Annotated in this window: 40 protein-coding genes; 12 read left to right on the forward strand and 28 right to left on the reverse strand. The window is 71.5% G+C overall.

What is annotated here, in order from left to right; all coding sequences use genetic code 11:
- Positions 1-126 precede the first annotated feature (126 nt).
- From ACWD38_RS22390 to ACWD38_RS22400, 3 genes are all read right to left on the reverse strand, one after another.
- Positions 127-618: a transcriptional regulator gene (locus tag ACWD38_RS22390; RefSeq protein WP_184478231.1), complete on the reverse strand. Its 492-nt coding sequence runs from the start codon at positions 616-618 to the stop codon at positions 127-129.
- A 99-nt stretch (positions 619-717) separates the two neighbouring features.
- A complete protein-coding gene (locus tag ACWD38_RS22395) occupies positions 718-1,551 on the reverse strand; it encodes an ATP-grasp domain-containing protein (RefSeq protein ID WP_246456718.1) in 834 nt (277 codons plus the stop codon).
- A 38-nt stretch (positions 1,552-1,589) separates the two neighbouring features.
- Positions 1,590-1,907, reverse strand: coding sequence for a hypothetical protein (locus tag ACWD38_RS22400; RefSeq protein ID WP_184478229.1), 318 nt, complete (start codon positions 1,905-1,907; stop codon positions 1,590-1,592).
- 145 nt (positions 1,908-2,052) lie between these two features.
- On the opposite strand from ACWD38_RS22400, the gene ACWD38_RS22405 reads away from it, so the two are divergent.
- Entirely contained in the window at positions 2,053-3,021 is a 969-nt protein-coding gene (locus ACWD38_RS22405; protein WP_184478228.1) for a quinone oxidoreductase family protein, read from the forward strand.
- Positions 3,022-3,381: 360 nt separating this feature from the next.
- Here ACWD38_RS22405 and ACWD38_RS22410 read toward each other — a convergent pair whose 3' ends face one another.
- Together ACWD38_RS22410 and ACWD38_RS22415 are read right to left on the reverse strand one after the other, a co-directional pair.
- Positions 3,382-4,374, reverse strand: a complete 993-nt coding sequence (locus ACWD38_RS22410) for a DUF2157 domain-containing protein (protein ID WP_184478227.1) — start codon at positions 4,372-4,374, stop codon at positions 3,382-3,384.
- A 96-nt stretch (positions 4,375-4,470) separates the two neighbouring features.
- The gene (locus ACWD38_RS22415; protein WP_221316305.1) at positions 4,471-5,355 is read right to left on the reverse strand and encodes a heme o synthase; all 885 of its coding nucleotides are present in this window, start codon (positions 5,353-5,355) and stop codon (positions 4,471-4,473) included.
- Between the two features lie 719 nt (positions 5,356-6,074).
- On the opposite strand from ACWD38_RS22415, the gene tkt reads away from it, so the two are divergent.
- The 7 genes from tkt (at position 6,075) to ACWD38_RS22450 (ending at position 15,165) form a co-directional block, all read left to right on the forward strand.
- Complete coding sequence (gene tkt, locus ACWD38_RS22420; RefSeq protein WP_343071302.1) at positions 6,075-8,174, forward strand: transketolase; 2,100 nt, start codon at positions 6,075-6,077, stop codon at positions 8,172-8,174.
- 14 nt (positions 8,175-8,188) lie between these two features.
- Positions 8,189-9,289, forward strand: a complete 1,101-nt coding sequence (gene tal / locus ACWD38_RS22425) for a transaldolase (protein ID WP_184478224.1) — start codon at positions 8,189-8,191, stop codon at positions 9,287-9,289.
- Positions 9,290-9,448: 159 nt separating this feature from the next.
- Complete coding sequence (locus ACWD38_RS22430; RefSeq protein WP_450124830.1) at positions 9,449-11,083, forward strand: glucose-6-phosphate isomerase; 1,635 nt, start codon at positions 9,449-9,451, stop codon at positions 11,081-11,083.
- Positions 11,080-12,615, forward strand: coding sequence for a glucose-6-phosphate dehydrogenase (zwf, locus tag ACWD38_RS22435; RefSeq protein WP_184478222.1), 1,536 nt, complete (start codon positions 11,080-11,082; stop codon positions 12,613-12,615). Before ACWD38_RS22430 ends, zwf begins: the two co-directional genes overlap by 4 nt.
- Positions 12,612-13,604, forward strand: coding sequence for a glucose-6-phosphate dehydrogenase assembly protein OpcA (opcA, locus tag ACWD38_RS22440; protein WP_184478221.1), 993 nt, complete (start codon positions 12,612-12,614; stop codon positions 13,602-13,604). The genes zwf and opcA overlap by 4 nt, the downstream gene beginning before the upstream one ends.
- Complete coding sequence (gene pgl / locus ACWD38_RS22445; protein ID WP_450124831.1) at positions 13,601-14,365, forward strand: 6-phosphogluconolactonase; 765 nt, start codon at positions 13,601-13,603, stop codon at positions 14,363-14,365. The genes opcA and pgl overlap by 4 nt, the downstream gene beginning before the upstream one ends.
- A gap of 125 nt (positions 14,366-14,490) precedes the next feature.
- A complete protein-coding gene (locus ACWD38_RS22450) occupies positions 14,491-15,165 on the forward strand; it encodes a pyridoxamine 5'-phosphate oxidase family protein (RefSeq protein WP_450124832.1) in 675 nt (224 codons plus the stop codon).
- Between the two features lie 7 nt (positions 15,166-15,172).
- Here the strand turns inward: ACWD38_RS22450 and ACWD38_RS22455 are convergent, their stop codons facing one another.
- The 9 genes from ACWD38_RS22455 to gap form a co-directional block, all read right to left on the reverse strand.
- Positions 15,173-16,117 carry a phosphotransferase family protein gene (locus tag ACWD38_RS22455; protein ID WP_184478218.1) on the reverse strand — a complete coding sequence of 315 codons (945 nt, stop codon included), beginning with the start codon at positions 16,115-16,117 and terminating at the stop codon, positions 15,173-15,175.
- 172 nt (positions 16,118-16,289) lie between these two features.
- Entirely contained in the window at positions 16,290-16,763 is a 474-nt protein-coding gene (gene rraA, locus ACWD38_RS22460) for a ribonuclease E activity regulator RraA (protein ID WP_184478217.1), read from the reverse strand.
- Between the two features lie 187 nt (positions 16,764-16,950).
- Positions 16,951-17,703, reverse strand: a complete 753-nt coding sequence (hypB, locus tag ACWD38_RS22465) for a hydrogenase nickel incorporation protein HypB (RefSeq protein WP_450124833.1) — start codon at positions 17,701-17,703, stop codon at positions 16,951-16,953.
- Between the two features lie 139 nt (positions 17,704-17,842).
- On the reverse strand, positions 17,843-18,184 hold the full coding sequence (locus ACWD38_RS22470) for a Rieske 2Fe-2S domain-containing protein (protein ID WP_184478215.1): 342 nt from the start codon (positions 18,182-18,184) through the stop codon (positions 17,843-17,845).
- Between the two features lie 158 nt (positions 18,185-18,342).
- Positions 18,343-18,684 (reverse strand): RNA polymerase-binding protein RbpA, encoded by a 342-nt coding sequence (locus ACWD38_RS22475; protein WP_184478214.1) that lies wholly within the window; start codon positions 18,682-18,684, stop codon positions 18,343-18,345.
- An 86-nt stretch (positions 18,685-18,770) separates the two neighbouring features.
- Positions 18,771-19,004, reverse strand: coding sequence for a preprotein translocase subunit SecG (gene secG / locus ACWD38_RS22480; protein WP_184478213.1), 234 nt, complete (start codon positions 19,002-19,004; stop codon positions 18,771-18,773).
- A gap of 305 nt (positions 19,005-19,309) precedes the next feature.
- Entirely contained in the window at positions 19,310-20,095 is a 786-nt protein-coding gene (gene tpiA / locus ACWD38_RS22485) for a triose-phosphate isomerase (protein WP_184478212.1), read from the reverse strand.
- Positions 20,095-21,297, reverse strand: coding sequence for a phosphoglycerate kinase (locus ACWD38_RS22490; protein WP_184478211.1), 1,203 nt, complete (start codon positions 21,295-21,297; stop codon positions 20,095-20,097). Before ACWD38_RS22490 ends, tpiA begins: the two co-directional genes overlap by 1 nt.
- A 303-nt stretch (positions 21,298-21,600) precedes the next feature.
- Entirely contained in the window at positions 21,601-22,611 is a 1,011-nt protein-coding gene (gap, locus tag ACWD38_RS22495; protein WP_184478210.1) for a type I glyceraldehyde-3-phosphate dehydrogenase, read from the reverse strand.
- 357 nt (positions 22,612-22,968) lie between these two features.
- Between gap and ACWD38_RS22500 the strand changes: the two genes are divergently transcribed.
- Positions 22,969-23,943 carry a glycoside hydrolase family 16 protein gene (locus tag ACWD38_RS22500; RefSeq protein WP_450124834.1) on the forward strand — a complete coding sequence of 325 codons (975 nt, stop codon included), beginning with the start codon at positions 22,969-22,971 and terminating at the stop codon, positions 23,941-23,943.
- A gap of 95 nt (positions 23,944-24,038) precedes the next feature.
- Here ACWD38_RS22500 and whiA read toward each other — a convergent pair whose 3' ends face one another.
- From whiA to uvrC, 4 genes are read right to left on the reverse strand one after another with little or no spacing between them, the layout of a single operon-like run.
- On the reverse strand, positions 24,039-25,025 hold the full coding sequence (whiA, locus tag ACWD38_RS22505) for a DNA-binding protein WhiA (RefSeq protein WP_184478208.1): 987 nt from the start codon (positions 25,023-25,025) through the stop codon (positions 24,039-24,041).
- Entirely contained in the window at positions 25,016-25,978 is a 963-nt protein-coding gene (locus ACWD38_RS22510) for a gluconeogenesis factor YvcK family protein (RefSeq protein ID WP_184485010.1), read from the reverse strand. Before ACWD38_RS22510 ends, whiA begins: the two co-directional genes overlap by 10 nt.
- A gap of 41 nt (positions 25,979-26,019) precedes the next feature.
- On the reverse strand, positions 26,020-26,898 hold the full coding sequence (gene rapZ, locus ACWD38_RS22515; protein ID WP_184478207.1) for an RNase adapter RapZ: 879 nt from the start codon (positions 26,896-26,898) through the stop codon (positions 26,020-26,022).
- Positions 26,895-28,937, reverse strand: a complete 2,043-nt coding sequence (gene uvrC, locus ACWD38_RS22520; protein ID WP_184478206.1) for an excinuclease ABC subunit UvrC — start codon at positions 28,935-28,937, stop codon at positions 26,895-26,897. Before uvrC ends, rapZ begins: the two co-directional genes overlap by 4 nt.
- Before the next feature lie 252 nt (positions 28,938-29,189).
- On the opposite strand from uvrC, the gene ACWD38_RS22525 reads away from it, so the two are divergent.
- On the forward strand, positions 29,190-29,600 hold the full coding sequence (locus ACWD38_RS22525; RefSeq protein WP_450124835.1) for a DUF7144 family membrane protein: 411 nt from the start codon (positions 29,190-29,192) through the stop codon (positions 29,598-29,600).
- A 193-nt stretch (positions 29,601-29,793) separates the two neighbouring features.
- On the opposite strand, the gene ACWD38_RS22530 is transcribed toward ACWD38_RS22525, so the two are convergent.
- The 3 genes from ACWD38_RS22530 to ACWD38_RS22540 form a co-directional block, all read right to left on the reverse strand.
- Positions 29,794-30,873 (reverse strand): glycoside hydrolase family 172 protein, encoded by a 1,080-nt coding sequence (locus tag ACWD38_RS22530; protein WP_184478204.1) that lies wholly within the window; start codon positions 30,871-30,873, stop codon positions 29,794-29,796.
- Positions 30,874-31,023: 150 nt separating this feature from the next.
- Positions 31,024-34,923 (reverse strand): AAA family ATPase, encoded by a 3,900-nt coding sequence (locus ACWD38_RS22535; RefSeq protein ID WP_450124836.1) that lies wholly within the window; start codon positions 34,921-34,923, stop codon positions 31,024-31,026.
- Between the two features lie 91 nt (positions 34,924-35,014).
- Complete coding sequence (locus ACWD38_RS22540; RefSeq protein WP_343071301.1) at positions 35,015-36,037, reverse strand: beta/alpha barrel domain-containing protein; 1,023 nt, start codon at positions 36,035-36,037, stop codon at positions 35,015-35,017.
- Between the two features lie 278 nt (positions 36,038-36,315).
- On the opposite strand from ACWD38_RS22540, the gene ACWD38_RS22545 reads away from it, so the two are divergent.
- Together ACWD38_RS22545 and ACWD38_RS22550 are read left to right on the forward strand one after the other, a co-directional pair.
- Positions 36,316-37,512 (forward strand): MFS transporter, encoded by a 1,197-nt coding sequence (locus ACWD38_RS22545; RefSeq protein WP_343071300.1) that lies wholly within the window; start codon positions 36,316-36,318, stop codon positions 37,510-37,512.
- A 156-nt stretch (positions 37,513-37,668) separates the two neighbouring features.
- The gene (locus ACWD38_RS22550; protein WP_184478201.1) at positions 37,669-37,929 is read left to right on the forward strand and encodes a GlsB/YeaQ/YmgE family stress response membrane protein; all 261 of its coding nucleotides are present in this window, start codon (positions 37,669-37,671) and stop codon (positions 37,927-37,929) included.
- A 311-nt stretch (positions 37,930-38,240) separates the two neighbouring features.
- Here ACWD38_RS22550 and ACWD38_RS22555 read toward each other — a convergent pair whose 3' ends face one another.
- The 7 genes from ACWD38_RS22555 to ACWD38_RS22585 all read right to left on the reverse strand — a co-directional run.
- Complete coding sequence (locus ACWD38_RS22555) at positions 38,241-38,786, reverse strand: PH domain-containing protein (RefSeq protein ID WP_450124837.1); 546 nt, start codon at positions 38,784-38,786, stop codon at positions 38,241-38,243.
- A gap of 89 nt (positions 38,787-38,875) precedes the next feature.
- Positions 38,876-39,352 (reverse strand): 6,7-dimethyl-8-ribityllumazine synthase, encoded by a 477-nt coding sequence (gene ribH / locus ACWD38_RS22560; RefSeq protein ID WP_450124838.1) that lies wholly within the window; start codon positions 39,350-39,352, stop codon positions 38,876-38,878.
- On the reverse strand, positions 39,349-40,638 hold the full coding sequence (locus ACWD38_RS22565; RefSeq protein WP_343071299.1) for a bifunctional 3,4-dihydroxy-2-butanone-4-phosphate synthase/GTP cyclohydrolase II: 1,290 nt from the start codon (positions 40,636-40,638) through the stop codon (positions 39,349-39,351). Before ACWD38_RS22565 ends, ribH begins: the two co-directional genes overlap by 4 nt.
- A gap of 143 nt (positions 40,639-40,781) precedes the next feature.
- A complete protein-coding gene (locus ACWD38_RS22570; RefSeq protein WP_184478197.1) occupies positions 40,782-41,393 on the reverse strand; it encodes a riboflavin synthase in 612 nt (203 codons plus the stop codon).
- Positions 41,394-41,404: 11 nt separating this feature from the next.
- Positions 41,405-42,394 (reverse strand): bifunctional diaminohydroxyphosphoribosylaminopyrimidine deaminase/5-amino-6-(5-phosphoribosylamino)uracil reductase RibD, encoded by a 990-nt coding sequence (gene ribD / locus ACWD38_RS22575; protein ID WP_450124840.1) that lies wholly within the window; start codon positions 42,392-42,394, stop codon positions 41,405-41,407.
- A gap of 38 nt (positions 42,395-42,432) precedes the next feature.
- Entirely contained in the window at positions 42,433-43,098 is a 666-nt protein-coding gene (rpe, locus tag ACWD38_RS22580) for a ribulose-phosphate 3-epimerase (protein WP_184485004.1), read from the reverse strand.
- Between the two features lie 123 nt (positions 43,099-43,221).
- The coding region (locus tag ACWD38_RS22585; protein ID WP_450124839.1) for a hypothetical protein at positions 43,222-43,443 on the reverse strand (222 nt) is incomplete at its 5' end.

The raw sequence follows: 43,443 nt of genomic DNA on the forward strand, positions 1-43,443 counted from the left end.
TCTCAGCGTTCTTCTCGCGAGGACAGCTTTTTCCCTCGTGGCGGAGCCACTTGGGAAAAAGATCCCGCAGCGAGAAGAACGCTGAGGTTCCGCTAAATGACCACCAAAGCAAAACGACCGCGCGGGTCAGAACCGATGACCACGTCGTTCGCGTTCCCAGCGCTGCCAGAGTTCGGGCATTTCGCCTGCGAGCCATTTGTAGAACTCGTGGACGGTGCGCAGCCTGCGGGCACGTTCGCCTTGCCCGCTGAACATGCGCAGACCTTCTTCGGTGAGCTGTTCGAGCCCGGTGACCTGCTGCATGCGGTGCCGCACCAGCTCCGGCCAGCGCTGCTCCTCGACGCGGTACAGCGCGGCTTCGCGGCCTTGCCGGGTCGTCTTGGAGATCACTCCGAGCCGCAGCAGCAGTCGGACGTTGGTGCTGATGGAGCCGCTGCTGGCGTTGAGCCCGTGCGAGAGCTCCGCGGCGGTGCGCTCCGGCGGGTCGCAGATCAGCAGGAACGCGAGGATCCGCCCGGCGATCAGCGGCATGCCTTCGGTGGCTTCGAAGTGCGCGGCCATCTGCTCGATCCACTCGGACATCGCCGGACGATCGGTGCGCTGCGCGTACTCGGTCACCTCAGTGCCTCCGACTGATCGACTTCAACCGTTGCTGAAAACATAAACGCCGGAGAAGCGGAAATCCACCCCGACACGCTCGCCGATCGGAGGTCGTGCTCAGCGCAGGGCGGCGCGCACGGCGGACGCGAAGCGCGCCTTGGCGCCGGGGTCGGCTTGCGCGAAACCGAGCGACGGCTCGGTGAGCTCCAGTTCGAGCAGCAGCGGTGCGCCGTCGTCGCCGCGCACGACGTCGACCCGCGCGTACAGCAGGTCCGCGCGGCGCAGGCCGTGCAACCCGGCGGCGGCGTCCATCGCGTCCTCCGCGGCGCGGCGCAGCGCCGGGTCCGGCCGCACGCCGAACCGCTCCCCCGGCGCCGTGTCCGGCACTGCCGAATCCGGGAGCATCGCGCCCTTCACGAACGCGTGCGAATAGGTCCCGCCGAAGAAGACCAGCGCCGTCTCCCCTTCCCGGTCGACGGCGCGCTGGTAGGGCTGCACGAGCACTCGCTGGTCGTTAGCGTGCAGCCCGGCGAGGTGCGCGACGGCCGAATCGAACTCGCCCGGCGCGAACCGCGCGGCGCCCCGCGAACTCGCCCCCACCGAGGGTTTGAGCACGAAGTCGACGTCCGGCCACGGCGACCGCAACGGCTCTCCGGGCCGGATCAGTTCGGTCGGCACCACCGGGACACCGCGCTCGGCCAGGTCCGCGAGGTAGGTCTTGTCGGTGTTCCAGCGCGCCACCCCGGCCGGGTTCGCCAGCGCGGGCACCGAGTCGCACCAGCCGAGGAACTCCTTGCGCCGCAGCGGGTAGTCCCAGGTGCTGCGCAGCACCACGAGGTCGGCTTCGCCGAACGCGGCGGCCGGGTCGTCCCAGGGAGCCCACTGCGCGGTCACGCCGATCCCGGCGAGCACGTCCGGCAGGTCGTCCTCGTCGGCGCCGGAGCGCGGCAACTCCGCGCAGCTCGCGAGCAGGACTCGGGCGCCGGGCCTCACCGGGCGCGCGGGCCGGCCATCTTGCGGCGGTGCGCCGGGCCGATCTGCAGCGCGGCGGTCGTCTCGCCGTCCCATTCGCTGGCGGTGAGCTGCTCGACGGCCTCGATGACGGCCTCACCGGCGGCGACGTCGGTGACGAGCACGTCGCCGAGCGCGCCGTCCTCGCCGATCAGCACGAGCCGAGCGCCCGCCTGACCGATGTTCTCCACGACGGCGAGGGCGGAGCCGCCGTGCGCCAGCGCGAACGCCTTCGCCGTGGCGACCGCCTTCGGCGAGGGGGCGGTGGTCTGCTCGGTCTCGTTGTCGGCTGCCATGCGGGTGATCCTAGACAACGACCCCGACGCTGGGGGCGGAACAGTTACCCAGGCCACCGCCGCGCGGGCGCGCTCCTGCGAGAGTGGGGGCCGGCCCGGTGGCGTTTCCGCCGCCGGTGCGAACGACGAACGCAGGGAGGCACGCATGCGCGCGATCCGGATACCGGCCCACGGCGGACCGGAAGTGCTGGAGTCCGCCGAGCTCGACCAGCCGGCTCCGCAATCCGGTGAGCTGCTGGTGGAGGTCGCCGCGGCCGGGGTGAACTTCATCGACACCTACCAGCGCAGCGGGCTGTATTCGGTGCCGTTGCCGTTCACCCCCGGCGTGGAGGGCGCGGGCACGGTTCGCGAGGTCGGCCCGGACGTCACCGGGTTCTCCCCCGGCGATCGGGTCGCGTGGGCGATGTCGCCCGGCGGATACGCGGAACGCGCCGCGGTGCCCGCGCGCAACGCGGTGCGCATCCCGGACGGCGTCGAGGAGCGGACCGCCGCCGCGGCGATGCTGCAGGGCATGACGGCGCACTTCCTGGTCTCGTCCACCCATCCCGTGCGCGCGGGCGAGACGGCGCTGGTGCACGCGGCGGCGGGCGGGGTCGGGCTGCTGCTGACCCAGCTGATCAAGGCCCGGGGCGGCAACGTGATCGGCACCGTGTCCACCGCGGAGAAGGAGCAGCTGGCCCGCGCCGCCGGTGCGGACGAGATCATCCGCTACACCGAGGCGGACGTGGCCGAGGAGGTCCGGGACCTCACCGATGGGCGCGGCGTGGACGTGGCCTACGACGGCGTCGGCAAGGACACCTTCGACGGCAGCCTCGCGGTCCTGCGCCCCCGCGGCACGCTCGCCCTCTTCGGCGCCTCCAGCGGCCCGGTCCCGCCGGTGGACCCGCAGCGCCTGAACTCGGCGGGCTCGGTCTTCCTCACCCGCCCGTCCCTCGCGCACCACATCCTGAGCAGGGAGGAGCTCGACTGGCGAGCAGGCGAGATCTTCGCCGCGATCAAGTCCTCCGACCTCGACGTCCGCATCGGCGGCACCTACCCCTTGAACCAGGCCCGCCAAGCCCACGAGGACCTGGAATCCCGCCGCAGCACCGGAAAACTCCTGCTCCTCCTCTGATCCCCTTCCAGAACGACCTGCATAGCGGCTCGGGTAGCGGAACCTCAGCGGCTCCCTCGCCACGGGATCGATTTCTCACGTACGCCACCGGCGAAGCGGGCCTGCTTCGCGGCCGAAGGCCGTGCTCTGCGGCGAAGCCGTGCAGCGGGCTGCGAAGCAAGCCCGCCTCGCGGCGTAGCCGTGCCTGTATGTGCGAAGCACATAGCCCACGTCACAAAGCCCTCACCGGCGGGTTCTCAGGTGTCTTCTCGCGAGGACGGCTTTTTCCCTAGTGGCGGAGCCACTCGGGAAAAAGATCCCGCAGCGAGAAGCCACCTGAGGTTCCGCTACCCAACCACCCAAGCAGAACGACCCCAGCAATCACCCCAAGCGATTCCGCAAGCGGAGGCCGAGGCCGCCGGTGGTCAGTAGTACTGCTCCTACGAGCAGCACGATGAGCGGGCCGCCCAGGGCTCCTCCGGTCCAGTCGTAGAGCGCTTCGGGGACGGCGACGGTCACGCCGAGCACGCCGAACACGAGCAGGACGGTGGAGCGCAGCCGCAGGAACGCGGCGAAGCACAGCACGGCGAGCACGAAGGTCGTGGCGTAGCTCCACGACTGGTGTCCGATGACGGTCCATTGCGCGCCGGAGAGCGCGGTGGCCGCGCCGATCCCGAAGCCCACTTCGCGCCGGATCCGCCCGGCGCGGTCTCGGGCGGGGCGTTCGAGGATGCCGCCCGCGCTCAGCGCCGCCCACGCCGCGCCGAGCGCGATGAGCAGCACCATTTCGGGGATCTGTTCGCCGCCGATCCAGTCGCCGGGCAGCGACAGCACGAATCCGTACGCGAAGCCGCCGGTGGCGAGCAGTCCGGGCACCGAGGGCAGCGCGGCGCAGGCGACGGCCGCCACCAGCAGTCCCGCGCCGGTGGCGACCATCGCCACGTTCAGCGAGTCGAGGTGGTCGAGCCCGGAGCCGACGGCCATGGCCGTCGTCCCGGATGCGAGCGCGAACAGCACGGCCACGATGCGGCTGCGCCGGGACGGCTCGGTCACCGCGAGCGCGCGCACGCCGCGCGGCGATCGGGCGATGAAGATCCCGGCCGCGACGAGCAGCGCGGTGGCCGCGGCCAGCATCCCCACCCGGGCCGTTCGGGAGAGGTCTTCCCACGACATGCCGAGCAGCAGGGACGCGCCGCCGAGCACCAGGGCTCCGCCCGCGTATCCGAGCACTTCCCAGAGTCCGCCGGGGCGCTGCGGTGCGGTGTCGGCCGACAGCTCCGCCGCCACCGCTTCGCTCTGCTCGGTGGTGAGCGTGCCGCGTTCCACGAGGCGTTCCAACGCCCGCCGCTGCCGCGGGGGCAGTTCCGCGCTCATCGTCCATCCCTCCGTCGGTGATCTTCACCCGACCGTCTCACAGGACGGTAGGGCGCACTCGCACTTCGGGGACGGCGCCGAGGCCGTGCCGGGTTGTCAGGACCAGGGCCAGCCCAGGATCGGCAGGCCGAGCGCGGAGTCCACCGCGAGCGCCACGCACACGATCATCAGGTACGTGTTGGACATGTGGAACAGCCGCATCGGCTTGGTGGGTTCGCCGCGCTTGGTCGCGGTGTGCAGCCGGTGCGCCAGCCACAGGAACCAGGCGCCGGAGGCCACGGCGAACGCCGTGTAGAGCCATCCCGTCGCCGGGGCCAGCAGCAGCGTCCACAGCACCATCAGCCAGCTGTAGGCGACGATCTGCCGGGACACGTAGGAGGGCTCGGCCACGACGGGCAGCATCGGCACGCCCGCGCGCTCGTAGTCGGCCTTGTACTTCACCGCCAGCGCCCACGTGTGCGGTGGCGTCCAGAAGAAGATGATCCCGAACATGACCAGCGCGGGCCAGTCCACCCGGCCGGTCACCCCGGCCCAGCCGATCACGACCGGCATGCAGCCCGCGGCACCGCCCCAGACGATGTTCTGCGCGGTGCGGCGCTTGAGGACCAGGGTGTAGATCAGGACGTAGAACAGGATCGTGGCGACGGCGAGCACCGCGGCCAGCAGGTTCGTGGTGGCCCAGAGGAAGCCGAACGATCCCAGGCCCAGCACGACGCCGAAGATCAGCGCGTGCCGGTTCGAGACGGTGTGGCGGACCAGCGGCCGGGCGCGGGTGCGCTGCATGACCTGGTCGATGTCGGCGTCGGCCACGCAGTTGAGCGCGTTGGCGCTGCCCGCGGCCATGGTGCCGCCGATCAGCGTGGACAGCACCAGCCACGGCGAGGGGATGCCGCGTTCGGCCAGCAGCATCGCCGGGATGGTGGTGACCAGCAGCAGTTCGATGACGCGCGGTTTCAGCAGCCCGAGGTAGGCCTTGAGCAGGTCGCCGGGGCGGGTCGCGTGCTGCCGGGGCTCGGCCGCGGTGGTGTCGGTGGTGGTCACGAGGCCGCTCCGCACGCCACCTCGAGCGCCGTGCCGCCGGGGAGCGCGGCCGGGGCCGCGCCGGGGTGTCCGCCCAAAGCGAAGCGCACCGAAGGCATGAGACTCCTAGTCAGCTCGGGTGACCGGCCGGAACGACGGCGGCCGACCGCCCTGAATAGTAGGCGCGCTACGCCCCGCGGCCCTCCGCAGGGTCCTGCCTCGCGCCCGCGCGCACGCCGACGCCCGGGCGCCGCGCCGCGCCGGTACCGTGGGGTGAGCCGTCGGACGCGCAGCGCGGTCGACGTCGGCCATCGGCGCCGCGTCGTCCCGGCCGGGGTTCGCCGCGCGCGGCGAGAACCGCAGCGCACGGCTCCGCTCCCGCGCAGCGCACGGGGCATCTGTCGGCGGGCTCGGGAACGAGCGCGGCACCGGCGGGTCGGCTGCGCGGAAGGCGTTCCGGCGAACGGCGAGGGGTCACCGCCCACGATGGTCGGCCGACCCGCGATCCTCTCACCCCGGTGGGGGACCGCATCAATTCAGGCGGGCCGCCGCGTGCCTACGGGGTCACGGCTAGGCTGCCCGCTGGACGAGGGATAACTGCGGTCCGAATCGGTCCGGGTCAGCGGGCGACGCGCCGGAGCCGCGAAGGACCGCTTCGATTGAAACTTGGAGCTGCGTCCGTGTCCGTCACCGACGATCTTGCCCGCTTGACCACCAAGCGACTGCCCGCAGACTGGACCGAGTTGGACCAGCGCGCCGTGGACACGGTCCGGGTGCTGGCCGCCGACGCGGTCGAGAAATGCGGCAGCGGGCACCCAGGCACCGCCATGAGCCTGGCCCCCGCCGCCTACGCGCTGTTCCAGCGCGTCATGCGGCACGACCCCACCGACGCCGACTGGATCGGCCGCGACCGCTTCGTGCTGTCCGCCGGCCACTCCAGCCTGACGCTGTACCTCCAGCTGTTCCTGTCCGGGTACGGGCTGGAACTGGACGACATCAAGGCGCTGCGCACCTGGGACTCCAAGACCCCCGGTCACCCGGAGTACTGGCACACGCCCGGCGTCGAGACCACCACCGGCCCGCTGGGCCAGGGGCTCGCCAACGGCGTCGGCATGGCCATCGCCGCCCGCCGCGAGCGCGGCCTGCTGGACCCGGAGTCGGCCCCGGGCGAGAGCCTGTTCGACCACCAGATCTACGTGATCGCCTCCGACGGTGACATCGAGGAGGGCGTGACCTCCGAGGCTTCTTCGCTGGCGGGCACCCAGCAGCTGGGCAACCTCACGGTGATCTACGACGCGAACGAGATCTCCATCGAGGACGACACCAGGATCGCGCTGTCCGAGGACACCGCGAAGCGCTACGAGGCCTACGGCTGGCACGTGGTGACCGTCGACGGCGGCGAGGACGTGGCCAGCATCCTGGACGCGCTGGACGCGGCCAAGGGCAAGCCGGACCAGCCGACGCTGATCGTGCTGCGCACCGTGATCGGTTTCCCGGCGCCGACGAAGATGAACACCGGCAAGGCGCACGGCGCCGCGCTGGGCGGCGACGAGATCACCGGCATCAAGAACGCGCTGGGCTTCGACCCGGACAAGACCTTCGAGGTCTCCGACGAGGTCCTCGCGCACGCCCGCAAGGTCGTCGACCGCGGCCAGGCCGCGCACGCCGAGTGGCAGCAGGGCTTCGACGCGTGGGCCGCGGCGAACCCGGAGCGCAAGGCGCTGCTGGACCGCATCCGCGTCCGCGAGCTGCCCGCCGGTTGGCACGAGAAGTTGCCGACGTGGGAGGCCGACGGCAAGGGCGTCGCCACCCGCAAGGCCTCCGGTGAGGTGCTGGCCGCGCTGGCCGACGTGCTGCCGGAGCTGTGGGGCGGTTCCGCCGACCTGGCGGAGAGCAACAACACCACGATGAAGGGCGTCGACTCGTTCGGCCCCGCGCACATCTCCACCAACTCGTGGAACGCCCAGCCGTACGGCCGCACGCTGCACTTCGGCGTCCGCGAGCACGCCATGGGCTCGATCCTCAACGGCATCGCGCTGCACGGCGGCACCCGTCCCTACGGCGGCACCTTCCTGATCTTCAGCGACTACATGCGTCCCGCGGTGCGGCTCGCGGCGCTGATGAAGGCGCCGACGATCTACGTGTGGACGCACGACTCGATCGGTCTGGGCGAGGACGGCCCGACGCACCAGCCGATCGAGCAGCTGTCCTCGCTGCGCGCCATCCCCGGCCTGTCCGTGGTGCGCCCGGCGGACGCGAACGAGACCTCGTTCGCGTGGAAGGCCGTGCTGGAGGACACCACCGCCCCCGCCGGGCTGGCGCTGACCCGCCAGGGCGTGCCGACGCTGGAGGGCACCGACGCCGAGGGCGTCGCCAAGGGCGGCTACGTGCTGACCGAGGCGTCCTCCGGCACCCCCGAGCTGGTGATCATCGCCACGGGTTCCGAGGTTCAGCTGGCCGTCGAGGCCAGGAAGATCCTGGAGGCCGACGGCGTTGCCACTCGTGTGGTGTCGATGCCGTGCGTCGAGTGGTTCGACCGGCAGGACAAGGCCTACCGCCAGCAGGTGCTGCCCCCGTCGGTGCGCGCCCGCGTGTCCGTCGAGGCCGGGATCGCCCAGTCCTGGCACCGGTTCACCGGTGACCTCGGCGAGAACGTCTCGATCGAGCACTTCGGCGCCTCGGCGGACTACAAGACCCTGTTCGAGAAGTTCGGCTTCACCACCGAGGCGGTCGTCGACGCCGCCCGGCGGAGCCTGGAGAACGCGCGCTCCCACGCGTGAGTGGAGGTATCCCAGTGACGAACAACCAGAACCTCACCGCGCTCAGCCAGGCGGGCGTGGCGATCTGGCTGGACGACCTGTCCCGCCAGCGGATCACGTCCGGCAACCTGACCGAGCTGATCAACGACTACGCGGTCGTGGGCGTCACCAGCAACCCCACGATCTTCGCGAAGGCGCTGTCGAACGCGGCCGACTACAACGACCAGGTGCGTGAGCTCGCCGCCCGCGGTGCCAGCGTGGACGACACCGTCCGCGAGCTGACCACCAAGGACGTGCGCGACGCCGCCGACGTCTTCCGCAACGTCTACGAGGCGGGCGACGACGGCCGGGTCTCGCTGGAGGTGGACCCGCGCCTGGCGCACGACACCGACCGCACGGTCGCCGAGGCGCTCGAGCTGTGGAAGGCCGTGGACCGGCCGAACCTGATGGTCAAGATCCCGGCGACGGTCGAGGGCCTGCCCGCGATCACCCGGGTGCTGGCCGAGGGCGTCAGCGTGAACGTGACGCTGATCTTCTCCGTGGACCGCTACCGGGACGTGATGGACGCGTACCTGGCCGGCCTGGAGCAGGCCAAGGCCAACGGCCACGAGCTGAGCACCATCGCCTCGGTCGCGTCGTTCTTCGTGTCCCGCGTGGACAGCGAGATCGACAAGCGGCTGGAGGGCATCGAGGGCGGCCAGGACCTGCAGGGCAAGGCGGCCATCGCCAACGCCCGGCTGGCCTACGCGGCCTACGAGGAGGTCTTCTCCTCCGACCGCTTCCAGGCGCTGGCCGCGTCCGGCGCGAAGCCGCAGCGCGCGCTGTGGGCCTCGACCGGCGTGAAGGACCCGTCGTACTCCGACACCCGCTACGTCGACCAGCTGGTGGCGCCGAACACGGTCAACACCATGCCGGAGGCGACGCTGTTCGCCACCGCCGACCACGCTCAGGTGGACGGTGACCAGGTCAGCGGCACCAAGGACGCCTCGCAGCAGGTGTTCGACGACCTGACCGCGGCGGGCATCGACCTCGACGACGTGTTCGCGGTGCTGGAGCGCGAGGGCGTCGAAAAGTTCGAGAAATCCTGGGAGGAGCTGCTCGACACTGTGCGCGAGCAGCTCGACCAGGCCAAGTAGTCGGCTGGTCCACCGCGGGTGTGCCCCGCGCCTGGCTCGGGGCACGCGTCGTTCTGCGGAACGCGCGTGCCCCGGGTGCTGTGGCCGGTCGGTGCACCCGCGGTGGTGGCCGGACCGCTCACCGCCAACGCCGCCCATCCCCTAGACACAAGGAAGCAGATGGCAACCGAAACTTCAGTCGAGATCGCAGACGAGGGGCTGGCAGGGGAGGCTCGTCCGCTGGCCGAGCGGCTGACCTCGGACAAGGCGGCGAGCGCCCTCGCGGCCGGTGACGCCACGCTGTGGGGTCCGGAGGCCGAGAGCGAAGCGTCGATCCGGCTTTCCTGGACCACGCTGCACGAGAGCTCCCGCCCGCTGCTCGCGGAGATCGACGCGCTGCGCGCGGAGCTGCACGCCGACGGCGTGGACCGGGTCGTGCTCGCGGGCATGGGCGGTTCGTCGCTGGCGCCCGAGGTGATCGCCGCGACCGCCGGTGTGCCGCTGACGGTGCTGGACACCACCGACCCGGGTCAGGTCGGTGACGCCCTGTCCGGCGACCTGGACCGCACCGTGCTGGTCGTGTCGTCGAAGTCGGGCAACACCGTCGAGACCGACAGCCACCGCCGCATCTTCGAGGCGGCTTTTTCCGCGAACGGAATCGATCCGGCTACCCGCATCGTGGTGGTGACCGACCCTGGGTCACCGATGGAGACGACCGCGCGGGAGGCCGGCTACCGCCGGGTGTTCACCGCCGACCCGAACGTGGGCGGCCGCTACTCCGCGCTGACCGCGTTCGGCCTGGTCCCTGCCGGGCTCGCCGGCGCGGACATCGCGGGCCTGCTCGACGAGGCCGCTGCCGCGTTCGACCTGGTCAGCGCTGACACCGAGACGAACCCGGCGATCGAGCTGGCCGCGGCGTGGGCCGCGGCGCACGAGCGCGGCGCCGAGAAGCTGGTGCTGGCCGACGGCGGCTCCGGCATCCCCGGCTTCGGCGACTGGGCCGAGCAGCTCATCGCCGAGTCCACCGGCAAGCAGGGCATCGGCCTGCTGCCCGTGGTCGTGGAGAACCCGCAGGCCCCCGGCTTCGCCGACGCGGGCCGCGACGCCACGACCATCGCCGTCGGCGGTGCCGTCGACGGCGCGCAGCTGGTGACCACCGGCCCGCTGGGGGCCCAGTTCCTGCTGTGGGAGTTCGCCACGGCGCTGGCCGGCAAGCTGCTCGGCATCAACCCGTTCGACCAGCCCGACGTGGAGGCCGCGAAGAAGGCCGCCCGCGCGCTGCTCGACGGCCCCGACGGCGGCCCGGTGGTGACCCCGGCGCTGGTGTCGGGCTCCATCGAGGTCTACGCCTCCGGCGACTGGTTCAGCGCGGGCGTGGGCACCGTGACCGAGGCGCTGCGCGCGTTCGTCAAGTCCGCGCCGAGCACCGGCTACCTCGCGGTGCAGGCCTACCTGGACCGCCTCGACGACGCCTCCGCCGCGCTGCTGCGCCCGGAGCTGGCGCGCCGCACCGGGCTGCAGACGACCTTCGGCTGGGGTCCGCGATTCCTGCACTCCACCGGCCAGTACCACAAGGGCGGCCACCAGAACGGCGCGTTCCTGCAGATCACCGGTGAACCCGAGGACGACCTGGACGTCCCGGAGCGGCCCTACGCCCTGGCCGGCCTGCAGCGGGCCCAGGCGCTGGGCGACGGGCAGGTGCTGGTGCAGCACAGCCGTCCGGTGCTGCGGCTGCACCTGACCGACCGGGCCGCCGGTCTGGTCGAACTGGTCAAGGCCGTCCAGGACCTGCACGAAGAGAGGGGTGGAGCGTGAGCTCCCGAGACCTGCCGCGCAATCCGCTGCGGGATCCGCGCGACAAGCGGCTGCCGCGGATCGCCGGGCCGTCCGGCTTGACGATCTTCGGCGTGACCGGGGACCTGTCCCGCAAGAAGCTGATGCCCGCCATCTACGACCTGGCCAACCGGGGGCTGCTGCCGCCGGGGTTCGCCCTGACCGGCTTCGCCCGCCGGGACTGGGAGGACCAGGACTTCATGCAGGTCGTCTACGAGGCGGTCAAGGAGCACGCGCGCACGCCGTTCCACCAGTCGGTCTGGGACCGGCTGGCGGAGGGCATCCGCTTCGTGCCGGGCTCCTTCGACGACCCGGAGGCGTTCGACCGGCTCGCCGAGACCGTCAAGCAGCTCGACAAGGAGCGCGGCACCGGCGGCAACCACGCCTTCTACCTGTCGGTGCCACCGTCGGCGTTCCCGACGGTGCTGACCCAGCTGTCCCGCTCCGGGCTGACCGACCAGTCCCCGGACCAGTGGCGGCGAGTGGTCATCGAGAAGCCGTTCGGGCACGACCTGGAGAGCGCCCAGCACCTCAACAAGATCGTCAACGAGGTGTTCCCCGAGGACTCGGTGTTCCGCATCGACCACTACCTCGGCAAGGAGACGGTGCAGAACATCCTGGCGCTGCGCTTCGCGAACCAGCTGTTCGAGCCGTTGTGGAACGCCCACTACGTCGACCACGTGCAGATCACGATGGCCGAGGACATCGGACTGGGCGGCCGGGCCGGGTACTACGACGGCATCGGCGCCGCGCGCGACGTCATCCAGAACCACCTGCTGCAGCTGATGGCGCTGACCGCGATGGAGGAGCCAGTGAGCTTCGCCCCGCAGGACCTGCGCGCGGAGAAGCTGAAGGTGCTCTCGGCGACCAAGCCCGTCGGCCCGTTCGACGAGACGACGGCGCGCGGGCAGTACACCGGCGGCTGGCAGGGCGGTTCGCTGGTGCCGGGCCTGCACGAGGAGGGCGGCTTCGCCGACGACTCGATCACCGAGACCTACGCGGCGATCACCCTCGAAGTGGAGAGCCGGCGCTGGGCCGGGGTGCCGTTCTACCTGCGCACCGGCAAGCGGCTGGGCCGTCGCGTCACGGAGATCGCCGTGGTGTTCAAGCGCGCCCCGCACCTGCCCTTCGACGACACGATGACCGAGGAACTGGGCCAGAACGCCCTGGTCATCCGGGTGCAGCCGGACGAGGGTGTGACGATGCGCTTCGGCTCGAAGGTCCCCGGCACCTCGATGGAGGTGCGGGACGTGACGATGGACTTCGGCTACGGCCACGCGTTCACCGAGTCGTCCCCGGAGGCCTACGAGCGGCTGATCCTGGACGTGCTGCTGGGCGAGCCGTCGCTGTTCCCGGTCAACGCCGAGGTCGAGCAGTCCTGGAAGATCCTCGACCCGGTGCTGGACCACTGGGCGGCGCGCGGAGCGCCGGAGAACTACAAGGCCGGGACGTGGGGTCCGCCTTCCGCGGACGCCATGATGGCCCGCACCGGACGCGTCTGGAGGCGACCGTGATCATCGACCTGCCCTCGACCACCACCTCGCAGGTCAACAAGAAGATGGTCGAGCTGCGCGAGACCGGTGGTGCGGTCGCGCTCGGCCGAGTCCTCACCTTGGTGATCGTCACCGGTGACGGCACGGAGACCGAGAAGGCCATCCAGGCCGCCAACGACGCCAGCCGGGAACACCCGGCGCGGGTGATCGTGGTGGCGCGGGGCTCGAAGGAGGCCGCGCCGCGGCTGGACGCGCAGATCCGCATCGGCGGGGACGCGGGTGCCTCGGAGGTCGTGGTGCTGCGCCTCTACGGCGCGCTGGCCGACGAGGGCGCCGGTTCGGTGGTGCCGCTGCTGCTGCCGGACGCGCCGGTCGTGGCCTGGTGGCCCACCGAGGCTCCGGAAGTCCCCGCGAAGGACCCGATCGGGCTGCTGTCGCACCGCCGGATCACCGACGCCGCGGCGGAGCCCGACCCGATCCGGTTCCTGCAGTCCCGCCTCGAGTCCTACGTGGAGGGTGACACGGACCTGTCGTGGACCCGGCTCACGTCGTGGCGCGCGATGCTCACCGCGGCGCTGGACCTGCCGCCGTACGAGGCGGTGACCAGCGCGGTCGTCACCGGTGCCGCCGGATCGCCGTCGACGGACCTGCTGGCCGCGTGGCTCGGCGCCTACCTGGAGGTCCCGGTGCAGCGGGTGGAGCACCCGCGCGGGCCGGGCATCGTCTCGGCCGAACTGCGGCGTCCCTCCGGCTCGGTCAAGATCGTCCGCCCGGACGGCAAGGTGGGCACGCTGACCCAGCCTGGTCAGCCGGACCGCCGAATCGCGCTGCACCGCAGGGAGGTCCGGGACTGCTTGGCCGAGGAGCTGCGGCGGCTCGACCCGGACGAGATCTACGAAGTGACGCTGGGCGGGCTCGGCGGTATCCGGCGCACCGACGAACCGGACCCCGAGCCGCCGCGGGCGGAGCAGGACGGTTCGACGCAGGAGCAGGCGGAAGGCGACGCATGACCAGACACCAGGTCGTCGTGCACCGCGACGGCGAAGTCCTGGCGGCGGCCGCCGCCGCCAGGTTGATCACCCGGATCGTGGACGCGCAGGCCGCGCACGGGACGGCCTCGGTGGTGCTCACCGGCGGTCGCACCGGCATCGGCGTGCTCGACCAGGTCCGGCTCTCCCCCGCCCGCGACGCCGTCGACTGGGCGAACGTCGACGTGTACTGGGGCGACGAGCGGTTCCTGCCGGACGGCGATCCGGACCGCAACGAGACCCAGGCCCGCTCGGCGCTGCTCGACCACGTGGGCGTCGATCCGGCCCGGGTGCACCCGATGGCCCCGTCCGACGGCAAGTTCGGCGAAGACGCCGACGCGGCGGCCGCGCACTACGCGGAACTGCTGGCCACGACCGCCGACCCGGCCGCCGACTTCCCGGTGCCGCGGTTCGACGTGGTGCTGCTCGGCGTCGGCGAGGAGGGGCACACGGCTTCGCTGTTCCCCGCCACGCCGTACGTCCGGGAGGCCCAGCGGGCGGTCGTGGGCGTGCACGACTGCCCGAAGCCGCCGCCGACGCGGATCTCGCTGACGCTGCCGACGATCCGCTCGGCCGCGGAGGTCTGGTTGATGACGACGGGTGCGGCGAAGGCCGAGCCGGTCGCCGAGGCGCTGGGCGGAGCGGAGGCGGACGCCATCCCGGCCGCCGGAGCGCTCGGCCGGGAACGGACGGTGTGGCTGCTGGACACGGCCGCGGCGGCGCAGGTTCCGCACCGGAACTGACACGTCCCACGGCACGCGGGCCGTTCGCCTCGATCGGGGCGAACGGCCCGTTGTCTTGAGTGGCCTTCCGATTGCTTCGGAAATTGGACCTTGGAGACGGCCACTTCCGCTCGGAGGATGGTCGCATGACCGAGCCGACCGCCTCCCCCGCTCCGCCCCTGTCCACGACGCCCCGCACCACCCTGGGGCGCAAGAAGGACCGCGCGGGCACCGACCGCGCGCGCCTGCACGAGGTCCTCGACGCGGGCCTGATCTGCCACCTCGGCCTGGTCCTCGACGGCCACCCGCAGGTGCTTCCCACCGGGTACGGCCGGGACGGCGACGTGCTCTACCTGCACGGTTCCAGCGGAGCGCGCAGCATGCTCGCGGCCGGGGAGGAACCCGAGGTGTGCGTGACCGTCACCTTGCTCGACGCGGTCGTGTACTCGCGCACGCTCAACGACCACTCGATGAACTACCGCAGCGCCGTGATCTACGGCAGGCCGCGCCCGGTGGTGGATCCGGCGGAGAAGGAGCGCGCGCTGCGGGTGCTCTCCGACCACCTCGCCCCCGGTTCGTGGGACCACGCCCGCGTCCCGAACGCCAAGGAACTGGCGGCGGTGACGGTGCTCGCGCTGCCGCTGGACGAAGCTTCGGTGAAGGCCCGCACCGGCCCGCCCACGGACGACCCGGCGGAGCTCTCCTCCCCCGCCTGGGCGGGCCTGCTCCCGCTGCACAGCCGGTGGGGCACCCCGGTTCCCGCTCCGGACCTGGCCGCGGACATCCCCGTCCCGCCGCACATCGCAGACCGCCGGATCTGACCCGGCCTCACGCCTTGCGCAGCCACCCGTCGAGCAGGCGGTGCCGCAGGGCGTAGCGGCAGCGCAGCAGCCGCCACTGGCCGTACCCGGTGAACCCGGCGGCGCCGCGCGCGCCGATCAGCACCGCCCAGGTGCCCACCGCCAGGTCGTCGGCGATGGCGTTGAGCCGGTACCGCGCCAACCGCTGCTCGTCGGGCCGGCCGTCGATGATCTCCGCGGCCAGCCGCCACTCGTCGTCGAGCTGGCAGGTCTCCACCAGCATCGCCGCGATGTCGTGGTGCGGGTCGGCGTTGCCCGCGATGTCGAAGTCGACCAGCCGCACGTCGTTGCCCGGCCCGAGCAGCACGTTCGACGGACTGCCGTCCCGGTGGCAGGGCAGCACGTCGCGGCCCGCCGCGCGCAGCACCGCGCCGATCCGGCGGACCCGGTCGCGCATCCAGCCGAAGTCCGCGGGCAGGTCCGCGCCCGCGTCGATCGCGAGCCGCGCCCACTGCTCGGCCTCGTCGAACACGTCCCGGTCCACCGGCATCGCCGGCCCGCGGTGCAGCGCGCGCTTCACGGCGGCGACCGCGCCGAGGACCTCCGGTTCGCGCAGGTGGTGCGGCTGCAACGGGTGGTAGGTGCTCGGCAGCCGCTCGTAGGCGATGGCGCCCGCCTCGGCGGCGACGCCGCGCACCGCGGGCGCGGTCCCGGCGGAATGCGCGACGGCGGCGGTCTTCGCGACCTGCTCGGTGTCGACGAGGCCGGTGAGCACGTCGAGCAGCACGGTCACGAACAACTCACCCTGCTCGCCGACGACGACCAGGCAGTCGTGCTCGGCCGCCCACCGGGTCCGCCCGAGTTCGGGTCGCACGGCTCGCTCGAACCCGGTGTCCCGGCGCCCGGCGACGGCGTCCACCGCGCGCCGGATCCGCGGTTCACCGGGACTCGGCGTCTCTCGAACAGCGCTCATCCGGCCACGTTTCCCACTCCCCGGACGGTAGGACCGGGAGTGGCCGAAGCCGCGACGTTCAGGTTTCCGGCGGGTTATCAGGTGGCGCTGGAGATGTCGCGCGCGTAACCGGACCGGACATTCCGCGTTCCGGGCGGAACCCCGGGCGGTGCCGCCCGGGGTTCCGCGCCGATCACGGTTCGGCGAGCACGACCACGCCGTCGTGGTCGCTCACGAGGTATTCACCCGGTACGAAGCGCACGCCGCCGATCTCCACCGGGTCGTCGACGACGCCGTCACCGTTCTTGCTGCTCTTGCGCGGGTTGGAGCCGAGCGCCTTCACCCCGAAGTCCATGCCGGCCAGCACCGCCGTGTCGCGCACCGCGCCGTTGACGACGATCCCGTTCCAGCCGTTGGAGCGGCCGAGCTCCGCGATCAGGTCGCCCACCAGCGCGGTGTGCACCGAGGCCGCGCCGTCGATCACCAGCACCTGGCCCTCCCCCGGCTCGGAGAGGATCTTCTTCAGCAGCGCGTTGTCCTGGAAGCAGGTCACCGTGCGGATCCGCCCGGCGAACGCCTCGCGCCCGCCGTACTGCCGGAACTGCACGTCGCAGCTGCGGATGGCCGGGCCCTCGCGGTCCGCGAGGTCGGCGGTCGACAGGTCCATTTCGATCTCCCTCGCCTGAGCCTTCGGCGCCGCGAGCCGCCCCGGGCGCCGAACCGATTCCGGCGCGACACCACCGCCGCGGAGGGGCGGCGAAGCGCTCGGAGCATGATTCGGCAGAGCGTATCGCCCGATCATCGGGCGAGAGGGAACACGCGAGCAACACCACAGCCCGCGCGGGCGGGCGAGCTCAGGCGGAGGCGGAAGCGGCGCCGCCGTGGTGCGCGCGCAGCCAGCCGCACCAATCGGCGAGCCCGTCACCGCGCTTCGCGGACAACTGCAACACCCGGATCCGCGGATTGATCCGCTGCGCGTGCGCGATGAAACGCTCGACGTCGAAATCCAGATGCGGCAGCAGATCCGTCTTGTTCAGCAACACCAGATCGGTGCTGCGGAATACGTGCGGATACTTCAACGGTTTGTCCTCGCCCTCGGTGACCGAAGCGATCAACACCCGATGATGTTCTCCCAGATCGAACAACGCGGGAGCGGCGAGATTTCCGATGTTCTCGATGAACACGAGAGAACGTCCGGCGGGCTGCAGCGAACGCAATCCCTCGTCGACCATGTCGGCGTCCAGATGCCCGCCGGAACCGGTGTTGATCTGCACCACCCGGCAGCCCGCGACGCGCAGCCGATCGGCGTCCAAGTGGGTCTCCTGGTCGCCCTCGATGACCGAGATGGACATCGTCGCGCCCAGCTCGCGCAGCGTGCGCTCCAGCAGCGTCGTCTTCCCGGAACCGGGCGAGCTCATCAGGTTCAGAGCGAGAATCCTGCGGCGTGCCAACGAGTCCCTGGTCCGCTCGGCGAGCGCGTCGGCGACCCGCTGCCTCGGCACCGAACCGTCCGAACAGGACCGCCCCGGCCCGCCGCCGGGTTCGGGGAAGTCCGGTCCCGATACCCGCACCCCGGCGCGGCCCGCCGCTGCGTACCCACCGCGCATGGTCACTTCCACCTCCAGTGTGGCGTCCAGGCGGACTCCGGCGGATCCGTCCCAACGCGGTAAAGATCATCTCATCGTTGCAGAGAACCGGACGGTTCTCCATACCGGAAAGGCCTGCGAAACGCGCATCGCGCACACATCACGCGGACAGAGCAATGCGCGCGGTGCCGCCGGAAACGGTCAGTGACCTGGCGGTGAGGCGCAGCCTCGCGCGCTTCCTGCCGACACCGCCCGCGGGCACGTCGAAAGGTTCCACGCATCCGGCGCACCACAACAGTTCGCCCAGCAACCGCCCGCCCCCGATGGGCAACGCGCACTGCGGGCATTCGTCGCGGAAGGCGCGCACGACCCCGTCGGCATTGCAGACGGCGATGAATTCCCCCGCGACCCGGGTGGTGACGATCTCCCCCTGCGCGAGGTCCGACACTCCCGGCACCTCCACCCACGATTCGGCGGGCGGGTGGACCTCGGACGACACCATACGGGCCTGCTTTCCTGCGACGACGCCGTGACGCGGTGCGACCAAGCTAAAACCGCCCCGGCGCGGGGCACAACTCGATGTCCACCCCTCCGAGGGCCCGCAGAACAGCGCACGGGCGGGCCGGAGAGATCTCCGGCCCGCCCGTGCGGACGACGTCGTCAGCGCCCCTGGCGCTCCTTCAACTTGGTCAGCGCCTCTTCGAGGATCGCCAAGCCGTCGGAGTCGCTGCGCCGCTCCTTGACGTACGCCAAGTGGCTCTTGTAAGGCTCGTTGCGCCGCGCCTCCGGCGGGTTCTGCTCGTCCTGGCCCGCGGGCAGACCACAACGGGGGCAGTCCCACTCGTCCGGGACCTCGGCGTCCATCGAGAAGAACGGCCGCGTGTGGTGGCCGTTGGCGCACCAGTAGTCAACTCGCCTGCGCGGGGCCGACTCGCCTCGCTCGGTCTCGCCCATCGGGCCCGCGCCGACGCGCGTGCCCCGGATCGCGTTACCGCCAGTCATGCACTCTCACCCACCAAGCCGCACGGAGGACCGGCCGCCCACCGGCCGGCCGCTGTTGGTTGACCGCTGCCAGCTCGCCCGGACCGTCAACCGATCTTGATCAGCAGCCCGGTTCCGATGATGCAGATCACCCAGACCGCGATGACCACCATCGTGATCCGGTCCAGGTTCTTCTCCGCCACGCTGGAACCGGACAGGCTCGACTGCATGCCGCCGCCGAAGAGCGAGGAGAGCCCGCCGCCCTTGGCCCGGTGCAGCAGGACCAGCAGCACCAGCAGCACGCTCGTCAGGATCAGGCCGATCTGCAGGATTAGATTCATCACGTCCTCGTTCACACAGCGGTTCGCCACCGAGAGTACCGGGTGGCGTTCATCCGGTGGACCGCCGTCCGCCTTAGCGGTCCTATCGGCATGATCTGGACAGTTGTCCGGGTAGCGGAACCTCAGCGGCTCCCTCGCTGACAGGACAACGACCGAAGATCAGTCCGCGAGGACTCGGCAGCGCCGGTGTTCCATCGTGAATCGGTTGGCTCCGGCCAGGGCCGGACCCGCTCTTCGAGCGGGCACGGGTGGTGAGGGTACCGGTCCGCGCGGGTCGATCGGACGACGCCGCGCGGACCAGGTCATCACGGCAGCGGGCCGCCGGCCGCCATGGCGCTGAGCTTGGTGAACTCGTCGCCGTTGAGGCTCGCGCCGCCGACCAGCGCGCCGTCGACGTCGGTCTGGCCGATCAGCTCGCCGATGTTGCTGGACTTCACCGAGCCGCCGTAGAGCACGCGGACCACGTCGGCGATCTCCTTGCCGTACTTCTCGGCCAGCGCCGCCCGCAGCGCCGCGCACACCTCCTGCGCGTCGGCGGCGGTGGCGACCTTGCCGGTGCCGATGGCCCACACCGGCTCGTAGGCCACCACGACCTCGCGGATCTGCTCGGCCTTGAGGCCCTTGAGCGCGTTGATCAGCTGCGCGGTGCAGTGCTCGACGTGCCCGCCGGATTCGCGGACGTCGAGCTGCTCGCCCACGCAGAGGATCGGCGACATGCCGTTCTTCAGCGTCGCCCGCACCTTGCGGTTCACGACCTCGTCGGTCTCGGCGTGGTACTCGCGGCGCTCGGAGTGCCCGACGACGACGTAGGAGCAGCCCAGCTTGGCCAGCATCGGCCCGGACACGTCACCGGTGTAGGCGCCGGAGTCGTGCTCGGAGACGTCCTGCGCGCCGTGCTTGAGCAGCAGCTTGTCGCCGTCGATGAGGGTCTGCACGCTGCGGATGTCGGTGAACGGCGGGATCACCGCCACCTCGACCTTCGCGAAGTACTTCTCCGGCAACGCGAAGGCGACCTTCTGCACCAGGGCGATCGCCTCGAGGTGGTTCAGGTTCATCTTCCAGTTGCCCGCGATCAGCGGAGTTCTGGCCATCAGTCGTTCCCCTCCAACACCGCGACGCCCGGCAGGTCCTTGCCTTCCAGGAACTCCAGCGAGGCGCCACCACCGGTGGAGATGTGCGAGAAGCCGTCCTCGGGCAGGCCCAGGCTGCGCACGGCCGCGGCCGAGTCGCCGCCGCCGACGACGCTGAACGCGTCCGAGTCGACGATGGACTGCGCCACGCCGCGGGTGCCGGCCGCGAACGCCTCGAACTCGAACACTCCCGCGGGCCCGTTCCAGAACACGGTCCCGGCGCCGCGCAGGGTCTCGGCGAACAGCTCCACGCTGCGCGGGCCGATGTCCAGGCCCATCCAGCCTTCGGGGATGGCGTCGGCGTCGACCACCTGGGTCTTCGCGTCGGCGGCGAAGGCGTCGGCGACCACGACGTCCACCGGCAGCACCAGCTTGTCGCCGTGCTTCGCCAGCAGTTCGCGGGTCGCGTCGAGCTGGTCGTTCTGCAGCAGCGAGGAACCGACCTGGTGGCCTTGGGCGGCCAGGAAGGTGTAGGCCATGCCGCCGCCGATGAGCAGCTTGTCCACCTTCGGCAGCAGCGCCTCGATCACGCCGAACTTGTCGGAGACCTTGGAGCCGCCCAGCACCACCACGTACGGCCGCCGCGGGTCGCCGGTGAGCGTGCGCAGCACGTCCACCTCGGACAGCACCAGGCCGCCCGCGTAGCCCGGCAGCAGCTTCGCCACGTCGTAGACGGAGGCCTGCTTGCGGTGCACCACGCCGAAGCCGTCGGACACGAACGCCGCGCCGTCGCCGACGACGTCGGCCAGTTCGCGGGCGAACGCGCCGCGCTCGGCTTCGTCCTTGCTGGTCTCGCGGGCGTCGAAGCGCACGTTCTCCAGCAGCGCCACCGACCCGTCGGCCAGTCCGCCCACCACCGAACGGGCGGAGTCACCGGTCACGTCACCGGCGACCGGCACCTCGGTGCCCAGCAGCTCGCCGAGCCTGCGCGCCACCGGGGCCAGCGAGAACTGCGGGTCGGGCTCGCCCTTCGGGCGGCCGAGGTGGGCGGTCACGACGACCCGCGCACCGGCCCCGGTCAGCTTCTCGATCGTCGGCAGCGACGCCCGCACCCGGCCGTCGTCGGTGATCTTGTCGCCGTCCAGCGGAACGTTGAGGTCGGCGCGCACCAGCACGCGTCGCCCCCGGACCCCTTCGGACAGCAGATCGTCGAGGTTGTTCACGTCTGCTCCTCACATGAAAGAGAAGGCCCGCACGAGCAAAGCTCATGCGGGACCTTCAGCGAACTTCCGACAGCCCGAACTCGTGAGCCCGCCGCCCGAGCGTCCGCCCTTGCCGACCATCGTCCTGTCAGCGGCGAAGCCGCTGAGCAGCGACCACGCACGCAGCCGGACCACCGGCGGGTTCTCAGGTGGCCTCTCACGAGGACGGCTTTTTCCCTCGTGGCGGAGCCACTTGGGAAAAAGATCCCGCAGCGAGAAGACACCTGAGGTTCCGCTACCCGAGCTCAGAGCAGAACGAGCCCGTCAGGAAAGCTTCGACCCGATCAAGGCAGAAAGGTCGACGAGGCGGTTGGAGTAACCCCACTCGTTGTCGTACCAGCCGACGATCTTGACCTGGTTGCCGATGACCTTGGTCAGCGGCGCGTCGAACACGGTCGAGGCCGGGTCGGTGACGATGTCGCTGGAGACGATCGGGTCCTCGCTGTAGCGCAGCACGCCCTTGAGCTTGCCCTCGCCGGCGGCGGCGCGGAACGCGGCGTTCACCTCTTCGGCGGAGGTCTCCTTGCCCACGGTCGCGGTGAGGTCGGTGACCGAGCCGGTCGGCACCGGCACGCGCATGGCGTAACCGTCGAGCTTGCCGTTGAGCTCCGGCAGCACCAGGCCGATGGCCTTGGCCGCACCGGTGCTGGTGGGCACCACGTTGATCGCGGCACCGCGGGCGCGGCGCAGGTCCTTGTGCGGGCCGTCCTGCAGGTTCTGGTCCGCGGTGTAGGCGTGCACCGTGGTCATCAGGCCGTGCTCGATGCCGAAGGTGTCGTCGAGCACCTTGACCATGGGGGCCAGGCAGTTGGTGGTGCACGAGGCGTTCGAGATGATCGTCTGCGAACCGTCGTACTTGTCGTCGTTGACGCCGAGCACCACGGTCAGGTCCTCGCCCTTGGCGGGCGCGGAGATGACGACCTTCTTGGCGCCACCCTCGTCGACGTGCTTGCGGGCGTCGGCGGCGTTGGTGAAGAACCCGGTGGACTCGACGACCACGTCGACGCCCAGGTCGCCCCAGGGCAGCTTGCCCGGGTCACGCTCGGCCAGGATCTTGATCGGCTTGCCGCCCACCTCGATGCCCTCGCCGGTGACCTTCACGTCCTGCTCCAGGCGCCCGAGGACGCTGTCGTACTTGAGCAGGTGGGCCATGGTCGCGACATCGCCCAGGTCGTTGGCGGCCACGATCTCGATGTCGTGGTCACTGGCGGTCGCCGCACGCCAGAAGTTCCGCCCGATGCGACCGAAGCCGTTGATGCCTACGCGAACGGTCACGCCTATCTCCTCGGTTACTGACCCTGCCGCCTCGACGCGACGGGTGAGCGGTTGATGGACTCATTCGCACCCTATCGGTCCGCGGCAGCTGCACAGACGGCCGGGCGCACCGCTTTCAGGCGAATCTTGATCGACGCCGTCGTGCATCCGGACGAGATCACCCGCTCGAACCGCTCGTTCTGCCTTTCGGGTGCCACGACGTGCGACATCCGTCGGTTGACCAGCCGTGAGAGCGCTCTCAAGAATGTGCACGTCGACCGTGATCGGCATCTCTGCACCGTTCCCGGCGCGGAGATCGTCGCAGCGGTCCGGCGCAGTCCGGCACCCGGCCGGATTCGACTGGAGGAAGGACTCCGAATGGCGCTGCCCGGAAAGTCGCGGCACACCAACGAGGGCGCGACCGCACTCGCGCCGAGGCGGCGAGGCCGCGTGGCCGCCGTCGCGCTCGCCGCGGGCATCGGCCTCACCGGCCTGGTCAACGCCCCCGCCGGAGCGGACGTCCCGCCGCCGGACGAGGGCTGGACGCTCAGCTTCGGCGACGACTTCACCGGCGAGGCCGGTGCGCCTCCCGGCGAGGACTGGAAGGTCGACACCGGCCACGGCTACCCCGGCGGCCCCGGCAACTGGGGCACCGGTGAGATCCAGAACTACACCGCCGACCCCGCCAACCTGGGCCAGGACGGCGACGGCAACCTGGTGATCACCCCGCAGAAGGACGACGCCGGCAACTGGACGTCGTCGCGCATCGAGACCCAGCGCGGCGACTTCAAGGCCGAAGAAGGCGGAGTGATGCGCATCGAGGGCCGCATCCAGATGCCGGACGTGGCCGCGGACAAGGCGCTCGGGTACTGGCCCGCGTTCTGGGCGCTCGGCTCGCCGTACCGCGACGATCTCTGGAGCTGGCCCGGCATCGGCGAGTACGACATCATGGAGAACGTCAACGCCGAGAACCGCGTGTACGGCGTGCTGCACTGCGACGTCTCCCCCGGCGGTTCCTGCTTGGAGACCGACGGTCTGGTCAACAGCCGGGAATGCCCGGACAGCACCTGCCAGGAGGCGTTCCACACCTACCGGTTCGAATGGGACCGCACCGGTGACGTCGAGGAGCTCCGCTGGTACGTGGACGGCCAGCAGTACCACTCGGTGAAGGAAACCGACGTGAACGCGACCGCGTGGACGAACATGACGTCGCACGAGGGCTACTTCGTGCTGCTCAACGTCGCGATCGGCGGCCAGTTCCCGGACAAGAACTCGGGGATCACCACGCCGACCGAGGCCACCGAGGGCGGTCACCCGATGCTCGTGGACTACATCGCCGTCTACAACAAGTGATCTGATCGCCCGGCGGAATCGGGCGCTCGCAAGGAAAAAGCGGACCGTTCGCCCACCTCGGGCGAACGGTCCGCTCGTTCGGCGCTCGAACTCCTTCAGACCTCGGCTTCGAGCAGCTCCGACGTGACGGCCGATTCGGTGTCGGGGAGGTTGAGCTCCCGCGCCCGCTTGTCCGCCATCGCCAGCAGACGCCTTATGCGGCCCGCCACCGCGTCCTTCGTCATCGGCGGATCGGCGAGCTGGCCCAGCTCCTCCAGCGACGCCTGCCGGTGCGCGAGCCGCAGCCGACCGGCGACCAGCAGGTGATCGGGCGCGGTGGGCCCGAGCAGGTCCAGCGCGCGCTGCACGCGGGCCGCCGCGGCGACCGCCGCGCGGGCGGAGCGGCGCAGGTTCGCGTCGTCGAAGTTCGCGAGCCGGTTCGCGGTGGCCCGCACCTCGCGGCGCATCCGCCGCTCCTCCCAGGACAGCACGCTGGAGTGCGCGCCGAGCTTGGTCAGCAGCGCGCCGATGGCGTCGCCGTCGCGGACCACGACGCGGTCGGCACCGCGGACCTCGCGGGACTTCGCCTGCACGCCGAGCCTGCGCGCCGCGCCGACGAGGGCGAGCGCCGCCTCCGGTCCGGGGCAGGTCACCTCCAGCGCCGAGGAGCGGCCCGGTTCGGTGAGCGAGCCGTGGGCGAGGAACGCCCCGCGCCACGCGGATTCCGAGTCGCACGATCCGCCGGAGACGACGTGCGCGGGCAGACCGCGCACCGGGCGTCCCCGCGGGTCGAGCAGGCCCGTCTGGCGGGCGAGGCTCTCGCCGTCCTTGACCACGCGCACCACGTACCGGGTGCCCTTGCGCAACCCACCGGAGGTGATCATGTGCACGTCGGAGTGGTGCCCGAACAGCTCGTGGACCTCCTTGCGGAGCCTGCGGGCCGAGGAGCCGCTGTCGAGCTCGGCCTCCACCACGACGCGGCCGGCGACGATGTGCAGCCCGCCCGCGAACCGCAGCAGCGAGGAGACCTCGGATCTGCGGCAGCAGGTCTTGGTCACCGGCAACCGGCTCAGTTCGTCTTTGACCGCCGCGGTCATCGCCACCGGTCAGTCCTCCTCTCCAGCGCGGCCGTCAGACTCGCCGCGAGCGCCTCCGGGTCGTGCCTGCCCGGCGAGGCGGGCGAGGCGACTGTGTCGAGCAGAGTTTGCGCACCCAGCCCGGTCGCCGCAGCACGAAGCCGATCAGGTGTCGGCACCGATCCGGCGTCCGCCAGAACAGCGTCCACGGTCAGCCGGGGTGCGTGCTGCGAGAGTACGTCGAGATGTTGTTCCGGGGAGAACCCCGCGGTTTCGCCCGGTTGTGGGATCAGGTTGAGCACCACGACGCGGCGCGCGGTGGTCGTCACGAGCGCCTCGTGCAGTTCCGGGACGAGCAGGTGCGGCAGCACGCTGGTGAACCAGGAACCGGGCCCGAGCAGCACCATGTCGGCGTCGAGCACGGCGCGCACCGCTTGGGGGCAGCCGCGCGGGGTGCCCTGGTCGCCGTGGGCGGCGGCGAGGCGGACCTGCTTGACCCGTCCCGGGGTGCTCGCGATGGCGACCTGGCCGCGAATGGTGCGCACCGCATCGGGATCCGCGTCGAGGCCGACGACTTCGGCTTCCATGTCGAGCGGTTCGACGGACATCGGCAGCACCCGGCCGCGGGCGCCGACCAGCCGGCAGGCCTCGTCGAGCACGTCGACGGGATCGCCGACCACGTCGAGCAGTCCGGCGAGCAGCAGGTTGCCGACGGCGTGCCCGGCGAGCGCCCCGTTGCCGCCGAAGCGGTGCTGGAACACCTGCGCCCAGCGCCTGCCGTTGTCGTCCGGCGCGGCCAGCGCGGCCAGCGCCTTGCGCAGATCACCGGGTGGCAGCATGCCGAGTTCTCGGCGCAGCCGCCCGGAGGAACCGCCGTCGTCGGCGACGGTGACCACGGCGGTGACGTCGGGCGTCAACCGGGTCAGCGCGGCCAGCGTGGCTTGCAGGCCGTGGCCGCCGCCGAGCGCGACCGCGCGCAGCGGGCGCTCGGCGGGCGGGTCGTTCGGTGGTGCGGCTGTGCTCACTCGCGCCCCAGGTCCCGGTGGACGGTCTTGACCATCATCCCTTCGTCGTCGGCGAGCCTGCGGGCCATCTCCTCGACGAGGGCGACGCTGCGGTGCTTGCCACCGGTGCAACCCAGCGCCAGCGTCAGGTACCGCTTGCCCTCCCGGTGGTAGCCGGCGCCGACCAGCCGCAGCAATCCCTGGTAGCTCTCCAGGAATTCCTCGGCGCCTTCCTGGCCGAGCACGTAGTTGCGGACCTCCTCGTCGAGGCCGTTGAACTCGCGCAGCTCCGGGATCCAGAACGGGTTCGGCAGGAAGCGGCAGTCCATCACCAGGTCGGCGTCCATCGGCAGGCCGTACTTGTAGCCGAAGGACAGCACGGTGACCCGGGTGCGGGTCTCGGCCTCGGTGCCGAACGCGTCCTCGATCTTCGTGCGCAGCTGGTGCACCGACAGGCCCGTCGTGTCCACCACGAGGTCCGCCTCGGAGCGCAGCCGGGACAGCAGCGCGCGCTCGTTGGCGATGCCGTCGGCCAACCGCCCCTCGCCCTGCAGCGGGTGGCCGCGGCGCACCTGCTCGAAGCGGCGGATCAGCACCTCGTCGGTGGCCTCCAGGAACAGCACCTTCGGCTTGTAGCCGCGGGCGTCCAGGTCCTTGATCACCGATCCGAGGTCTTCGGTGAACGCGCGGCTGCGCACGTCCATCACGACCGCGACGCGGGTGATCGCGCCGCTGGAGCGCGCCCCCAGCTCCACCATCGTCGCGATCAGTTCGGGGGGCAGGTTGTCCACGACGAACCAGCCCAGGTCCTCCAGGCACTTGGCGGCGGTGCTGCGCCCGGCGCCGGAAAGGCCGCTGACCACGGCGACCTCGATGCCCGATTTCTCCTCGCTCACTGATTCTCCCCTTCAGTGCTGGTGTCTCCCCCGCCTGCCCCGGCCTCAGTGGCCAGGGCCGCGCACACGGTCTCGGCGGTGCGCCGGCCGAAGCCGGGCACCGCCATGATGTCCTCGATCCCCGCCTGCTTCAGCTTGCGCACCGAACCGAAGTGCTTGAGCAGAGCGGTTTTCCGGGCCTCCCCAAGTCCGGGTACGGAATCGAGCACGGACCGGCTGAGCCGCTTGGAGCGCTTCTGCCGGTGGTAGTTGATGGCGAACCGGTGCGCCTCGTCGCGCACCCGCTGCAGCAGGTACAGCGCCTCGCTGGTGCGCGGCAGGATGACCGGGTCGGGTTCGGCGGGCAGCCACACCTCTTCGAGGCGCTTGGCCAGGCCGATCACGGCGACGTCGGTGATGCCGAGTTCGGTGAGGGCGTCGGCCGCCGCGTTCGCCTGCGGGGCACCGCCGTCGATGACCAGGAGGTTCGGCGGGTAGGCGAACTTGCGCGGCCTGCCCGTCTCCGGGTCGATGCCGGGCGCGGTCCCGCCGTCGGTCTCGGCCTGGTCCGCGCCGGTGCCGTGCGCGGCCGCCACGTTGGGCGCGTCCACTTCGGACTCCGACGCGTCCGGGCCGGTTTCCTTGAGGTAGCGGGCGAACCGGCGGCGCACCACCTCGTCGATGGAGCCGACGTCGCCGCCTTCGGCGCCCTCGCGCACCGAGAACCGCCGGTACTCGGACTTGCGCGCCACCCCGTCCTCGAACACGACCAGCGAGGCCACCACGTCGCTGCCCTGCACGTGGCTCACGTCCACGCATTCGATCCGCAGCGGCGCCGTGTCCAGGTCCAGCGCCTCCTGCAGCTCCTGCAGCGCCGCGGAGCGCGCCGTGAGGTCGCCCGCGCGGCGCAGCTTGTACTGGGTGAACGCCTCCTTCGCGTTGCGCTCCACCGTTTCCATCAAGGCCCGCTTGTCGCCGCGCTGCGGCACCCGCAGGTCGACCCGGCTGCCGCGCAGCTCGCCGAGCCACTGCGCCAGCGCCGGGGAGTCCTCCGGCAGTTCGGGGACGAGCACTTCGCGCGGCACCGGGGTTCCGCCCGCGTCGGCCTGATCGGCCAGCGCGGCCTGCTCCCCGTAGAACTGGCTGAGGAACCGGCCGGTGAGCTCGCCGAGGCCGGTCTCCGCGTCCAGGTCGATGACCCAGCCGCGCTGCCCGCGCACCCGGCCGCCGCGGATGTGGAAGACCTGCACGGCGGCGGCGAGCTCGTCCTGGGCGAAGGCGATCACGTCGGCGTCGGTGCCGTCGCCGAGCACCACGGCCTGCTTCTCCATCGCGCGGCGCAGCGCTTCGAGGTCGTCGCGCAGCCGGGCGGCGCGCTCGAATTCGAGTTCCGCGGAGGCCTGCTTCATCTCGCGGTCCAGCTTGCGCGTCAACGTGTCGGTGCGACCGCTGAGGAAGTCGCAGAAGTCGTCCACGATCGCCCGGTGCTCGTCGGCGTCGACGCGGCCCACGCACGGCGCGGCGCACTTGCCGATGTAGCCGAGCAGGCAGGGCCGCCCGATCTGGCCGTGGCGCTTGAACACGCCGCTGGAGCAGGTGCGGGCGGGGAACACGCGCAGCAGCATGTCGAGCGTTTCGCGGATCGCCCACGCGTGCGCGTACGGGCCGAAGTAGCGCACGCCCTTGCGCCGCGGACCGCGGTAGACGTGCAGCCGCGGGTACTCCTCGTGCAGCGTCACGGCGAGCACCGGGTAGGACTTGTCGTCCCGGTAGCGCACGTTGAACCGGGGGTCGTACTCCTTGATCCAGGAGTACTCCAGCTGCAGCGCCTCGACCTCGGTGCCGACCACGGTCCAGCGCACCCCGGTGGCGGTGGTGACCATCTGGCGGGTCCGGGGGTGCAGCCCCGAGAGGTCGGCGAAGTAGTTCGCGAGCCGGCTGCGCAGGCTCTTCGCCTTGCCGACGTAGATGATCCGCCCCTCGGCGTCGTGGAAGCGGTACACGCCGGGCGCGTCCGGAACGGTTCCGGGTGCAGGGCGGTACGTCGACGGGTCGGCCACGGCTCCACCCTACGTGCGCGACCGACACTCCCCGTCACGGCATCGCGGCCTGCGCGGGGACCTTCGCCCCTTGGTCATCGGAGCCGCGTGCGTTGTCCTGAGTGTCCGGCTTCGGGCTCGTGCGCAGGGCGGCACGATGCCGCGGGGGCCGAGCTCGGCGGTGTTCGCGCACCCGCGGCGAACTGCGGCGGAGGGTGCACGGACGGTCACCCGGCGGCACGTCGGGGCGCGGGATCGGAGGAGATGGTCCGGATGGCTCAGGCCGGGCGCGCGAGCGCGCACGCCGTGCGCCGCGAGGACGGGCTGGCGCAGTTCGCCGGGATCGTCATGGTGATCATCGGCGTGTTCCACGCGGGGGTGGCGACGGCGACGTTGTTCCAGGAGTCGTTCGCGGTGGTGCTCAACAGCTACGTCTTCAGCTACGACGTGACCGCGTGGGGCTGGCTGCACCTGGCGCTGGGCGTGGTGGCGGCGGTGGCGGGCACGGCGCTGCTGGCCGGCCTGCCCGGCACCCGGGTGCCCGCCATGGTCGTCGTGGGCGTCAGCGCGCTCGCGGCGTTCCTGTTCATCCCGTACCAGCCCCTGTGGTCCCTGCTGATCATCGCCGTGGACGTCGCCGTCATCTGGGCCCTCGCCGTGCACGGCCGCCCGCCCGAGGACTGACGACCGCACCCCCGACAACCCGGCCGAACGTTGCCCAACCCCCGCAATTTCGCGAGGAATTGCGGGGGTGCTCGCACCGAGAACCCGTCCGATCGTCATCGAAAACCCAGTTCATGGGCTCGCTCGGTGATCTTCGAGAGCGGTTGGGGTAGGCACGTTTCTCGCGAAATTGCGGGAGTGGTCCGCTGGTGGCTCAGAGGGGGTGCGGGAGGCGGTCCTGGACGGGGAGGAGGCCGAAGGGCTTCGACGGGAGGGCCTGGTACCAGTAGGCGACCGAGGAGATGTCGTCGCTGCGCTTGTTCGCGTGCCCGTGCTCGATGCTCACCCGGATCGAGGAGTCGAAGGTGATCGGGTCCTCCACGTGGAACCGGTAGTAGGACACCTGCCCGCTCCAGTTCCGCCCGCCCGGCAACGTGAGCCCGTGGTACGGCGCGTGGTACGGCTGGCTGGGACACCAAGCGGTGTTGAAGTAGTCCTCCGTGCCGGTGCCGTGCAGCCTCGGCGGCCACGGCTCACCGTCGATGAAGATCATGTCGTCGCCCTCGCCGTACCAGTTCCAGTCGGTCGTGGAGCGCAGGTTGTGCACGTTGAGCACCGACCCGACGTAGTGCCCGCGGCCCTCCGCCTCCAGGATCGTGTAGTTGCCGGTCCCGTCGAGGTTGATGCCGCCGAACAGGAACTCGTCGTTGGTCTGGTCGCCCTGCTCCACGCCGTCGGTGGGGTCCTCGCGGCGCCATTGCGCGTGGAAGTAGCCCAGCTCCGGGTCGACCTGCCGGTACTGCTCGTAGTCGATGTAGTAGTAGAAGATCACCGGTTTGAGGCTCATCTCGCTGATCAGCTCGAACCGGGCGCCCTCGGCGAAGGGCATCGCGAACCAGCAGTTGAAGCCCTTGCCGTCCTGCGGGCTCATCTGCAGCGGCGCGGACACGAAGTTCTCGGTCCGCCCGTGGCCGATGCCGAAGAAGTCCCCCAGCGGTACCAGCACGCTCGGGTGCGCCGCGTCGTCCCAGGTGATCTTGAGGACGAGCCTGCGCAGGTAGTCGCCCTCCACCTCGGCCCGGTGCGGCCCGTCCTCCACCGCCACGGTGCACCAGATGTGGGTCACCGCGCCCGGCCCGGTGAGGCGCGCGAGTTCGCGGCTCTCCCCCGGTTGCAGCCGGATGTTGTCGGTGTTGCCCCCGGTCCGGTCCCAGCTGGACACCCGCCCCCGCTTGGACTGCCGGAGCCTCGGCAGATCCCGCAAGCTGCTCCCGAACGTCCCGTACCCGGACATGCGCCCCTCCCCGATCACCGCTGCTCGCTCACCGGCCCGCCCGGTGAGGTCCCCCTCCGGAAAGTCAACGATCTTCAACCCGTTCGTGTCGAGATCATTCATCCGATCGGCATTTCCCAAGATCACCGTTTTCGAGCCGGGACCGCGCTCTCACGGACGCCCGACGTGGGTGACCACGTCCGAACGGGCCGCGCCGTCCGCCGTGATCTCGATCCGCTGCACCACGATCAACTTCTCCACCGGGTCCCCGGTCAGCTCGGACGGCGGTGACGCGCTGAAGTCGATCACCCCCGAGGCGCCCGCGAACTCGTCGTCGCCGCGAGTACCGGCCAGCTCCCCGAGCAACGCGGCCCGATCCACGGACATCGGCCGCCCCGCCACCTCGCCGCCGGTGCCCGCCGCGACCCGTCGCGCCGATTCCATCGCCAGGCGCACCGCGTCGTAGGCCACGAGCACGTGACCGGTCGGCCCGGTCCGGCCGATCATCTTCCCCGGCTCGTCCTGCAGCTTCGCGTAGCTCGCGAAGAACCGGCACCGCTCGAAACCGCCGATCGGCTCGGGTCGCCTGCACAGCTCCTCCGCGCGATCCGGCCCGAGCGGTTCCGGCACGCTCGGGCCCAGACCCGTGTAGAACAACCGATCCTGCGGATAACCACCGGGTACCGAGACAGAGCTCTCCCACTCCCCGTTGGCGAACTGGGTGAGGTCGTCCCCCGCTATTACGGTGGCCCGCTCGGCGCACGCCTCCTTCTTCAGCTCACGCACCACCAACGGGAAGTCGTTCGCCCGGCCGCTGTAGAAGATCAGCGGGTCGCCCGGAGCACCGCAGATCCCCTTGATCGCGTCAATCAGCGACCGGGAGCCCGGCTGGTAACTCACGTACTTCGGCAGTTTCCCCTTCTCCAGCAGCGCGTTCGACTGCTGCGAGTAGAGGTCGAGGCTGTACTCGTCCGAAGGATCGGTCAGCAGGTATGACGGGTGCTGCGGGAACCTTCCGGCGGCGAACTCGACGGCGGCCCGAGCTTGGCGTTCGTTGGTGGCCGCGACGCGGAAGAAACCGGGCTTGCCGCTGAACGCGTGGGCCGAGGCCGCCGACGCGATCATCGGCAACGAGCCGCCGTCACCGTCCCGCACGCCCAGCAGCTCCACGGCGCGGACCGTGGAGGGACGGCTCTGCCCGAGCCCGGTAACCGCAACCAACGACGGATCACGACGCGCGAGCTCGCGCAGGTTCCCGGCCACCTCGACGGCGTGGTCCGAACTGCCACCGAAGTTGGCGAGCAGCAGCTGCACCTTCACCTCAGGTGTGAGACCGCCGGTCAGGAAGCCGGAGTTCCACGCCCGCTGCGCCAGCAGCGCCCCGCGCAGCTCGTTGACGCCGACGGCCAGTTCGCGCCGCTCGCCTTCCTGGTCGCTGCTGAGCATCGTCGCCACCGCGACCTTGACCAGCGGCCTGCGGTACGGGGCGCGTTCACCCGCGACTCGACCGTTCTCCCGCACCACGGCCGCGCTGAGCGCTGCGATCTCCGCGGTGACGGCGGACGAATCCCCCGCTTCGGTGGTGAACGAGTTCGCGCGGTCAGTCACGCCGATGCACTGGGCTCCCACCTTGTTCAACCGCAGCGGATCCCGGAGCGCGGTGGTGCTCACCTCCGCGACGTCCAGCGGGTTGCCGTCGGCATCGCAGTCCTGCACGACGTGCACGGCGTACACGGCGCCGTAGGCGACCAGTGCAGTGACCAGGACGGCGGCGGCGCCGCGCGGAATCGCTCCCCGGCGCGGCCACACGGCCGGGTAACCGAATTTGCGCTTGGCCAGTGAGCTGTCCGGCAGGCCGCGCTCGTCCTGCGAGTTCAGCGGGCGCAGCCGCGCGAACGCGGAGTTCCACTTCCCCAGGTCCACGCCCGCCGTGCCGGGGGCTTCCCGCTGCGCGCGGGCGACCTCCGCGAACGCCTTGTCGTCCCACGGGCCCACGACCGTGCAGGAGCACAGCGCCTGCACGGCTCGCAGCAGGTCCGCGATGGCCTCGGTGCTCTCGCCGCGCACCACCGGTGACCAGGCGCGCTGCACCAGCTCGCGCACCTGGTACGGCCGGCGGAACACCGCGACCGGCGCCCACGCCAGCACTCGGGCCAGGTCCCGCTGCCAGCTCACGTCCCCGCTGTCCGCGCGGGTGGACAGGACCCTGGCGACGCGGCTCACCTCGCCGAGCGCGAGCCGGTGGTACTGGGCGCGCAGGTACGCGGCGGAATCGTGGCGCCCGATCGACTCGTAGTGCTCGGCCAGGTCGCGGTGCACCTGCTCGTAGGAGTGGTCGGACCGGTCGAGCAGCTCCCGCACCAGCAGGTCGCGCAGCAGCGGATCCAACGCCCAGGTCCGATTCCCGCCCGATTCGGCGGGGCCGGGGCGCACGAAGCTCAAGATGTCCAGCGCCTCGACGATCTGCCGGACGCCCGCCGTGCCCCGGTCACCGGCGAGCAACCGCACCACCGGCTCGTCGAGCAGCAGCGGCGCGGCCAGCTTCGCGAACAGGGTGACGGTGCGGTCCCGCACCCCGCCGTGCGCGTCCTCGGCCTCGTCCTCGGACGGCGCGTTCGTCCGGAAGCGGTGCAGCATCCGCATCAGCAGGTAGCCGCGGACGGTGTCCTCCAGGTCGGCGCCGCGCAGCCCCGGTGGCACGCGCATGCCCATCGTGGAACGTGCCGACGGCACCCGGCGGTCGCGGCGGAAGCTCCAGTCGATCCGGTCGCTGACCAGCGTCAGCGCCAGCGGGTGGCCGTGCGTGGCGCAGTGCAGTTCGCGCACGTAGCGCTCGCTGAGCACGGTGGCCTCTTCGCTGCGGCTGCGTTCGATGAAGAACCGGCGGGTGTCCTCCAGGCCGAAGTTGGTGAGCCGGGTGGCGAGTTCCGGTGTCCGCGGCCCGCCGCCGCGGAGCTGCGCCGCCCACTCGTCGTAGCGCTTCCGCCACTGCCGTCCCGGATCGGTGCCGGGCGGTCCCGGTTCCGCCGCCGCGCCCGCGCCCGCACCGGACTGCTTGGTGGCCACCACCAGCAGCGGAACCCGCGGATCGGCCCGCATCTCCTCCGCGAGCAGGTCGAGGAAGTCCGGGTCGCCGCCCGGTTCGGTGGGCGGCGTGCTCAGCGCCACCCGCTCCGCCTTGTCCGGGGAGAGCAGGTCCGCGTCGTCGAGCAGCAGCACGCAGTTCACCGTGCGCGTGCGCCTGCGCAGGTAGGCGGCGCGCAGATCGGCCAGCAGCGCCGCCAGCGCGAGCCGGTGCCACTTCTCGGCGGCGTCCGACGCGCGGGCGTCGGAGGACTCGAACCGGCCCTGGATGTGCAGCACCACGTCGTCGATGCGGACCCGATCGCTGATCCCCCCGAAGTGCCGCGGCTCCGCAGCCGTGGTCTCGAACCAGCTCAGCGCGGCGGCGCTGCGCGGCCCGGCGAGCATCCACCGGGCCCAGCGCGGCGCCCCCACGCCGATCGCGGTGAGCCGGTGCAGGATCGGCCGCGCCATCCGCAGCAGCAGCCCCGCGACGGGTGCCGGGGCCGAGTCGCCCGCCTCCCCGACCACGTCGGTCATCAGCTCCACGCTGGCGAGCCGCCGCGCGAGCTGTTCCCGGACCTGCCGGCGGCGCTGCGCGGACGTCGCGACCTCGGCCGGATCGCCGCGCTCGGCGTCGTCCTCGGGGACCGGGCCGTGCTCCGGTAAGCGCAGCGTGGCGTGGACGGTGCGGGCGAGCTCGTAGCGCGGCAGCACCAGCCTGCCGAACTCGCGGTGCGACTCGGCGCCGAGCTGCCGGTACACCGCTTCCAGGACGTCCCAGGTGCTCTTCGAGCGGGGTTCGTCGAAGTCGACGCGCGCCATCGGCACGGCCTTGTCGTAGCGCCGCTCCACGTGCTCGATCACGGCGGTCTTGCCGACGCCGCCCGCGCCGTGCAGCACCACGATCGGCATCGGCCGGTCCCGCACGTGGCGCACCAGGTGATCGATCAGCTCAGCCGTGGACTCCCGCCCGACGAGCCCCACGTCGTCGTCCAGACCCGCCATCCGCCACCCCCGCGATCCGATCACGTCGAATCACGGAAGGTAGCGGCACCGCGCTCCCGGCATCCCCGGAAATCGGGGATTCACCACCCGATCAGCCGTTCGGCGGGCGGTAGTGCTCGATGCGGCGCAGGACGCTGCGGATGCGCGCGGCGTGCACCGGGGACAGCGCGTAGCCGGGGTAACTGGCGAACCAGCTGGCGCTGCCCATGCTCACCGCGTCGGCGCCCGCCCAGAAGTACTCGCGGCAGTCGTCGAAGCTGCGGATGCCGCCGGTGGCGATGATCGGCAGCTTCGAACCGGAGTCGCGCAGCTCCTTCACCACGCGCAGCCCGATCGGCTTGATCGCCCGCCCGGAGAGCCCGCCGAAACCGTTCTTCAGCAGCGGCTGCCCGGTGTTCGGGTCCAGCCGCAGGCCCTTGACCGTGTTGATCGCGGTCAGCGCGGACACCCCGTGCTTGGCGGCCAGCTTGGCGTGGCCGATGTAGTCGTAGTCCGAGGAGAGCTTGAGGATCACCGGGTGGTTGCTGCGCGGCACCGCCTGCGCCAGCACCTGCTCGATGATGGCGTTGAAGTCGAAGTTCACGTTGTGGCAGGACACGTTGAACTCGACGGCGGCGATGTCCCCGGCGGGCACCGCCTTGTTGACCTTCTCGACGAGCGTGACGAACTCCTCGGGGGAGAACCCGCCCACCGAGATGATCGTGTTCTGGCCGCGGGTGCGCGGGTAGTAGTCGCGCAGGTAGGCGTCGATGCCGACGTTGCACCAGCCGAACGCGTTCAACCAGCCGCCGTCGACCTGCCGCAGCGCCTGGCCGTAGCGCTTGAGCAGCGCGGGGAGCTCGTGCAGCGGCCACACGTCCTGGGTGGTGAAGTGGCCTTCGCGCGGCTCGACGGTGACGGTGCGGGTGGTGATCGCGCCGAACCGCTCCAGCGGCACGAACTTCGAGATCGGGCTCATGCCGTAGGGCACCAGGCTCGCGTTGGCGACGCCGTAGCCCAGCAGGCTGGACGAGGTGACCAGCCGGTTGCGCAGGTGGACGTCACCGAGCCGGACGGCGGGCGCGCGGGGTTCGTCCCGCACCAGCCGAAGATTTCGCTCCTGGGCCACGCTCACGGTCTCCTCCTCCATCGCCGCCCGGCCGCACCGCCGCCTTCCGGTGCCCGCCGGTCTCGGTGCGCGTGCCGGGATCTCCGGCGCTCGATGCCGACCCCATTGTCCCTCACCCGTTCGTCCCCTTCACAGGCGCGGTGCCGCGGTGATCAGTTGGACTCGAACAAGCGGACGACTCGACCTCCCCCCGCGTTCCCGGCACGGTCGTGGCGCCGTGTGGGATGGGCGGCGGGGCGGGAATCCCCGGCGAGCGCCACCAGGCGGACAGGAGAGGACAACGGGTGCCCGAGACGACGACGCCGGTCGAGCCGGACGCGACCATGCGGCGCGCGCGCTGGGCGGTGACCGCGTACTTCGTGGTGAGCGGCTTCGCACTGGCGTCCTGGACGGCGCGCATCCCCACCATCAAGCGCGACCTGGGCCTCGATGACGCCGGGGTGACGCTGGCGCTGTTCGCGGTCGCCGCCGGTTCGGTGCTGGCCATGCAGGTCTGCGGGCACCTCACCGACCGCTTCGGCAGTGCCCGCGTGATGCCGCCCGCCGGGATACTGGTCGCCCTGTCCGGGGTGACGCCGGGACTCGCGGGAAGTCTCCCGACGCTGGTCGCGGGCCTGATGGTGTTCGGCGCCGCGCACGGCACGATCGACGTGGCGATGAACTCGCACGCGGTGCGCGTCGAGCAGCGCTACCGGCGGCCGATCATGAGCACCTTCCACGCCACGTTCAGCCTCGGCGGCCTGCTCGGCGCCGGGTCGGGCGCGCTGGCGGCCCAGCTCGGCCTCAGCCCCGCCGCGCACTTCGCGCTGACCGGGGCGGGCCTGGTGGCGCTGTCCCTGGTCGCGCGGCCCGCGCTGCTGCCGCCCGAGCCGACTCCGCCCGCCGAGTCCGGCGCGCGCGCCCGCGGCATCCCGATGGCGATCGTGTTCCTCGGCGTGCTCGGGTTCTTCTGCTCCGTCGGCGAGGGATCGATGGCCGACTGGTCCTCGGTGTACCTGCACGACGAGCTCGGTTCGAGCCTCGCGTTCGCGGCGCTGGGCTACGCCGTGTTCTCCGCCACGATGGGCCTGTTCCGGTTCCTCGGCGACGGCCTGGTGCGGCGGTTCGGGCCGGTGCTGCTGGTCCGGTGCTGCGGCGTGATCGCGGGCACCGGGCTCGGCGTGGCGCTGCTGCTGCACCACCCGGTGGCGGCGCTGGCCGGGTTCGCGCTGTTCGGCGTCGGGCTCTCGTGCATCGTGCCGCAGATCTTCAGCGCCGCCGGACACCGCGACCCGGCCCGCAGCGGACGGGACTTGGCACAGGTCAGCACGTTGTCCTACGGCGGGCTGCTCGCGGGCCCGGTGTTCATCGGCCTGCTCGCGCAGGGCTTCGGCCTGTCGGTGGGGCTGGCGGTGCCGGCCGCGCTGGCGCTGCTGGTCGCGGTCGCGGCGAACGCGGTGCGCCCGCGGCCCGCCGCAGAATCCGCGTCCGGACGGGCGTGATCGCGCACTCGGGGTAACGGCGTACCCTCCTGGACGCTTGATCGGATGAACGCGACCGGCGGGATCATGGTTGATCGACGCCGCCGCGGGTAGTCCGATGGGCGTGCGTTGTGCTGAGCGCGCCGGAGTTCGGCGCGCTAATCGGAAGGAGACGCTGTGGGCATCCTCAGCTGGATCATCTTCGGCCTGATCGCGGGCGCGATCGCGAAGTTCATCCTGCCCGGCAAGGACCCGGGCGGAATCATCGTCACGATCCTCATCGGCATCGTCGGCGGCCTGCTCGGCGGCTGGTTGAGCAGCAAGTTCGGCGGCGCGGGCGTGAACGACTTCAGCCTGATGAGCTTCGTGTGGGCCGTGATCGGCTCGCTCATCCTGCTGATCGCCTACCGCCTGGTCTTCAACAAGTCGAGGTCCTGACCCCAGGCCCCGATACGACGGTGCCCGGAAGCCTCGGCTTCCGGGCACCGTTTCGTACTCGGACCCGAACCTGCCCTAGTCGTTCAAGGCGAGCAAAGGTTCTGGTCCGTGTCCCGTGTCCTGTCAGCGGCGAAGCCGCTGAGCAGCGACCAGCCCGAGCAAGAAGACCACCCGCGGGTTCTCATCGGTTTCCTCGCGAGGACAGCTTTTTTCCTCGTGGCGGAGCCACTTGGAAAAAAGATCCCGCAGCGAGGAAACCGATGAGGTTCCGCCACCCGACCCCCTACGCAGGCCGAGTTCACATGCAAGCTCTATTCCCGGTGGGCGTCGACCGCTCGGCGCAGGTCCCTCAGGTCTCGCATGGCCTGGACGGCGTGGGCGCCGTCGGTGGACTGGACGGCCATGACCGAGGCGTACTCGTCCTGGGGCAGCTCCAGCCGCGCCCAGGCCGCGCCGTCGGGGAAGCTGATCGACTGCACCTCGTCCCACGAGTAGTGCTGGGTGTTGATGATGTTGCGCACTTCGATCCCGTTCAGGTCGGCGCGCAGCCGCGGCCGGGTCAGCAGCAGGGCGCCGCAGGCCAGCAGCACGCCGAGCCCCGCCATCGCCACCTGGTCGGAGATCCGGAAGTACACGCCCGTCGGGGTGTTGCGCAGCAGCACCGCGACCACGGCGAACACCACCACCAGCACGATCGCCACCGGGATCGCCACCCGGCGGATCTTGACCGGCCGCACCGTCAAGGTGTGGGCTCCCCCGCGCCGTTCGTCCACCGTCGCCACGCTTCCTGCCGCTGTGTCCGCCGCGTCCGCCGGTTGCGCACCGGCCGGTTCCTCGCGCGCCTCGCCTGACTGCATGTGTCCAGTTTGCCCGTCCTCGTCGAGGAGCCGTCGGCAGCCCTCACCACTGGGGCGCGGCGAGGGCGCCCGACCGGCCGGAGGCGGCGTCAGCGCGAGCGCAGGTCGCGCAGCACCAGGGCCGTCTCCAGGGCCGCCGCGGTCGCCTCGAAGCCCTTGTCCTCGACCGACTCGGGGAATCCGGCGCGGTCCCTGGCCTGCTGATCGGTGTCGCAGGTGAGCAGGCCGTTGCCCACGGCCGTCGACTCGTCCAGGGCCACCCGGGTCAACCCGCTGGTGACGGAGTCGCACACGTACTCGAAGTGCGGGGTCCCGCCGCGGATCACCACGCCCAGCGCCACCACCGCGTCGTGCCCGCGCGCCAGCTCCTGGCACACCACGGGCAGTTCGATGGATCCCGGCACCCGCACTACGGTCGGATCGGTGATCCCGGCCTCCTCGGCGGCGGCCAGGGCCCGCTCGAGCATCCGGTCGGTGAGCGACTCGTGCCAGCGGATGCCCGCGATGGCCAGCTTCAGCCCGTCCGCGCGCGGCACCTCGACGCGGGGCCTGCCCTCGCCGCTCATGCGGTGACTCCGGGCCTGCCGAAGCCCGTCTCGTCGCCCTCGCCCGTGATGGACGAGTCCTCGCCGTCGTCGAGGTGGTTCAACTCGTGCCCCATTCGATCCCGCTTGGTGCGCAGGTAGCGCAGGTTCTCCGGGTTCGGGCGGATCGGCAGCGACTCCCGGCCCACGACCTTGAGCCCGTAGCCCTCCAGCCCGATCCGCTTCTCCGGGTTGTTCGTGAGCAACCGCATCGACTTCACGCCGAGGTCGCAGAGGATCTGCGCGCCCTGGCCGTAGTCGCGGCTGTCCACCGGCATGCCCAGCGCGACGTTGGCGTCCACGGTGTCGGCGCCGTCGTCCTGCAGCTGGTAGGCCTGCAGCTTGTGGATCAGGCCGATGCCCCGGCCCTCGTGCCCGCGCATGTAGAGCACGATGCCGCGGCCCTCTTCGGCGACCTTCTCCATCGCCGCCGCCAGCTGCGGCCCGCAGTCGCAGCGCAGCGAGCCGAGCACGTCACCGGTGAGGCATTCCGAGTGCACCCGCACCAGCACGTCCTCGCCGTCGCCGATCTCGCCGTAGACCAGCGCCAAGTGCTCGATGCCGTCGAGCGTGCTGTCGTAGCCGAAGGTGCGGAAGGTGCCGTGCGCGGTGGGGATGCGGGCCTCGGCGACGCGCTCCACCTGCTTCTCGAACCGCCTGCGGTAGGCGATGAGGTCGGCGATCGTGATCAGCCGCAGGTCGTGCTCGTCGGCGAAGACCTCCAGCTCGTCGCGGCGGGCCATGTCGCCCTCGGACTTCTGGCTGACGATCTCGCACAGCGCGCCCACCGGCCGCAGTCCGGCGAGCCGGGACAGGTCGACGCTCGCCTCGGTGTGGCCGGGCCTGCGCAGCACCCCGCCTTCGCGGGCGCGCAGCGGCACCACGTGGCCGGGCCGGTGCAGGTCCTCGGACCGCGACTCGCCCGCGGCCAGCACCTGCAGGGTGCGCGCGCGGTCGCTGGCGGAGATGCCGGTGCTGACGCCTTCCGCCGCGTCCACCGCGACCGTGTAGGCGGTGCCCTTGCGGTCCTGGTTCGAGTGGTACATCGGCGGTAGGTCGAGCCGGTCGCAGTCCTCGCCGGTCATGCCGACGCAGAGGTACCCGGAGGTGTAGCGCACCATGAACGCCACGAGTTCCGGCGTCGCCTTCTCGGCGGCGAAGATCAGATCGCCTTCGTTCTCGCGATCCTCGTCATCGACCACGATCACCGGGCGGCCCGCCGCAATGTCGGCCAGGGCGCGCTCGATGTCGTCGAACCTGTTGCTCACCGTGTCCGGTCTCTCTCGCTCTGGGGCGGCGGCGCGACTGGAACGCCGGCCCTCGGTTCGGCCTGCCGGGAACGTGCCCGGCACCGTCATTGTCCTCCCGCCTCCCGGATGCTGGTGGTCCGCTCGGGCGGGATCGCCGTGGGTCAGGACCCGGATGCTCCGGCGCGGAACTGATCGAGCTGCGCGGCGGCGAGCCGTTCCAGGTGCTTGGCCAGCACGTCCACCTCGATGTTGACCTCTTCACCCGGTCGGCGCACCCCCAAGGTGGTGAGTTCCCGAGTCGTGGGAATCAGGGCGACGCTGAACTCGGTGCGTCCCGCCTCGACCACGGTCAGCGAGATCCCGTCGACCGTGATCGAACCCTTCTCCACCAGGTAGTGCGACAGCTCCGCGGGCAGCTCGAAGCGGGTGAGGTCGTCGTCCGAGCCGCGCAGCACCGCGGTGCCGTCGACGTGGCCCTGCACGATGTGCCCGCCGAGCCGGTCGCCGAGCGCCATCGCGCGCTCCAGGTTCACCCGGTCCCCGGCGGCGACGTTCCTGATCGCGCTGCGGCGCACCGTTTCCTGGACGACGTCCACGGTGAACCGGCCGCCGCCGGACTCCACCACGGTCAGGCACACGCCGTTCACCGCGATCGAATCCCCGTGCTTCGCGTCGGAGGTCACCAGCGGGCCGTCCACGGTCAGCCGCACACCGTCGCCGGTGTCCTCGACGGACACGACCGTGCCGAGCTCCTCGACGATCCCGGTGAACATGGGTCTCCTCCTCAGCGGCGAGCCGGCACGGCGCTGACGCGCACGTCCGGTCCGCTCATCGTGGTCTCTTCGATGTCCCACCACCATGCCTGCGAGACGCTCGCCACCCCGGCGTCGCCGAGCGCGGCCGGTCCCGAGCCCAGCAGCGCGGGCGCGAGGTAGGCCAGCACCCGGTCGACGCGCTCGGCGGCGACGAACGCCCCCGCCAGCGTCGGGCCGCCTTCCAGCAGCACGTCCACCACGCCGCGCCGCGCGAGCTCGTCGAGCACCGCGACCGGGTCCCCGCCGGGCAGCGTGATCGTGGCCGCCGAGTCGTCGAGCACCCGCGCGCCGTCCGGGACGGGGCGGTCGCCGACGACGACGCGCAGCGGCTGGCGCGGGCCGCCGTCGGCCTCCCGCGCGGTGAGCTGCGGGTCGTCGGCGAGCACGGTGCCGGTCCCGGCGACGATCGCGTCGACCCGGCCGCGCAGTTCGTGCACCTCGGCGCGGGAGGTGGCGGAGCTGATCCACTTGCTGCTGCCGTCGGCGGCGGCCGAGCGGCCGTCCAGGCTGGCGGCGTACTTCCAGGTCACGTGCGGACGACCGGTCCGGGCGAAGTGCAGCCACGCCCGCAGCGGGCCGCGCGCGACCTGCTCGCCGAGCAGCCCCGACTCGACCTGGATCCCGGCCGCGCGCAGGACTTCCGCGCCGCCCGCGGCCTTCGGGTTGGGGTCGGACACCGCGTGCACCACGCGGGCCACCCCGGCGGCGAGCAGCGCCGAAGTGCACGGCGGGGTGCGGCCGGTGTGCGTGCAGGGTTCGAGGGTCACCACGGCGGTGCCGCCGCGAGCCCGCTCCCCCGCCGCGGCCAGCGCCATCACCTCGGCGTGCGGGCCGCCCGGCGGCTGGGTGGCGCCCGTTCCGGCGACGTCGCCCGCCGCGTCGAGCACCACGCACCCCACCGGCGGGTTCGGGCTCGTCGTGCCGCGCACCCGCTCGCTCGCGGCGAGCGCGGTGAGCATCGCGGTGCGCGCCGGATCCGGCGCGGAGCCCGGTCCGGTCACTGCCGGGCGTGGGCGAAGTTCGGGGCGGCCTGGGAGCGCAGCGCCTCGATGGCGCGCGCCGGGTCCTCGGCCCCGTAGACCGCGGAGCCCGCCACGAAGCAGTCGACGCCGGCTTCGGCGGCCTGCTCGATGGTGGCGGTGTTGATGCCGCCGTCGATCTCCACGATGAGGTTCAGGTGCCCGGTGTCCACCAGGTTCCGCGCGGCGCGGGCCTTCTCCAGCACCTCGGTGATGAACTTCTGGCCGCCGAAACCGGGCTCCACCGACATCACCAGCAGCGTGTCGTAGTGCTTGAGCACCTCGACGTACTGGTCGAACGGCGTGCCCGGCTTGATCGACAGGCCCGCCTTGGCGCCGGCGGCGCGCAGGTCCTTGGCCACCTTGATCGGGTCGTGCGCGGCTTCGGCGTGCACGGTGACGTTGTGCGCACCGGCCTCGGCGTAGCCGATCGCCCAGCGGTCCGGGTCCTCGATCATGAGGTGGCAGTCCAGCGGGATGTCCGTGGCCTTGAGCAGCGACTCCACCACCGGGAGCCCCAAGGTCAGGTTCGGCACGAAGTGCGCGTCCATCACGTCCACGTGCACCCAGTCGGCGCCCTTGACGGCGTCGAGCTCGGTGGCGAGGCGGGCGAAGTCCGCGGACAGGATGGAGGGCGCGATCATCGGCTGGTTCGACACATGCGGGAGTGTAAATCTCACGCCCGCGCCCGCGGCCCACCACCCGCCGGAGCCGCCGCGACCTCCGACGTTCCTAGCGCGGCACGGCCCGCCCCCTCAGGGGCCCGTTCAGAATGATCTTTTGATCGTCGTCCTGTCAGCGGCGAAGCCGCTGAGCAGTGACCACCAGAGCAAGCCGACCACCGGCGGGTTCTCAGCGGTTTCCTCGCGAGGACAGCTTTTTCCCTCGTGGCGGAGCCACTCGGCGTCGGTGGTGCCGACATTCGCTTCCCCGCGCCGAGCACCGGCGCTCCTGCTCTGCGGCGCGCTGCTGGCGCTGACCGCGACACC

The organism is Saccharopolyspora sp. NPDC002578, from assembly GCF_053592695.1.

Excerpts from the sequence above, each read along its gene's own strand:
- ACWD38_RS22430 (WP_450124830.1), top strand. The coding sequence starts at position 9,449 with ATGGCAACCGAAACTTCAGTCGAGATCGCAGACGAGGGGCTGGCAGGG.
- ACWD38_RS22530 (WP_184478204.1), bottom strand. The coding sequence starts at position 30,873 with ATGTCCGGGTACGGGACGTTCGGGAGCAGCTTGCGGGATCTGCCGAGG.
- rraA (WP_184478217.1), bottom strand. The coding sequence starts at position 16,763 with ATGGACCTGTCGACCGCCGACCTCGCGGACCGCGAGGGCCCGGCCATC.
- ribH (WP_450124838.1), bottom strand. The coding sequence starts at position 39,352 with ATGAGCGGCGAGGGCAGGCCCCGCGTCGAGGTGCCGCGCGCGGACGGG.
- ACWD38_RS22535 (WP_450124836.1), bottom strand. The coding sequence starts at position 34,923 with ATGGCGGGTCTGGACGACGACGTGGGGCTCGTCGGGCGGGAGTCCACG.
- ACWD38_RS22500 (WP_450124834.1), top strand. The coding sequence starts at position 22,969 with ATGGCGCTGCCCGGAAAGTCGCGGCACACCAACGAGGGCGCGACCGCA.
- ACWD38_RS22555 (WP_450124837.1), bottom strand. The coding sequence starts at position 38,786 with ATGCAGTCAGGCGAGGCGCGCGAGGAACCGGCCGGTGCGCAACCGGCG.
- ACWD38_RS22525 (WP_450124835.1), top strand. The coding sequence starts at position 29,190 with ATGGCTCAGGCCGGGCGCGCGAGCGCGCACGCCGTGCGCCGCGAGGAC.
- hypB (WP_450124833.1), bottom strand. The coding sequence starts at position 17,703 with ATGCGCGGTGGGTACGCAGCGGCGGGCCGCGCCGGGGTGCGGGTATCG.
- ACWD38_RS22410 (WP_184478227.1), bottom strand. The coding sequence starts at position 4,374 with ATGAGCGCGGAACTGCCCCCGCGGCAGCGGCGGGCGTTGGAACGCCTC.
- ribD (WP_450124840.1), bottom strand. The coding sequence starts at position 42,394 with ATGCTCACCGCGCTCGCCGCGAGCGAGCGGGTGCGCGGCACGACGAGC.
- ACWD38_RS22455 (WP_184478218.1), bottom strand. The coding sequence starts at position 16,117 with ATGAGCGCTGTTCGAGAGACGCCGAGTCCCGGTGAACCGCGGATCCGG.
- pgl (WP_450124831.1), top strand. The coding sequence starts at position 13,601 with ATGACCAGACACCAGGTCGTCGTGCACCGCGACGGCGAAGTCCTGGCG.
- ACWD38_RS22450 (WP_450124832.1), top strand. The coding sequence starts at position 14,491 with ATGACCGAGCCGACCGCCTCCCCCGCTCCGCCCCTGTCCACGACGCCC.
- ACWD38_RS22405 (WP_184478228.1), top strand. The coding sequence starts at position 2,053 with ATGCGCGCGATCCGGATACCGGCCCACGGCGGACCGGAAGTGCTGGAG.
- tpiA (WP_184478212.1), bottom strand. The coding sequence starts at position 20,095 with ATGGCCAGAACTCCGCTGATCGCGGGCAACTGGAAGATGAACCTGAAC.
- ACWD38_RS22570 (WP_184478197.1), bottom strand. The coding sequence starts at position 41,393 with ATGTTCACCGGGATCGTCGAGGAGCTCGGCACGGTCGTGTCCGTCGAG.
- ACWD38_RS22400 (WP_184478229.1), bottom strand. The coding sequence starts at position 1,907 with ATGGCAGCCGACAACGAGACCGAGCAGACCACCGCCCCCTCGCCGAAG.
- ACWD38_RS22475 (WP_184478214.1), bottom strand. The coding sequence starts at position 18,684 with ATGACTGGCGGTAACGCGATCCGGGGCACGCGCGTCGGCGCGGGCCCG.
- secG (WP_184478213.1), bottom strand. The coding sequence starts at position 19,004 with ATGAATCTAATCCTGCAGATCGGCCTGATCCTGACGAGCGTGCTGCTG.
- rpe (WP_184485004.1), bottom strand. The coding sequence starts at position 43,098 with ATGATCGCGCCCTCCATCCTGTCCGCGGACTTCGCCCGCCTCGCCACC.
- ACWD38_RS22470 (WP_184478215.1), bottom strand. The coding sequence starts at position 18,184 with ATGGTGTCGTCCGAGGTCCACCCGCCCGCCGAATCGTGGGTGGAGGTG.